The sequence below is a fragment of the Limosilactobacillus portuensis genome (genome assembly GCF_014838735.1).
In the GTDB taxonomy this organism is placed as follows: domain Bacteria; phylum Bacillota; class Bacilli; order Lactobacillales; family Lactobacillaceae; genus Limosilactobacillus; species Limosilactobacillus portuensis.
The window spans coordinates 1-57,671 of the sequence record NZ_JABUXQ010000002.1 but is presented as its reverse complement, the minus strand read 5'-3'; the positions used below and the strand labels follow the sequence as shown (position 1 = coordinate 57,671).

Here is a 57,671-nt window from a genome sequence, read left to right as displayed (position 1 = left end):
ATTAGTATCCAAGTAACCGATGACAACAACACACCGGCAATCGCCACTTATAACGTTACTGTGTTACGTCATCAGGCTGCACAACAACCTTCACCAGCAGCTAATAGTAGTGACCAAGGGGTAATTGAAGAATCACCTGCTGGGGAAACAGTGATTCAACAGCCGGTTAGTCAACAGCAATCACAACCAGTTCAACAACCACAATCGCAGCCACAACAGACTGCACCTCAACAAAAAGTTGTTGTTCACCAGCAAACACAACCAACTACTCCGCAATCACAGGAAGTAGTAGTTCAATTAGCACCACAAGGACAATCAACGGCACCACAGCAACAACCACAATCAGTTGTTCAACAACCGCAAGCCACTGATAATCCACAGGAAGTTGTAGTCCAAGAACCAGCTTCACAAGTTACTGTTCAGCCACAACAGCCGGTTCAGCAACAATCACAACCGGTTCAACAACCACAGACTCAGCAGCAGCCGGCTCCGCAGCCACAGCCAGCGCCAGCCCAACAACCAGTTCAGAATATTGCTGAGCAGGCTCCTAATGATGCTAGCGAGTTGCCAATGCTTGATGACACCAATGCTTGGTACATGATGGCAATTGCTCTTCTTGGCGCATTATCTGAAGGACAGGAATAATAAATTAAACTTAAACAAAAAGATCATTAACGATTGAAATTTCATCGTTAGTGATCTTTTTGCTATTTCATAGCTATTGATTTATTTCTTGAGAAAATCAGGATCTTCAAACTCAGGGTTAGGATAATGATAGAATCCTTGACCTGACTCTTGGCCAACATGTCCAGCATCAATCATTGCTTTTAACTTCTGGGCAATTGTTTGGTGGATCTCATCTTTGGTAGTTTGATAAGCATTGAGTTCCATTTGGTAAGGGGTTCGTAAACCAACCATGTCCAAGATCATAAATGGACCCATTGGTGAATTAGTAGAAATCATCCAATCCTTATCAATTGTTTGCGGATCAGAAACATCATTTGCCCATAATTGCATTGCAGAAGCAAGAAGGGGCATTAAGACAGCGTTAAGAACATAGCCATGTTGTTCCTTATGAACTTCAATTGGCACCATCTTAATTTCACGAGCAAAGTCAACACTTCTTGGTAAACTGCTGGATCAGTTTGTTCAGTTCCCATAATTTCCGCAACATTAAACCGCCAAATTTTATTAGCAAAGTGCATGTGCAGGAATTTTGCTGGTCGATCAACAAACTTAACTAGCTGGCTGGGGATAAATGATGAAGAATTACTTGCAAAGATCGTTTTAGCAGGAGCAGCCTGCGAAAGTTCAGCGTAAAACTTTTCCTTGAGTTCTAATGACTCGGGAAGAGCTTCGATGACGTAATCGGCGTCCTTAACGGCTTCTGGAAGATCAGTGGTAATTGTAGTAATGTTATCTAACCCAGCCTGGAACTCTTGATCTGTTAGGTTGAGATCACGTTGATAATCTGCCTTTAACGCATTAATTCGCTTTTCAGCGGTATCAATGTGATGGTTATAAACGGTAACATTAAACCCACTAAGCGCAATTTGGTAGGCAATCTGGCTTCCTAAAACACCAGCACCCGCAACAGTAATGTTTTTAAATGACATAATTACGTGCTCCCTTCTACTTCTTAAGAAAATCCGGGTCCGCGAATTCTGGGTTAGGGTAGTGATAGAACCCTTGGCCTGATTCAAGTCCTTCGTGACCAGCATCAATCATTTCCTTAAGTCGATCAGCAATTACCTTGAAGATTTCTTGATGGCGAGATTCGTAAAGGTTAGTAACAATGTTCCAAACTGTCCGTAAACCAACGTCATCGAGCATCATAAACGGGCCAACAGGTGAACCGGTAGAGATCATCCAGTCCTTATCAACCGTCTGTGGATCGGCAACGCCCTTTACCCAAAGAGCCATTGCGCTAATTACAAATGGGATCAAGAGGGAATTAAGGACGTATCCTGGTTGTTCTTTGTGCAGTGGAATTGGTACCATCTTAATTGCGTGGGCAAAGTCAACTACTTCTTGAAAAACAGCTGGATCAGTTTGTTCAGTTCCCATAATTTCGGCAACATTACACTTCCAAATTTTATTGGCAAAGTGCATGTGCAGGAATTTTGCTGGTCGATCGACAAACTTAACTAGCTGACTAGGAACCATGGTTGAGGAGTTACCTGCAAAAATAGTCTTTTCCGGAGCAAGCTTTGATAACTGCTTGTAGAACTCTTCCTTAATTTCCAGATTCTCTGGTAAAGCTTCAATTACATAATCAGCATCTTTAACCGCTTCGGCAAGATCGGCAGTAAAGCTAAGCCGACTAAGACCAGCGTTGAATTCATCATCGCTGAGTCCCAAATCGTTTTGGTAACTTGTCTTCAGCGCACTAACCCGCTTTTTAGCAGTGTCTGGATTGCGATCATATGCTGTAACGTTGAAACCATTTAATGCCGTTTGATAAGCAATCTGGCTTCCAAGCACACCGGTTCCAGCAATTGTTACATTTTGAAATGCCATTATAATCATCCTCCTGTAACAAACCTAGTTAACAATACAACTCTATTCTGATCGTACCATAAAACCGCTTACAATGAACGCAATTACAAAAAATAGGTCACTAATATCCAAAAATTCTGGAATATTAGTGACCTAATTAAGTTTAAGATATCGGTAATTCTAGTTATTTAACCGGACTTATTAATTGGAAAGGGGTTATGATCAGTCGGTTAATTTAATGAATTACTTTTGTTCCATAACCTTTTCACCGTTAGCAGTGATTGTAAAGGTCTTGTTGGCAGCATCAGCATCGAGGACAGCAACGTTCTTGCCGTCTTTATCCTTCCGGGTAATCTTGATTGTGGTTTCGGTTGGAGTTTCAACTTCAATTGAACCATCAAGATCAAAGGCAGCAAACTTGTTCCGCCATGAGAGTAACTTCAGGAGATTTGCAACTACTGGACGTTGAACTTCCTTAGCAACTTCATCCTTGGTGTAGTAGTGACGGTTAATGTTCCGACCTTCCTTAGTCTTTTCGAGTAATTCAAGGTCGTTTGAGCCGGCAAGCAAACCAACATAGTAAACCATTGGAATACCAGGTAAACCATTGGAATACCAGGAGCAAAGACCTGGATTGCCCGGGAAAGGAGGTAGGCGTCATCGTTGTCACCTAGTGCTGAGTAGTAAGTGGAGTTGATTTGGTAAATATCAAGGTTGTGGTATTCAGCACTTGAGTACTTCCGCTTTACGTTGGCACCAACCTTGTATAATTCGTTTGATGCGTATTCGATTTCGTCATCAGTTAAGATGTCCTTAGCATCAACAACACCGATTCCATCATGAGTATCAAGAGTAGTGAATTGCTTCATTGGTGACATCTTCAACCACTTGGCAAGGCGGTTAGTCTTACCAGAGTAGAGAGTGTAAAGGGTGGTCATTGGTAATGCAAAGTCGTAAACAAAGTAACCGTGGTCAGAAATCTTTTCTGGAATAGTGTAGTGTTCATGAATTTCTGGCAAGATATCAGCCTTGTAAGGGGCAAGAATATCACGCACTTCATTTAAGAGGTCCCAAATTTCTGGTTTGACAAAGAAGTCGTTAGTGTCAACCTTCTTAACAGCGTAAGCAAAGGCATCTAAACGAATTAAGTCAGCACCGTGCTTAACCATGTCAGTAAGAGTTTGCTTGAAGAATTCTTGAGCAACCTTACTCTTAACGTTGATGTCAATTTGTTCTTCACCAAAAGTATTCCAGAGGTGTTCCTTAGAACCGTCAGCAAAGTCAATTTCTTGTTCAGGAGCCTTATCTTTCCGCTTGTAAATAAGGTCAATATCTTTTTGAGTAGGTCGACCCTTACCGGCTGCTTCCCAGAACTTTTCCCAACGAATGAAGAAATCATTGTACTTGGAATCGTCATGATTTTCCTTGAAGTCTTGGTACATTTCTGACTTCTTGGAGATGTGGTTGATCATGAAGTCAAACATTAAGTAGTAGTCTTCACCTAATGCTTCAACATCATCCCAGTCACCGAACGCAGAATCAACAACATCGTAACGGTATGGGGCAAACCCACGGTCACCAGTTGAAGGGAAGAATGGTAGTAAGTGAACACCACCAATAGCGTCACCAATGTAGTTCTTCAATACTTCATGAGTTTCCTTGATGTTCTTTCCCATTGAGTCAGAGTAGGTAATTAACATTGCTTTGTTTTAAATAGGCATAATTAAAATCCTCCTAAATAATTCTGATTAAGCTTTGTGTGCGTGACGACTTGCAAAGAAAATAATGATTCCGATTAGAATCAGGACAACACCGTAAACCGGAAATGGTGCTGCAAGGCCGAGACCACTTAATGGCTGGCCAAGCAAGTTGTTTGTCCATTGCCCGATAGTTGGTGAGAAGAATGAACCAAAGTTAAATCCGATTAAGCAAAGGGATGTTACTAATGGTTGTCGCTTAGCAGGCGCCAAGTCTGGAAGTAAGTTAAAAATTAATGGTGAAACTAATTGAAGGGGGAAACCGATTAATAACAAACCGATAACCATGACAACAAAGTTATGACCGGCAAACCCGAATAAGAAGTTTGAAAGGGCCATTAAGCCGAGGCCAAGGTAAACAGTTCCAAAGCCAAGGCGTTTATTAATTGGACCGTAGCAGATTCCACCAAGAGTTGCCCCAATCAACATTAAGGAAAGGAACATTGATGAACCGGTGTATTGTTCACCGTTGATGGCAACAGAAAGACCAGGGAACCGGTTTTCCATTCCAACGTAGTCTACAACTAGCAGAAACGCGAATAAGACAAGAAGATAAACAACGGGGCTAATCTTGGTAATATCTTGTGGCTTTTCGTTAGTTAGTTCCTCAGCGAGATCATCTTCAGCAACGCTATCGTCTTGAGCTTTACTGTCATCAGGAACCCGCATTGCAAAGAAGAAGAGGACAACGAATGCAAAGGCATAAACAAGGAATGAAGCATGCCAGCCAGCATAGTTGAGTAAGAGACCAGCAACTGCAAGGGTACATGCTTGACCAATTTGTTCGGCAGCCGCACGCCAACCAAGCATTTGCGCTCGGGTTTCGCCTTGATACCAAACAGAAATCAGGGAAATAGCTTGGGAGTTATATAACCCATAACCAGCACCCAGAATTAGTCGGGAAATCAGGATAATAGTGTAGTTACTAATAAACATTGGAACCAACCCAGCAAGTCCAACGATGGTAACACCAGCCATAATAATCTTCTTGTCAGAAATGTTGAACCATTCTTGAAGTAATGGTGAAAGGACAACGAAGATCATTACCGCAAATGAAGGAGTAGTAACCAGGTACTCCGATTGTGGCTGACTGATTCCTAATGCAGCCTTTAATTGTGGTAGTGAACCTTGAATGGCATATGCACTAGTAACCATGAAGGAAACGGATAAGAAAGCGAGTTTGGTAACCATTGAATTCTTGTTATTCATAGTTCAAATTACTCTCCAAATATTAATTTGATAAACGCTTATCATTTGCTTGTGTGAATAATATACAATGACTATTTTTAAATATCAAACGTTTATCAATTAAAATTGTAATCATTTTCATTGCTATTAAATTGGCATCTTATGAAAATAAGAATGAAAGCTTATGGGAATGCGAAATGAAACGAATGGACAGTAAAAGTGAAAAGTTGAATAAGCAGAAAAATATTTTTTGAAACCATCTTGTGTTATCTTGAGACCAAGAGAAATGGAGGGTAAGAAATGAAAAAATATGATTATATTTTAATTGGGTCTGGTCCAGCAGCCTACAAGCTATCTAATTTGTTAGCTAAAACATCCCGGAAAGTTTTAGTTGTTGATGGGGATGAATTTGGCGGGACATGCCCAAATTATGGCTGTGAGCCAAAAATTTTCCTTGAAGGGGCAACTAGAGTAGTTTTACAGAGTCAGCAACTCCAAGGAAGAGGAATCGAACAAACGGCAACAATCGATTGGCAGAAGTTAATGGCTACTAAGTTAGAACGGTTTAATTCATGGCCAGAAGAGACTAAGGCGATCATTGCTAAAAGCCATGATGTTGAGTCAGGGTATGCCCATTTCGTGGATGATAATACAATTGAAGTTAATGGTCACCAATATCAAAGCAACCGAATTGTAATTGCTACAGGGCAACGTCCTCATCGGTTAGCAATTCCTGGCGACCAATTTACGCATACTAGTAGGGATGTCCTATCACTCCCACACTTGCCGCAACATGTTACCTTTATTGGCGGCGGTTATGTTGCTATGGAATTAGCAACTGTGCTTGGTGCTGCAGGAGCTGCAGTTACGATCATTGACCATTCCGCTCGTCCATTAAAAGCTTTCCCTGCATCAAAGGTTCAAGTGGTAAAGGAAGCAATGGAAAAGCGTGGCGTCGAATTTTTAATGGATACCAGCGTTCAAGGCGTCCGTCAACAAGATGAAGGATTCATTGTTCAGACCGATCAAGGGGAAATCCCAACTGATTATGTGGTCGATACAAGTGGTCGTCAACCCAATATTGATCGGCTAGCATTAGAAGCGGCTAACATTGATATTGATCGGGGCGGCATTATTGTTAATGAACACCTGCAAACGAGTAATCCTAATGTGTACGCAATTGGTGATGTTATCAGTCGACCGCAGCCTAAGCTGACACCGGTTGCTGAATTTGAAGGAGAGTACCTCTTTAACTACCTAGAGGAGAAAACATCACTAGCAATTAAATATCCAACGATTGGAACCGCTGCGTTTACGTTCCCGGAGATTGCTGAAGCTGGTGTGAAGGAGGAAGAAGTAAGGGAAAATAGTCAATATCAGACAAAAAACCTTAATCTTAAGTATTCTAGCCTTGCAGCTGGGCAAAATGATCAAACCGGAAAGTTAACCCTAATTTTTGAGGGAGCTGTCTTAGCTGGTGTCAGTGTCGTTGGCGATCATGCAGCCGATGATGTTAATAACTTCCTCCCGATAATTGGTTTAAAGGTTACTGGTGAAGAATACCGCCAAGCAATTATCGCCATTTACCCTGCATTAGCAGATAAGGTTGCTGGAGGTTTGATTTGATTAATAAAGGAGCTTGAGAAAAAATTTTCTCAAGCCCTTACTATTACCAGTAATTCCTGGAATTACCGAGTCTAATCGCGGAAATCAAGCAGAGCCCTAGTGTCTAGTTACGAACGGAGAACGGTTCTGATCACCTCCGTTCTCGATTAGCCATACGGACTCTTAAAAAGCTTGATTCCCAGCTTCTGCTAATATTGATGATTGTATTCGTAAGTCAATTCGGGTTCTCGACCGGTTCGAGCGTATTGATTAAGGCTATCGATCGTCTTCATTTCTTCAGGAGATAGGCTAAAATCGTAAATATCCGCATTTTGCTGAATTCGCTCAGGATGAACGGACTTTGGAATAAATGAAACCCCGTTTTGTAAGTGCCAACGTAAAATGATTTGAGCAGTTGACTTACCGTGTTTTTCAGCAATTGCCTTTAATTCAGGAATATTGAGGACTGCTCCACGGCCAAGCGGACTCCATGCCTGGGTAACAATTTGGTGTTCTTCGTCATATTTAAGCAGTGGCTTTTGGGTTAAACGTGGATGAAGCTCAACTTGGTTAACAACAGGCATTTCATTAGCCTTGGTTGCTAAATATTGAAGGTGGATAATTTGAAAGTTGCTAACACCAATTGATTTAGCAAGTCCTTCCTTTTTTAATTCTTCAAAAGCACGCCAAGTATCAAAAAAGGCTCGCTGAATAGGCCAATGAACAAGTAAGAGGTCAACATAGTCCATCTGAAGTTTCTTTAAGGACTCTTTTACGGAATTAATTGCACTTTGGTATCCTTGGTTAGCCTCAGAAACCTTGGTGGTTACAAAAATATTTTCCCGGGAAATATTCAAATCTTTAAATGCCTGACCGACTTCTGCCTCATTACCGTAAAGCTGAGCGGTATCGAAAAGGCGGTAACCATCTTCATAGGCTGCGCGAACTGCGTTATTCATCGTTTTTTGATCGTCAACTTTGTAAAGACCAAATCCTTCTTGTGGCATTTGGTTACCATCAGCAAGGGTTAACATGTTTGATTGAATTTCCATTTTATCAACTCCCACTTAAGAAATCAGAGAATCATGACTTGAATTTTCTAAGATTAGCTTGTTACTAAGTTAAAAGTTTAGCTTTATTATAGACCTATCTTGGCTGGATTTGTTATTCAATGAGGTGGCAAGCTGTTAATAATTAATTTTTTTGCATTCTAGTAGTAAAAGGATTAATACAGATTATGGAGGTGGGTAATATATGAACCAAAATATGCAACCACAAATTGAACTGAATAATGGAGTAAAGATTCCTCAATTAGGACTGGGAGTTTGGAAGTCGACAATTGAGGATGCGGCAAATGCTGTTCATGCTGCCTTACGGAATGGTTATGTTTTAATTGATACTGCTAAACAGTACGGAAATGAAGCAGGTGTTGGTAAGGGAATTCAAGCTGCCATTAAGGAAGATGGTATTAAGCGTGATGACATTTTCCTAACTACTAAGATCTTTAACGGTGATCAGGGAGATTATGATCGTGTTCGACAAGCCTTTGAAGAGCAGTTAAAGGCTTTGCAGACTGATCACGTGGATCTTTTATTAGAGCACTGGCCAGTAGATGGAAAATATAACGAAACCTGGCGAGCAATGGAAGCCATTTTAAAGGATGGTCAAGCACGGGCAATTGGTGTTTCTAATTTTAATAATGAAAGGCTGACTGATTTAATGGATCATGGAACAATAATTCCGGCGGTAAATCAGATTGAATTCAACCCCCATATCCATCAACAGGAAATTGTCGACTTTGACCGTTCACACGGTATAAAGCTTGAAGCGTGGTCACCACTAGGAAGCGGAACGTTATTAAAGAACCCAGTTGTTAACAAGATTGCTGAAGCACATAATAAGAGTGCGGCTCAAGTTGAACTTCGCTGGGGATTGCAACACGGAATGATCGAACTAGCAAAGACAATCCATGAGCAACGGATGAAAGAGAACATGGAGATCTTTGATTTCGTCCTTTCTGCTGCTGAAATGAAAGAAATTGATGAGTTAGATCAAGAAAAGCATTCACTCTGGTATCACGATTTCCAGTGGAATGGTAATCCTGATGGAATCGGTGATTATGTTGCAACGCCAGATAGATGGTGAAATTTAATTGGGATAAAAGGGAACGTGACAGAAGTCATTTATGACTTCGTTTTCACGTCCCCGCGAGCGCAAATAGGGTTCCAGAGTTCGGTTATACCGGACACTGGAACCCATTTGCGTACCGCGCTGTTCGTATTTGGACTTGGTAAAAGTACTTATGTCACAGTCCCATTTTTACGGAGTTAATTTAGAATTGGTTTTGTGACGCGGGCAAGCTGATTGAGGACCTCTTCTCCGGTTTGCATCGACTGGTTCTTGTCACTGTACATGGAGATGGTATAGGAAGTACCGTTATTATTCTTAACATAACCAATACTGTTAATGATCCATTTTTCATTGCCATTTTCGAGCCAACCATTCTTCAGAGCAAAATTATCACTCGAAGCCGAGACCCCCCAAATTTGATCACTTTCAACATTACTCATTAGATTGCTGATGTATTGTTGAGAATCCGCGGATAAGAGGTTTGATTTGTAGAAAATATTATTAAGAAGCTTAATTTGATCTTTAGCCGTCGTGGTACTTAATCCCCAAGATGAATCCGCTGTTGAATTCTTCATCCCAAATTGATTAAACGTCGATTGAAGACCTTCCTGTCCGCCAAGATTATCGAATAATTCACTTGTTGAGTTATTGTCACTCGCTTCAATCATTTGTTTAGCTAATGAGCGCTGGTGTGATGATAAGGCACCATCTTGCTTAACCAAGAGACCAGCAAGAATGCTGACCTTAACCGTACTTGCCATATGGAATTTATGGTTTGGAACATTGGACGATGAGTATGTTCGGTGAGTTTTCGGTGAATAAACAGCGATAGCAACGTTATTGTTTGAGGTGAAAATGATCTTATTCCAAGCTGACTTTAAGCGGGGACTAGTTGCGGTAAAATGGTGTATTCCCCAGAAAGCGGCAAGAATGATAAGAATAAACAAGACAACTTTACGACGGTTTAACCGACGATGAGATGCACCCATAATGAAAACTCTCCTTTAATTTGATAACATTAGACAATCATACCAGTAATTGAGGGAAAAAGGAGGAATTCTCATCTAATTATTAGGAGAATTTTAATAACTAGGAAAATGTTTCATAAAAGTTATTAAAAAGTCATCCTCTTAACATCGGAATGCGATATTATTGAGTTTGATATTTTTGAGAGAGGGATAACGATAGTGTGATGAAAAAATTAAAAAGGGCGTTAATTGCGTTTCTAATTGCCATTTTAACGGTAAATGTAGTTGCTTTAGGGGTTATTAATACCGTTTCAGCGGATACAACAACGTTAAGTTTAAATGCGCGGGCGGCTTACGCAATTGATGCGGAAACAGGTCAAGTTCTATATCAAAAGAATGCCAATAAAACTTACACGGTTGCATCCTTAACTAAGGTACTAACGCTAGCTGTAATCGAACAGGATGTAAGGAACCACCACTTGAGTTGGAACCAGAAAGTTAAGATTACACCAGCCGTTGCTAAGGTTGCGAATGATTGGCATTTTTCTAATGTGCCACTGAATGCGGGTGAGAGCTACACTATTCGTCAGTTAACTGAGTCAATGATGATTGTATCAGCTGATGGAAGTGCAGAAGCCCTTGCCTTGGCGGACGCGGGGAGTACCGCAGCCTTTAATAAGAAAATGCAAGCAGTTGCCAAAAAAGCGGGCGTTACCGATGCTAAAATTTATAATATGATTGGTTTAGCGAATGGTGACTTAGGGAAAAATAGCCTCAAAAATGTCAAGAAGACGGCAGAAAACCAGTTCTCGGCTAAAGATATGGCACTTATTTCAAAGTACCTAATTGAGACGTACTCTGATTCACTCAAAATTACCAAGACTAAGATGGCTAATTTTCGGGTTAGTGCAAATCAGGAATACCAAATGATAAACATTAATTCGTTATTGCCAGAAAACGGGTTTGCTCCTAAAAACGGGACAATTGATGGACTGAAGACGGGAAATACTGATACAGCTGGTAAATGTATAATTTCAACAGGAATGTTTGCTGGTCGGCGGGTGATTGTTGTTGCCCTCCATACTAAGGGCGATTGGAACGATCAGTCTAAGGATGCTCAGAAATTCTATGAGAAATTAACTAAGATTTATCAGCCAGTTCAGCTAACTTCTTTACGACAGCTATCAAAGAATGTTCAGGACGCTCATGTTGTCCATGCCAAAGATAAACATAGTACCGGACTTGAACTAATCAAGTCGACTACGATCTGGCTTCCTAAGGGTACAACGCTTAACCAGGTTGGGGCAAAATTGAAGATAGATCAGTCAGATCGGTCAATGACTCACCAGCTAAAAGCTCCAGTTAAAAAGGGTCAACATGTCGCCTATGTTACCCTTAAACCAACGGGGATGCCCTCAATTCAACTCCCTGTTAAAGCCACTGATAATATCAAAAAGAATGGATGGTTTTAAGGGAAGAAGCTGAGTTAAGCTTCTTGAAATTAGACTATATGTATTTGGAAATCGTGAAAATGAGAAGGAAGCACTCCAGAAGTCATCAATAACTTCTGGAGTGCTTCCTTCTTTTTCTTTAGGGCTTATAAAAAACTAGTATTCTACGTGCCACTTAATTGTGTATTCCTTTTCGTCACCTGGATGAAGTGTGATATCACCGAAACCAGGATGATGGATAGCATCTGAAAGAGTTTGTGCTTCCATTGCAAGCCCTAAGTGTGGGTGAACTTCACCGTGGTTATAAACCGCTGGATCATCAGAATTCATGGTGTACATGATTAAGGCATTCCGGTCTGAGTAGAGGGTCATCTTACGGCCGCTTTCGGGATCTTCAAGGGTAGCAACTGGTTCGGTGAGACTTGGTTCGACTTCCCAAATATCATCAAACCCGTTTTCTTTAGTCGATGCCATTTCTTTGAGAGCATCACCAAGACGGGTTGGGGTGCTAAAGTCAAATGGTGTTCCTTCGTTTGCCAGTTTTTCTCCAGTTGGGATTTTGCCATCATCAACGGCTAAATGGTTTTTGGAATTGACATAGAGTTTTAATTGATCAACTGTCTTGGCACTTGCCTTAGCCATATTCCAATAAGTGTGGTTAGTTGGGTTAAACAAAGTATCCGCATCAGATGTAGCACCAAACTTCAAGGTCAGGTTATCGTCATTATCTAGTGTATAGGTTGCGGTGACATGGATTTTTCCAGGGAAAGTATCCATATCTTCAGTAAGGGTGAGACTTAAGGTAATGGATGCTTCATTATCAGTGACGTTAGTAGAATCAACATCCCAAATATAGCTGTAAAAACCATTTGTCCCACCATGAAGCGTGTTCTTCCCTTCATTTTGTTCAAGTTGGTATTCCTTACCATTAATTTCAAAGTGACCATCAGCAATTCTTCCCGCAACCCGGCCAATTAAACGGTTAGTGCAAAAACCATTGTTAGTAAATTCATCAAGGTTTTCACTGGTTAAGATCATATCGGCCTTGCCGCCATTCTTTGTTGGCACCTTAAATGATTGTAATAGCCCAGCAAAGTCTAAGATTCCCGCTTGAACACCGTGATCATTTGTCAAAATATACTTTGTAACTGGCTTATCTTGGTAAGTTCCAAATGGTACTTTAGTAATATTCATAATTTCATTTGCCTCCTTGAAGTAAGCGCTTCAATATTTACAAGTACCATTTTACCACATATGAATAAGGAGATGGTGCAAACGTTTGCGCTATCTCCTTATAAACTATTATTTTGTTATTAATACATTATTACCCTGCAAGCTATTCCGAAAATCATCATAATCGACAGCTACTTGTTTAGCATAGGCGTTTGTCCAGTCGACGAGGCCGTCATCTAATATTTTCTGTCCCCTTAGGTAACCACGAACCATTGGGGCGGTTGGACTTTGAAAGTGGGCCATTGCTAACAGTGAACTACAGATTTGGCAGTAGAGGTTAAAACTTTCGTAATCAAGCTTGCTGACATTGATTGATTCTTTCATATCACGGAATTGGCGAACATAGTAACTTCGGCCGCCAAATGATGTGCTACCAAGAAATGGATCAGAAGAAGCTTGAAGAGTTCGTTGCGCGGTCACGATTCTTCGGCCTGCCAGCACACCATTTTTGATTGCTTTTGCAGTCGGTAAACGGAGTAAGTTATAGCGCAGGGGCATCGCTTCCTTAATCTGGAGAACTAGGTGGCTACCTTCATTACCAGTGAGGAGGAGCAGGTAGCAGCGAGTCCCAAAACTACCAACGCCAACGCTGTAGCGAATAATATCGGTAATACTAAAATTACCAAGAAAGATGCGGATATCTTGGCGCACATTATTCCGATAATGATTAAAGCCCTGAAGAATTTCTGCGTACTTCTCTGCATTGAGATGTTTAGCGCGCGGAGCATTTTCGCTAAACCTTAATTGGCCGTTTTCGTCAAGTTTCGTCATCTTCTTAACAATTTGCTCAGAGTTGCTCCGACTACTTTTCTTGATAATCTTATTGAGGATTTCGTTCATTTGACTTGTACTACTATGCAAAGTATCAATTGCAGTGATCATATCATGAATTTCGTATGAAGAGTATAGCCGTTGAAAGAGACTCAGCTTATTATTGTGCTTTATACTATGACGGTAGGTTTTAGTAATTAGGTGGAGGACGGCATTCAAATGGTGGTTACTAAAACCGTTTTCTTCACCAGCTAAGCGAGCGCTAACCAGAAGACGTTTAAGATCACTTTCCCAATTGCCTATCCGGGATTCATCAAAATCATTCAGGCCAAAGATTAATTGGCGCTCTGGAGAAGCATAGAAGCCATAATTATTGACGTGGGCATCTCCACAAATAATTAACGGAATGTGGCTTTGGTACTGATCCTTAAGATCTTGTTCCATTAGTTCTGCTGTTCCGCGAAAGAAAGCAAACTTACTAGCCAGCATTCGTTCATGACGAAGTGGCAGCAGTTCCTGAACCATTTTAGATTCTGTTTTCTTAATCGCGGCAACAGGATCTCGGTGGACGGGAATAAATTCGGCCAATTGTTCGCTACTTACCTTAGCTCGCTTTTCTTTTCCTGCCTCTTCTAACTCTTTTGCCGTTCGATTAATTTTGATTTTTTTGAGATCAAAAATATCTAATTTACCAGAATCAATCATTTTGGTTACTCCTTTTAATATTTCACGTTTTCTTAATTATTGTAGTAGTTTTGTCTTGATTGTCTAGAATATTTGTTTTCATTTAGTCATTCTGTCACAATGGAGATAAAGGAAACATAAGGGATTAAATAGGGGTTCTGGGATTTCTGGAGAAACGCTAAAGAATTAGATTAACCCCGTTTTAAAAGAAGGAGTGATGATGGTGTTAATTGCTGTTGAAAATAATGTTGCTCAGCATCTCCACGCCAATACAAGGCTAGCTGATGAACAACGGTTGATGCGCACTGATGCCTGGTCGATTAGGGTAACCGGCGATTTTATGATTGTAATGAATAACCTTCTATCGTTACCGGTAATTGTCCGTCATCCTCAGCAATTTAGTGACCCGCGGGCTTTTACCGCAACGTTTAAGCGTGAGCTAATCCGCTTATTAGAAGTTCTTCCGGTACCACGGGTTAAAATTCGGATGATTCGTGATGCCCAATTAAAACAGGTTGAATTTGTTCGGCCGGTTGTTCCTGCACTCCAACAGCGGTTGCAGATTTTTCAAAACCTGTTAACGCGACCTGATATTGTGCAGTGGGATGACGATCCTAGTAACCCAGCAATTTCACTCGCGTTGATGAAAAATTTAAAGCTGCAGGATGTCAAAACAAACGAGGTTCAGACAGCAACGGAACTTTTTGAGAATTACGTAATTAATAATTTTGCTGTTCCCGCACATCCTACGCTTAATGAGCATAATCGGCGATATCTTTACCATTCTGAATCGCTCAATGATGTTATGAATGAGTCAGAAGTTAGCGAGGAGATTATTCGGGATTACCGTTCTTCTCTGGAACAAGTTGGGAAGAGTGATCAAATTATTGATCGGGATACTGATTACGCAACGGATTACCTATCTTATCTTGCAGAAGGTGGGAAGACAATTCTGGACGATATTTCGACAATTTATTATTACGTTTATGATTATGGCAAACGCAATAGTGAACGATTAACTACTTCAAAGTACCGGGGGATGGGAACCGCCTTTCGGGAATTTGGTCGGTTTCTTAAACGACAGGATCTGTTTGCTGATGCTGACTTTGACCAGTTTAGTCAGGCATTAAACCAGGCAATTGATAACGCAACGCCCGCTAAGGAAGGTTACCGGTTAGAAAGAATGCTGCATAGCGCAGAATCCGAACTTGCCCGGCGTCGTTCTTCATTAAAACATGCCCACCGTTACCGTAAACTTGAATATCAAATAAAAGTTGAATTAGCAGATTACCAGCCGAGCATGTGGCGACGACTTCAGTTTAGTGGCGAAACCCGTCTTGATGATCTTTGTTACTTCATTATGGCTAGTTTTGGTGCAACCGGCTCACACCTGTATAACCTTCAATTAAACAAGAAAAATTACCAATTACCGTACCTTGATGGCGGAGAGAATATTACGCTCCATTGGTTAGGGGAGGCTCATCAGGGAGATCAGTTAATACTCGAATATGATTTTGGTAATTCTTGGCAATTCAACATTCTAATTGAGAAAACGACGCCAATTAGACGTTATCGACTAAGTCCGACTGAACCAAAAGTCTTAGATGGCAATGGCAAGGGGATCGTAGATGATATTGGCGGAACAGCTGGTTTAGAACTAGCTGCTCAGGATGATCAGACAATCAATAGTGGCTTAAATGTTAACCAGTTGCAAAAACAATGGTCTGCTTTAACGGCAGAAATTGCTAAACAGTATCAATGATTTTATTGTTTGTTAATTCACAAATATTCAAAAAAGACTACAATAGTTTACAGAAAGCTAATTAAAAGAGGTCTTGAAGATGAGTAATCAAGTTGAAATTCCAAAAACAATGCGTGCCTGGGAAGTAACAACGCCTGGTCCAATTGATGGCGAAAATGCTCCACTAAAGCTTGTTACCAAGCCGGTTCCACAACCACAACGCGGAGAGGTTTTAGTAAAGGTCCTTACTTGTGGTGTTTGCCATACCGATTTACATGTGGCAGAAGGCGATTTGCCGGTTCATCGTGAGCACGTTACTCCAGGACATGAAATTGTTGGTAAGGTAGTTGCTTTTGGGCCAGAAACACAACGATTTGAATTAGGAGAGCGAATTGGGATTCCATGGTTCCGGCATGCATGTGGCGTTTGTAAATTCTGCCGTTCCGGTCATGAAAACCTCTGCCCGCATTCAGTTTATACCGGCTGGGACCATGATGGTGGCTATGCTGAGTATATTACCGTACCAGAAGGGTTTGCTTACCGGATTCCTGAGAAGTTTAATGACCTCGAAGCAGCGCCACTATTATGTGCGGGGATAATTGGCTACCGGGCTTATGAACGGGCAAATGTTCCTGCAGGTGGTCGCCTCGGTTTGTATGGATTTGGTGGCTCCGCACATATAACAGCGCAAATTGCATTAGCTCAGGGAGTAGAAGTTCACGTCTTTACTCGGGGGGCTGATGCACGAAAGTTTGCTCTTCAGCTTGGCTGTGTTTCTGCTAAGGGGGCATATGATCTTTCGGATGTCCCGTTAGATTCGTCAATTATTTTTGCTCCAGTTGGCGATATCGTTTTGCCAGCATTGGAGAGTTTAATTCCCGGAGGAACGTTGGCAATGGCAGGGATCCACATGTCGGATATTCCAACACTGAACTACCAAAAACACCTCTTCCATGAAAAGACGCTAACGAGTGTTGAAAGTAATACTCGCCGTGATGGAGAAGAATTCTTAACATTAGCCGATCGTCTTAATATTCATCCAGAAGTTACCGAATACCCGCTTGAAAAGGCGCTTGATGCACTAAAATACGTTAAACGTGGTGATATTAAAGGCGCTTGTGTGCTAAGAATAAGTCATGAGTAAAAATTAAGGAGGAAGCAAAATGCAATATCCGCAACTAAAACTTGGGGCTGTGAAGGGGCCGCAAGCAACAATCAAAACAAACCTTGGTGAAATTAAAGTTCAGCTATTTAAGGAGCAGGCACCCAAGACCGTTGATAACTTTGTTCAATTGGCAGAAAAGGGTTACTACGATGGGGTGATCTTTCACCGGGTAATTCCTGATTTTATGATTCAGGGTGGCGATCCAACCGGAACTGGTCGTGGTGGTAAGAGTATTTATGGAAAAGCTTTTGAGGACGAATTCTCCGATGAATTGTTCAACTTTAACGGAGCGGTTTCAATGGCTAATGCTGGTCCTAACACTAATGGCAGTCAGTTTTTCATTGTTTCTAACGAACATGTTCCGGCTAATATGATTGAACAAATGAAAGCAGTTGGCTATCCACAAGAAATTATCGATCATTACGCAGAGGTGGGTGGCACCCCATGGCTGGATCACCGTCATACCGTATTTGGCCAAGTAATTACCGGGATGGATGTAGTAAAAAAGATCAGCCAAGCTAAGCGTGATAGGATGGATAAGCCGAAAAAGGACGTTATCATGGAAAAGGTAACGATTGATAATGAAAACTAATGCTAAAATCGGGTTGTTCTGTCTAATAACTTTGTGATTTTAATCTTATATAGCAAAAAATTCTAGTTATTTCATTGAGGATTTAACTAGAATTTTTTGTTTGGTTTGCTTGTGAAATTTATTCAACGATTGATGATGGACTCAATGATTATCAGTGATTAAGAAGACACTATAAGTGAATTTTATAACATATTGAATGTTTGACTATGGATATTATACCGCGTTAGGATAGTAGTGTAATTAATGTGTATTTTTTCACAAACAGACGATTTATTTAGACAATGGAGGCTTTTACAATGACAAAATACCGTACTGAAGAAGATACTCTTGGTCCAGTTCAAATTCCTGCAGATGCATTATGGGGACCACAAACAGAACGGAGTCGGAACAACTTCCCAACTGGTCAGTATATGCCATTAGCCATTATTCGTGCTTTGCTGAACATTAAGAAGGCAGCTGCCCAAGCAAACATGGAAACAAAGGCTATTTCTGAAGAAAAGGGTAACTTGATTGTTCAATCAATTGATGAACTCTTAGCTTTGAGCGATGAAGAATTACGTAAAGACTTCCCATTGAAGGTTTACCAAACCGGTTCTGGTACACAAACCAACATGAACACCAATGAAGTTGTTGCTCATAAGGCACACCAACTTAACCCTGACATCGAAATCCTACCAAACGATGATGTTAACAAGGGGCAAAGTTCTAACGATACCTTCCCAACAGCAATGAATGTTGTTGCTTTGGAAGCTCTTGATAAGTTGAAGCCAGCTGTTCAACACTTGATTGATGAATTGAAGGCTAAGCAAGAAAAGTACATGCACACCGTTAAGGTTGGTCGGACTCACTTGCAAGATGCCGTGCCGTTGACTTTCGGCCAAGAATTATCCGGTTATGTGGCTTCTCTTGAACATGATCTTGACTACATTAAGACCCTTGAACCAACCTTAAATGAATTGGCAATTGGTGGAACTGCAGTTGGTACTGGATTAAACGCTGCTGAAGGGATGCCAGAGAAGATTGCTGAAAAGCTTAGCGAAGTATACGGCTTAAACTTAACAGCTGATTCAAACAAGTTCTACGGCTTAGCTAACCACTCAGGATTAGATGTTGTCCACGGCGCATTGAAGAGTTTAGCTGCCGATATGTTCAAGATTGCTCAAGATATTCGTTTCTTGGGTTCTGGTCCACGTGCTGGTTATGGTGAATTAAACATCCCAGCTAACGAACCTGGTTCATCAATTATGCCTGGTAAGGTTAACCCAACCCAAGCTGAAGCCGTAACGATGGCTGCTTTACGGGTATTCGGTAATGATACTGTTGTAACAATGGCATCATCACAGGGTAACTTTGAAATGAACGTTTACAAGCCAGTATTGATTGATGCATTCCTTGAATCAGCCGACTTGATGACTGGGACAATCATGGGCTTTGCAGACAAGATGATCCATGGCATGACCGTTAATGAAGAACGGATGGCAGAATTAGTTGATAACTCACTGATGACTGTTACGGCATTATCACCACATATTGGTTACCACGACAGCGCTAAGATTGCTCAAGCTGCTGATAAGGCAGGAAGCACTTTGAAGGAAGCTGCTTTGAAGTCTGGTAAGGTAACTGAAGAACAATACGACGAATGGATGGACATGCTTAAGATGACCAACGTTGATCGTAAGGACTAGAGTTAAAGCTAACTAATATTGAAAGGAAGAACTACGTAATGGCAGAATTTCAACCAACATCTGTTGGCAAATTAGAAAATGACTATGATGTTGTAATTATCGGTTCTGGTGGGACTGGCCTTTCAGCCGCTATTCAAGCAAATGAATTAGGGATGAAGGTTGCAGTGCTAGAAAAGGAAAAGGAACTTGGTGGGAATACCAACCGGGCTTCTTCTGGAATGAACGCTGCTGAAACCAATGTTCAACTTCACCATGGTGTGATCGATAACGTTGCTGACTTTTACCATGAAACATATAAAGATGGTGGCCGGCTCAACGATAAAGATATGTTAGGCTACTTCGTTTACCACACTGCCCCAGCGATTGATTGGTTAGCCGATCATGACATTAAACTGGATGATATTACCATTACCGGGGGAATGTCTAAGAAGCGGACCCACCGTCCAGCAAGTATGGCGCCAATTGGTGGCTTCTTGGTAAAGAGTTTACTGGAAGTCGTTGCTCAAGAAGATATCCCTGTATTTAACAAGACGAAAGTTACTAAATTACGACGGGCTGACGATGGCCGGGTTAATGGAGTTGAAGTTAACGCTGACGGAATCACTAAGGTTATTAATGCGAAAGCAGTTATTTTAGCCACTGGTGGTTTCGGTGCTTCAAAAGAATACATTAAGCGGTTCCGTCCAGATCTTGAAAGCTACAAAACAACTAACCAACCAGGTGCTACTGGGGATGGGTTGAAATTAGCTGAAAACGTTGGGGCTGAATTAATGCAAATGAATTTAGTTCAAGTGCACCCAACTGTTCAGCAAGATAACCCTCACGTCTACCTGATTGGTGAAGCAGTTCGTGGTGAAGGGGCCATTATGGTTAATGGTGAAGGAAAACGGTTCGTTAATGAACTAAATACGCGGAAGATTTGTGCAAATGCAATTACCGCGTTACCGGAGCACAGTGCTTATTTAATTTTTGATCAAGGAATTCGCGATCACGTTAAGGCAATTGAATTCTATGACAAGGTTGGCTTAGTTGTTCATGGTGAAACAATTGAAGATCTTGCGAAGAAGATTAATGTGGATCCAAGCAACTTGAAGCAAACCGTTACCACCTGGAACCAAGCAGTTGAAAATCATGATGATGCTGAATTTGGTCGGACAACGGGGATGGATCGTGGTATTACCAAGCCAGGATTCTTCGCTATCCACATCGCCCCTGCTATTCACTACACAATGGGGGGAATCCACATTACGCCAAAGACTCAAGTACTTGATGGAAATGGTGACATCATTAAGGGACTTTTCGCTGCCGGTGAAGTAGCTGGTGGTCTTCATGGTAACAACCGTGTTGGTGGTAACTCCATTGCTGAAACGATCGTCTTTGGTCGTCAAGCAGGTCAACAAGTGGCCCTTTACGCACGGAGTTTGTAAACAAATAGCAACAGTTGGTGGTGAAAAACCACCGCGAGCAATTATTACTATTTAATTAAGGGACGGAAAGATGAAAAAATTAGAAAGTGTAAATTATAAGGGGTTCATTTGGCCTGTTATCGTTGGCCTAATCTTATGGTTTATGACCCCAATTAAGCCGGCTGCAGTTCCGGTTGCTGGTTGGCATATGTTTGCCTTATTCGTTGCAACGATCATTGCATGTATTACTCGGCCATTACCAATTGGTGGGGTATCAATTGTTGCCTTTGCTTTAACGGTATTGACAAAGACTGTACCAATGGAAAAAGCAATCGTTGGTTTTGGGAATGCCTCCATTTGGATGATTGCAATGGCATTCTTCATTGCCCGTGGGTTTATCAAGACCGGACTAGGTCGGCGGATTGCATTGAACTTTGTTAAGGCCTTTGGTAAGCGAACCCTTGGTTTAGCTTATTCATTAATTGGGGTTGACCTAATCTTGGCACCAGCGACCCCAAGTAACACTGCTCGTGCTGGTGGTGTTTTATATCCAATTATTGAATCATTATCACAGTCATTTGGTTCAGATCCCAAGAAGGGGACCTCGCGGAAGATTGGTTCATTCTTAATCTTTGCTGAATACCATGGTGATATGATTACCGCTGCAATGTTCATGACGGCGATGGCTGCTAACCCACTAGTTCAAACCCTTGCTAAGGGGAATGGCGTTAATGTTACCTGGCTTGGCTGGTTCTTAGCTGCCTTGGTACCGGGTGTCATTTCATTAATCGTTGTACCATGGTTGATCTACAAGATGTATCCACCTGAAATTAAGGAAACACCAAACGCTAAGCAGTGGGCTGAAGATCAGCTTTCAGAAATGGGACCAATGACTCTCCCTGAAAAGTTGATGGCTGTAATCTTTGTATTAGCATTAGTTCTCTGGATTGTTGGTAGCTTTATTGGTGTTGATGCAACTTTGGCTGCCTTCATCGCATTAGGATTACTTCTCTTAACTGGGGTTCTCAGTTGGCAAGATGTTTTGCATGAAACTGGTGCTTGGAACACATTAACATGGTTCTCTGTTCTGGTTATGATGGCTGGTTCATTAACAAGTTTAGGATTTATTCCATGGTTAAGTAAGGCTGTTGGTAGCTCACTTCACGGAATGAACTGGGTATTAGTATTAATCATTTTGATTGTGGTTTACTTCTACTCCCACTATCTCTTTGCTAGTTCAACCGCCCACGTTACTGCAATGTACAGTGCCTTCTTAGCAGTAGCAATTTCTGCTAACGTTCCACCAATGTTAGCTGCTTTGATGCTTGGGTTCTTTGGTAACTTAATGGCATCTACTACGCACTACGCCTCAGGTCCTGCACCAGTTCTCTTTGGTTCTGGTTACGTTCCTCAATCCAAGTGGTGGTCACTCAACTTTGTCCTCGGGATCTTCTACATCGTCGTTTGGATCGGTATCGGAAGCCTCTGGATGAAAGTATTGGGTATGTGGTAATTTGAGAGTGCGAAGCCGTAAAAAAGCTCCCGGATGATAACGATTTCTCTCGACGAAGGCGACTAGCGCCTAGGAAGGAGGTTGCTAGCTCTAGGAAACTCGAGTGAAGCACGTTTAAACTAGAGTGCGAGAGTTGCCAAGCACATCAGCTAAACGCAGATTGTGGTCACGGTGAGCACGTTTCGGCTTGGTCGCCTAGAACATTAGCTCTAGCAAGTTCCTGGCGAGCAGCTCTTAACTCTATTGCTCAACCACTCAAAGTTTAGAATAGAAAATTAACTAACAGACTGACGAAAATTAATTATTTTCGTCAGTCTGTTTTTTTGTATTCGGAGATAATTAATTACACTTGTCATTATTATCTGCTTGCCGTTCTGTTTGGTTATGGCGTAAGATATGATTATGTATCAAAAAAAGGAAGGAACGAAAATGAATACCCGCGATTTACAGTATTTTGTTGCGTTAGTTAAATATAAAAATTACACACGGGTTGCTAAAGAATTTAAGGTTTCCCAGCCGAGTATTACTCAAGCAATTCAACGATTAGAAAGGGAATTTAATACCCAATTAGTTCGTAAGGATCGCTTTCATCGTGATGAAATGATTACGCGAAGTGGGTTACTTCTTTATGAAAATGCTGTTCTGATTAATGACAAGATCGATCTAACACGGAAGGAAATTAGCCGTGCTAACCAAAAGCAGATTCGGTTTGGCTTGCCGCCAATTATTGGGAAACTATATATTTCAAAAATTGTTGAGGAGTTTTCTGGTGATTTACTTTCCCGTCTTCGAATAACCTCAGTTGGTTCCCACGATCTGCTTAATCAGTTGCGGAAGGGAAAAATTGATATTGCCATTTTGGGTTCAACTGCACCGATTAATGAAGATGGTATTTTTGCTGAATTAGTGGCAACACGGCCTTTTGGAATCATCGTTAGTAAGCAAAATTCACTTGCTCAAAAGGATGCGGTTTATTTTAATGAATTAGCGACGCAAAAATTTATTAATTACGATCAGCAATATGTTCATCAATCTGCGTTTCAGGCATATTGCACATATGCTCAAATAAAACCTCAAATTGTTGTTTATCGCTTGCCAAATATTTCTTGGATTAAGGAACTCGTTCGGCAAGATAAGGGAATTAGCCTAATGGTTAAGGATGCCGCGACAAATGAACCAGGAATTAAAGCATTAGATATCCTTGATCCGATTCCAGAAAAGTTTTACATTTCAATCGTAATTCGGGAAGGATACGTTCTGAGTGATGACGAGCAGGACTTTATTCGGCGAGTCAAACAGATTCAACTTGATAATTAGTGGTTGACAAGGTCGGTATAATTATTTATGTGAATTTAAACTGAACGGAATTGATGGAGGAAGAGCAGTCATGAAAAAAAGTGACGCAGAAGATACAGAAGGGATAATGGGATTCGAACCCGCAGAGCATATTTCGACACATCACCATATGGCAATCCCGTGGCAAGACTTCTTTACTAATGATAATTTTACGCCAGCAGGTGAAGCTAACCTGGTGGAGCGAGCCGCAATTGCCGGACGAATCGGTTTAATGATGCTGTCATACGGAACGGGAGCTTGGCGAGTTCGTGACTCAATGAATATTGTTGCCCGTGAACTAAAGATGACCTGTTCGGCTGATATTGGACTGGTTTCACTAGAGTATACCTGTATGGATGCTCACCATAGCTATACCCAAGCATTGTCGTTACCAAGCACTGGGATTAATACGAGTAAACTATCCCAGATGGAACGGTTCATCGACGAATTTCACGAACATGGCAGTGAGATGACAATTAGTGAGATTCATAATCGCCTTGAGAAGATTGCCCATAGTCGGGGAAATTACACGCCAATTCAAGTTGGCCTAGCAGCTGCCTTAGCTTGTAGCTGTTTCGTTTTCCTGCTTGGCGGCGGACCTGTTGAAATGGCCTGCTGCTTTCTTGGCGCGGGCTTAGGAAACTATGTTCGGCGGAAGTTAATTGATCGCCATATTACGTTATTAGCCTGTGTTTCTGTAGGAGTCGCGGTTGCTTGTCTCTTTTACCTGTTTGCTTTTGTTGGGATGCAATGGTTATTTCACATTAGTCCCCGTCACGAAACGGGATATATTGGAGCAATGCTTTTCATTATTCCCGGCTTCCCATTCATTACTAGTGGCCTAGACATTTCTAAGTTAGATATGCGATCAGGTCTTGAACGACTTGCCTACGCGGTGACTATCATTGTGGTAGCAACATTAGTGGGGTGGATTGTGGCAATGGCTGTCCGACTACGACCAGGAACGTTAGCGGCTCTACCGTTACCACCGTTAATGTTAATGCTGCTACGGGTTGTGACGAGTTTTGGTGGTGTCTTTGGATTCTCAATCATGTTTAATAGTACGCCGAAGATGGCAACAGTTGCAGGATTAATTGGAGCGATCGCCAATACGACTCGCTTAGAATTAGTAGATTATAGTAATATTCCTGCCGGTGCCTGTGCGTTTATTGGGGCATTGATTGCTGGGTTATTAGCTTCAATTGTTAAGCGGAAAATTCACTATCCACAGATTTCAATTACCGTCCCTTCGATCGTAATTATGGTTCCTGGATTATATATGTATCAAGCAATGTATAATATGGGGCTAACCTCAATTAGTGTTGGTGCGCTCTGGATTACTAAGGCCCTCCTAATTGTTGTTTTCTTACCGCTTGGTTTAATTACTGCTCGAATCATTACTGATCCAAAATGGCGGCATAATGGTTAACATGGGAGTGATGAAATGATCATTCAATATCCACAAAATCTTTTAGCTCAAGTTCACCAACGAGTTGCTGGACGAAATCTTGCTGGCTTTGCCCCTGGTCAAGGGAAATTAAAGCCAGACTTGATGCTGGTTGGTGAAGCTCCTGGTCGCCACGAGGAAGTTCATAATATTCCTTTTTCAGGGGCCTCCGGTAAAGAACTAATGAAAATGTTAGCAACGATTGGTTATGACCGTGATAATGTTTATATCACCAGTGTTGTTCGTCAACGACCATACTCAATTAAAGAGGTCGTTGATAAGAAAACTGGTGCTAAGGTAGTAAAAAAGCCAAACCGGACGCCAACAAAGAAGGAAGTTTTAGCATTTGCTAACCTTTTTGATTGGGAACTTGCTCAGGTTCAACCTAAAATAATCGTTCCCCTAGGCAACACTGCGTTGCAACGGTTACTTGGCCCACAAGCTAACATTGGAAAACTTCACGGTCAATTGTTGAATCAGCCGATTCAGCACGCTAAAAAAGATGGCAGCGGCTATGAGTTTGCAACAACTAATTCCTTACTAGTACCGATGTATCATCCGGCTGCAGTTTTATATAGTCGAAAACTAGAGCCAACTATTTTGCGTGATTGGCAAAGGTTAGGGAATTTTATTAAAAAGACTAACTAAATATTTACTTGGAATTGAAAAGAGGTTGAGTTAATTTTCAACTCTTTGTATAATACATGACTAGTTATTAACTAGAAAATATTCGATAGCAAGCGGGTGAAGCGGAATGCTGCGGAACCCGCTATCTTTATTCTGGGGGAGGGGACAAGAATTTGGAGTTAAAACAACGACGAACAATCGTTACGGGAGCCTTATTGTTATCTAACATTATGGCGGGAATGGACGGGACGATTGTTAATACGGCATTACCGGCAATTACCAGTGACTTGCATGCTCTTCAGTATATGGGATGGATAGTAGCGATCTTCCTGTTTGGGATGGCCGTTGCAACGCCATTGTGGAGTAAGTTTGGTGAGCATAAGGGAAATAAAATTGCTTACATTAGTGCAACCTCTCTTTTTGCGATTGGGGCGATTTTTCAGGGACTTGCTCCAAATATTATCTGGTTTATTATTGCCCGGGCAATAATGGGAATTGGCGCTGGGGGAATGAACACTATTCCATTTATTGTCTTTGCCGAAATCTATACCAACCTAAAGAAACGGGCCACGGTGCTTGGCTTATCAAGTGCTTGTTTCGGGACTGCTTCAATTATTGGTCCCCTCCTTGGTGGGTGGATCGTTGATGCACTTAGTTGGCATTGGGTATTTTATGTTAATGTTCCGATTGCGTTAATTGCGATTACGATCATTGCAATCTTTTATAAGAATGTTAATGCCCAGGCAGCCGGTAAACCAATTGATTACTTGGGAGCGACGTTGTTAGTTAGTAGCTTAATGCTGATCTTGATTGCGGTTCAATTAATTGGAGTTGCCTCGCTTCCTGTTATCCTTGGCCTAATGATTATTGGCGGGGCATTACTATGGTGGATGGTAAAGGTTGATCAGCAAGCCGCTGACCCGATTGTGCCGAATCGATTATTTACCAATCATGAATTAGTAATTGACTTTATGCTCTTTGTGATTATCTGGGGTTCCTTTATTGCCTTTGTTATTTATATTCCAATGTGGGCTCAGGGACTTCTTGGGCTATCGGCATTACTTGGTGGAATGACGCAAATTCCAGGAGCAGTGACGGATTTTCTTGGCTCCGAATTGGTCCCGTTTATTCAGGATCGATGGTCAAAGTATGAAATTGTTGGCTTAGGTGCTTTGACAATTTTTATTTCATTTCTCGGCCTTTTGCTTGGCGGTCAGAAATCGCCATTCTGGTTGATCATGATTCTTGGTGCATTTGAAGGGTTCGGTGTTGGTTTAGTTTTTAATATTCTTCAGATTAATGTTCAGACTGATGCTGAATTACGAGATGTTCCAATTGCAACATCAATGGGTTATTTGATGCGGATCCTTAGTCAAACTTTCATGTCTGCAATTTATGGGGTGATCCTTAATAACGCCTTGCTGCAGGGAATCAAACACCATCATGGAATTACAATGGGAATGCTAAATAAGTTATCTAACGCCAAAACAGCAAGTAGTTTGCCAGGAGCGTTGTTACCCGAGATGCGTCATATTCTATACAATGGGTATAGAAATATTGTGATCACAGCACTAACCCTCATTACTATTTCATTAGTAATGGTTGTTGTGATGTGGATCCGAAATCGAAAGCAATCTGTAAAAAGAGGTTAATGAAAAGTGAAGAGCGTGAAGAAGAAGCCAGTTATGACTAAGTTTTCACGCTCTTTTATTAGTTATTAATTATCATTTTCTCGATGCCACTCTTTGATTTGCTCCATTCGGGCTTTAAAGCGCCCTTCGCGACCCTGACTTGTTGGCTTATAAAACTGTTGCTCCGCCAATTCTGGTGGCATTGTTTTCATTGAGGTTAGTTTGTCCTTAGTATCGTGGGCATATTGATAGTGAGCACCGTAATGAAGATCCTTCATTAGTTTTGTTGGTGCATTCCGAATTTGAAGGGGAACTGGCAAATTACCAGTCTTTTTAATTATTTTTTTGGCAGTCATTCGGGCTTTATAAACCGCGTTTGATTTAGGTGCCAGTGATAGGTAGATAACACACTCTGTGAGGTGAACGTCACATTCCGGAACACCAAGAAATTTGCAAGCTTGGAAAGTATTAATAGCAACGGTTAATGCATTAGTATCTGCAAGACCAATATCCTCGCTGGCGAACCGGACCAACCGTCGGGCAATGTAGAGCGGATCTTCACCACCATCAATCATTCGTGAATACCAATAGATTGCCGCGTCAACATCACTATTGCGCATTGATTTGTGGAGCGCGGAAATGACATTGTAGTGTTCTTCACCATGCTGATCGTAGCGTAATGATTTAGTATTGATCAGCTGCTTGAGGCTATCAATGGTTAAATTCACTTGATGATCATGATGATTAGCATTTAACACGGCCATTTCAAGAGTGTTGAGGGCAACCCGAGCATCGCCATTGGCAAATTCTGCAATCATTGTTAAAACATCATCGTTGTAACTAACCTTAATTCCAGGAAAACCAGCTGGGTGGTTGATTGCTCTTTTAAGAATCTCAATAATGTCAGTTACTGTTAATGATTTAAGAACGAAAACTTTGCACCGACTAAGTAAGGCAGAGTTGATTTCAAAAGAAGGATTTTCCGTTGTTGCCCCAATTAAAATGATGCTTCCCCGTTCAACAAAGGGAAGAAAGGCATCTTGTTGAGCCTTATTAAAACGGTGAATTTCGTCGATGAAGCAGATTGTTCGTTCGCCAAATTCACGATTTTTCTCCGCCTCTTCCATAATTTTTCGGATATCACGAATACTGCTTGTAACAGCACTGAAGGTGATGAAATGGGACTTTGTTTGTTGAGCAATTATTTCCGCTAACGTGGTTTTACCGACACCGGGCGGTCCCCATAAAATAAGTGAGGATACCTGATCGTGTTCAATCAGGTCACGAAGAACCTTGCCGTTACCGATTAATTGTTGTTGCCCCATAAATTCCTCAAGAGTTTTAGGGCGAATACGGTTAGCTAGCGGAGTATTATTGTTTGATTGAGCGAAAAGAGATTCCTGATGCATTGAGATTACTTCCTTTATTAATTAATTTTAAGACAAAACTTAATAAAATTGAATGGAGTTGGGTGCTAAAATCGTGTTACGATGAAAGTAGCTATTTATAGTAAGATCGGGGAAACTCGATTAGTTTATTAAGAGGAGCCCAACAGCTCATGAGAAAATTACCAAAATTTCAACACCAGGTTGCTTCTGAGCTTGCTAGCAATTTTGGCCAAAGTATTCGTGAATTAATATGCTGTGGTCAACACCGTTCACAACGAGCAACCTTTGTTGAATTACAAATCCAGGTGAGCGGCTTTAAGCAACGGATGACTGATGAGCAAAAATTTCACCAAATGCTTACGGAAGCACAACAAGAAAGCGAAGAAGATTTTGTGATGCCAGCAGTTCCGTTTAGCGTCAGCTTGCGTAAATTACCCAATACTTTAGCGAGAACCTACGTCTTAAATGAACAGCCAGGTCCACAAAAGGCAATTATCTATTTACCAGGAGGGGCATATATTGAGTCACCTGTAAAGGAGCAGTGGTTATTTGCTGATCGGTTAGCTCAAGAAACAGGGGCCCGTGTTTATGTTGTCTTGTATTCCCATCTTCCACAGCACCAGTTTCAAACGGCATATCGGGAGATTACCCAGTTATATCGACAAGTTTATGATCAGGTCCCGGTTAGCAATATTACACTCCTGGGTGACTCCGCTGGTGGTGGTTTAGCTGCTGGTTTTTGCGAATACTGTGCAGCAACCGACCTGCCACAACCAGGACACTTAGTTTTAATCTCGCCCTGGTTGGATCTCGACTTGAATAACCCGACAATTACCAAGTATGAGGCTCATGACGTGACCCTATCAGTTAAGGGGTTACAGCGAGTGGCTAAACTGTGGGCTGCAAGTGAAAAGCATGATGATTACAGGCTAAGTCCAATTAATGGCGATGTTAGTCAGTTGCGGGATGTTTTGGTTTGTGTGGGTACCCGAGAGATTATGTATCCAGATAGCGCCTTATTTGTTCAGAAGCTCCGTGATGCTGGAGTGTTAAATTTGTTGTTGGACGTGATTTACCCCATATTTTTCCGATATACCGGATGCCAGAGGCCGATCAGGTGATGACAGAAATAACAAAACTAGTTAATAGTTAAAACAAAGAATTAGAGAAGGAGATCTTAGGTTATGTCAGAAGTTGCAGTTGTATTTGCGCCAGGATGCGAAGAAATTGAAGGGTTAACAGTAATTGATGTATTGCGTCGCCTTGGTATTGATGCCAAAATGGTTGGCCTTGAAGGTAAGGAAGTTCTTGGTGCTCATAACATTAAATTGACTTGCGATGAGCTGATGGGTGATCAGCTGTTGGAGTATGATCTTGTTGCCTTTCCGGGTGGCATGGGTGGCTCGAAACGACTTCGTGATAACGAACAATTAAAGCAATTAATGGTTCAGCGTAATCAGGAAGGTAAGTGGAATGCCGCAATGTGTGCTGCACCAATTGCACTTGCTCGTTATGGTTTGTTAGATAATCACGATTACACTTGCTATCCTGGAATAAATGAAGAAATTCAAAAAGAAGTACCAACGGCCCGGTTCCACAAAGAAATTACGGTAGTTGATGAGAAAGCCAAGATCCTTACTAGTCGTGGCCCAGCAACCGCTCTTGCTTACGCCTTTAAGATTGCAGAAATCTTAGGGGGTGACACAAAGCAAATTAAGAAGGACATGCTATACGTTTACCTTGCTCAAAATATCTAAATTTTATCTAAAATTCCTCTTTACAGATGAATGCGAATATTATAAGATACCATTTGTTGTTTTATTCGTAATTACTGTTTGGAAGATTTTTTCTTGAACGCAATTAGCAATTATTTTAAGCTTAATGAATTAAATACGAACATTCGCACGGAAGTTTTAGCTGGCTTCACAACTTTTATTTCAATGTCATACATTTTGTTCGTTAACCCTAATGTTTTAGGAGCAGCGGGGATGAACCAAGGGGCAGTATTCACAGCAACTGCACTTTCAGCAGCATTCGGGACATTAATGATGGGACTTTATGCGAAGTACCCGATTGCTACTGCTCCAGCTCTAGGAATTAACGCTTTCTTCTCGTATTCCGTTGTTATTGGGATGGGAGTTAACTGGCAGACTGCCTTAGCTGCTGTTTTTGTTGCCTCATTGATTTTTATCCTCATTACGATTTTTAAGTTACGTGAAGTAATTATTGACGCAATTCCAAGTGATTTGAAATTCGCGATTTCTAGTGGGATTGGTTTATTCATTGCTTTTTTAGGACTTCATCAAGGTGGTTTGATTGTCGCTAACAAGTCAACTGTTGTTGGCCTTGGCTCGTTTACTACACCAACTACCTGGTTAACGATTATCGGCCTAATTGTTACCTCGATTTTAATGGTTAAAAGGGTTCCGGGGGCAATCTTTATTGGAATGGCGGTGACTGCAATTGCGGGATTGATTACCGGACTAATTCCAATGCCACATCACGTTATTTCGGGTGCTCCAAGCTTAAAGCCAACATTTGGCGTTGGTGTTGAATATTTCTCCCATATTAATACCATTCAGCTCTGGGTTGTTGTTTTGACTTTCTTGCTAGTAACTTTTTTCGATACTGCTGGAACGTTAGTTGGTCTTGCTCAACAGGCAGGGTTTATGAAGGATAATAAAATGCCGCGGGTTGGGAAAGCTTTAATGTCCGACTCTAGTGCAATGTTAGTTGGTTCCATCTTGGGAACTTCACCAGTTGGCGCCTATGTTGAATCGTCAGCGGGGATCGCAGTTGGTGGTCGTTCCGGTTTGACTTCAGTGGTAACGGCGATTTGTTTTATTTTAGGAATGTTTTTCTCACCATTATTACCGGTAGTTACTAATCAAGTAACCGCGCCAGCGCTAATTATCGTCGGGGTATTAATGGCTCAGTCAATGAAACGGGTTCATTGGGAAAAACTCGAAATTGCGATTCCAGCATTCCTGATTGTTATCGGGATGCCGTTAACCTACAGCATTTCAGATGGGATGGCTCTTGGATTAATTATGTATCCACTTACCATGATTGCTGCCAAGCGAGGTAAGGAAGTCCATCCAATTATGTATGCCCTTTTCTTTATCTTTATTGTATTTATTGCAATTTTGAACGTGAAGTAATAATTATTTAATTAAAAAGCGGGAACTGCTTGCAGATCAGAAATAATAGCAAGTGGTTCTCGCTTTGTTTAGTTAGAATTTGATTGATCCTACTTAGTTAATAATATATTTGGCAGCTTCGCCAGTTAAAACATTAACGGCATTAGTGGCAACAATTTCAGCCATTGCATCCCGAGCTTCAAATGATGCGTTACCAATGTGTGGTGTCAAGATAACGTTATCGAGGTTCTTGAAACCGTCAGCAACGTTTGGCTCAGCTTCATAAACATCAAGCGCAGCACCAGCAAGTTTATGATCCTGAAGAGCCTTGAGTAGGGCTGCTTCGTTAATTACGGGACCGCGGGCACAATTAATCAGGAATGCTGAATCCTTCATCATTGCGAATTGAGGAGCATCAATTAAATGGTGCGTTTCTGGTGTTAGCGGACAGTGAAGAGTAACCACGTCAGAACGTTTTAATAACTCATCAAGCGTAACGTATTCAGCAGAATATTGAGCTTCCGTTGCTGGATCAGCTTGGTGACGTTGGGTGTAGATGATCTTCATGTTAAATGCATGGAGGCGTTGTGCAACTCCACGCCCGATACTTCCTAATCCAACAATTCCTAAAGTCTTGCCAGCTAATTCGTGACCAAGGAAGAAGAGTGGTGCCCAGCCGTCAAAACCAACAGAGCGCATTACACGATCTCCTTCAACAATCCTTCGCATGAGGGCAATAACTAATCCACTAGCAACTTCGGCAGTAGCCGTTGAGGAAACAAATGGCGTATTAGTAACGTCGATTCCCTTAGTCCGGGCGTATTTGACATCAATATTATTAAACCCGGCGCCAAAGTTAGCGATTAACTTAAGTTTTGGAGCGGCGTCAATCACTTCTTGATCAACTTGGGTGGATAGCGGAGTAATTAATACTTTGCAGTCTTTAACATGCTTAATCAATTCATCTTTTGAAATTAACCCTTTTCCGTCAAAAACCTCATAGTGGATTGCAGCTTTATTTAATATTTCAGTAGCCACTTTTGGCAATTTTGCTGATAGGTAAACGGTAGCCATAATATTCGCCTTCCTAATAAAAAATAATGATCGTGTAAACGATTACACGATCATTATAGTTCAAACTTAAATTAGCGGCAAATTAACGGGCAATCCAGGAAAAGAAGGGACGTTTTTCTTGCTTATCAGCACGTTGGTTAATAACGCTAACAAGAGATAGCATTGAGTTAATAATTGAACTCCATTTCCGGAATGCGGTATACCGAGATTCCCAAACATCAGCATACTTGTTCTTATACCGCCGAAGCCCCTGAAAACCGTATAGGTGGTAACCATATTCGTAGATAAAGTGAGCAACCTTTTCACCAAGAAAGCTAAATTGAGATTCACCCACATTTGATAGCGGGGCCATCCCTAGGTCAAAGTATTCGTAACCATGTTCTTGACCATACAAGAACATACTAATGAAAATTTTATCCATAATTCCCGAAGGAGCATTGTGGGTATGCCGCATTAAATCAATGGTGAGGTACTTCTTTCCCCCAGTTGGCATGAAGGTGGCAAAAGCAACGATTTTGCCATCTTGATCTGTAACAGTTGCGACCGGTGCTTGCTGAATATAGTTTGGTGAGAAGAAGCCTAAGGAAAAACCTTTTTCTATTTGCTTTCCAAGCCAATCATCAGAAACAGCCTTTAATTTTTGCATGAATTCGTCGTCAAATGGGGGCTTTACAACGTTAAACTGGTAGCCTTCACGATCAAATTTGTGCATTAATGCCCGTTGTGAGCGTTGTCTCTTTCCCGCTAAGGTAAAGTCAGACAAGCGAACCAGGCCGGTTTCACCAGTTTTTATGAAGTCAAAACCAAATTCATGAAGCAACATCGTAAATTCACCAGAGACTTCATAAAAGACTAACTGGTAATTATAGAGGTCAGCTTCCGTTAAAAATTGCCGAAGAGCAGGCCGGATTTCAGCGGAATTACCGACAGGATCGCCCATAATGATCAATCGGTCATAATTTCGGCGATACATAAAATATAATTGATCCTGATCATCTTGTTGGTAAAAATACAGGTTCTTATCTTTTAAGAAGGCGAGGTGACTAGTCCGGCTGCCACCGAATTGGTCAATCACCTTATGAATCCGCTCTGCAGCAAACTTTTGCTGTTTAGCAAACGGGTCAGCACCAGAACAGAAGTAACGTAAAATTAAAACTAGAAGGATTAGGCCAAGCAACAGACCGATTAAGCCAGAGAACCAAACTTTTTCGCCTGGGAAAAGGAAGAAGTTTGGAATCTTATGCGACCGGGTATATTGAGGAGCATTAAGAACTCCCACAATAACGTAAAGAATACAGCTTCCGGCAAAAATTAAAAGGTCGGTTGCAAATTTACTAATTGAGTACTGAAGTTTTGCACGGTAGAGCTCTCGTTTTGAAAGGAGGATAAGGATTAAAACAATGGCAAGATAAATTGTTAGGCTCATTGTTCTTAAATTCCACCAGGTGCTGATAATTCCGATTAACAGTAAAGCAAGTGTCGGCCAGTAAGCTTTTTGAACTTTTGACGCTAATCCACGGGCACAAGCTAGCATAGCAATGGCGAAGAGCACTGTGGATAATTGATGGATAAAAAAGAAAGTAAACGGATAAAGTCGGGCAAAAAGCTTATTATCAGCTGTGATGTCAGGAACCGCAGCGGCAAGTAACATCAAGATTCCAGAAATGTACATGAATGCTGTGATTAGAAAGTGAGCAGTATTTTGAATAATAACTAATGGCAGACCATCAAAGAAGTCATTAACCTGCCGAGCTAAATCGTGAAGGAAGAGAATTCCAGCAATAATTAGGGGCACGATATAGTAGAATATTCGGAAGAGCAGGAGCCAAATAATAATTGTTGGCTTAGAAACTCCCATTAATGATAATTCAAACATCATCATGACATCGAAGGAACCAAGGGCACCGGGAATCATGGAAATAACCCCAAGCAGTTGAGCAACTACATATAAGGGTAAGACTGATGCTAGGTTATGACGAACACCCAAACACCAACCGACTAGCAAGAAGAAAAGGGCGACAAAGAGCCATTCACAGGTTGAACTGCCGACGAGGAGTCCCTCAATTTTTGGTGTAACGTCTTTAAACAACCGGTTATTATTAATTAGGGTAAAGTAAAAAACAACAGGGAAGTAAAGACCGCCGGCAACAAGCCAGAGTGCGTACTGGTTAAAATGGCCTCCCTGATGAAAGATAAACATAAAGGCTAAGGCAACCCAGCAAAGTACCGAAAGACCTGACAAAAGGAAAACAGCGATTTTAGAAATTGCTAATAAGATATCTTTTTTATTAGCGTGTTTACGGTAAAAATATGCCCGCATTGTTGCGCCAAGAACACCACCAAAACCAGCAATATTTGTGAGCGTGTTGGTAATCCAGCCACAGCGAATAATGTATGATCGTTTAAATTTACCGGGAAGAAATTTAACAATTGCAAAATCATATCCCAGCATTGGGATAACTGCGATACATCCAAAGACAAGCAGAATTAGGATGCTTGACCATGTTAAATTGCTTAATCCTGTGCCAACCCTGTGCCAATCAACGGTTTTGAAAAAGCTTGTTAGGGCGTGGACGACAAAGATAATGACCGAGATTACAAAGATAATCTTTATCGGTCGCGCGTATTTAACCCACCATGATGACAATCGTTTATATAGGGATTCCATAGTATCCTCCTCAATAGAATGCTAATAATATTATAAGGTATTTATGGCTGATGAAGAAGTAAAAGGAAATTTAAAAAGTTGTTGACACCTGAGAGGAAGTTTCGTATACTTTTATTTGTTGTCAAATGGTCCGTTGGTCTAGTTGGTTTAGGACGCATCCCTGTCACGGATGAGATCACGAGTTCGAGTCTCGTACGGACCGTCATAATAAATAAAGAAAGACTGGGGAACTCCCCAGTCTTTCTTTATTTAAGAATAATTTGGAGGCAAAAATGGAAAATATTTGGCAATATCAAGGTACCGAACCGATTAAAATTAAAAAGTTTCTTCAGTCATTGGGAATGGGGCACCGCCTTTTCAATGATTTAAAGAATGGTCAGGGAGAATTCTTGGTTGATCACCGAAAAGTTCGACCAACGACAAAGATATTGCCTAACCAGCCATTAACTATAATTGCTCAACCGGAGATGCGTGACTTATCGGTAAAATTAAGTGATGCCCCTCTTAATATTGTTTATGAGGATCGCAATTGGCTAGTAATTGATAAGCCCGCGGGAGTAACGTCAATTCCTGGCCCTACAGTTGACAATGGAACTGTCCTTAATCGTGCAGTCCGCTATTTGGTTGAAAAAAAGTCAGTCGACCAACGGCCACATTTGATTACTCGACTTGATCGGTATACAGGCGGCTTACTTTTAATTGCTAAGCATCATGTTGCATCTAGTATGATTAGTCAACAGGTTCAGCAACACCAAATGTTAAAGGAATATACGGCATTTGTATCAGGAACCTTTGATGAGGAGCACGGTATAATTAATAAGCCGATTGCTCGTCGTGAGGGTCAGGTTCAACGAGTCATTGCTGAAGATGGTCAACGTGCGGTAACTGAATATTGGGTAGAAGAGAAGGGCGCGGGTTGGACTAAACTGCGAGTTCGGTTGCATACTGGACGTACTCACCAGATACGAGTTCATTTAGCTTCAATTAACCACCCATTGATCGGTGATCACCTTTATGGTGGTGATACTTCTAAGTATCAGCATCAGGCACTCTGGGCAACTAAACTATCATTTAAAGATCCTTTCACCCTAAAACAATTAACATTTTCCCGGGAAATAAATGAAATTCCTGATAAGTAAAATGAGATTATCACGCTAGATGGATAACCTAAAAGAAACCGCGAAAAAAGCAATACGCTTTTTTCACGGTTTCTTTGCATCATAATATTAAACTTAATTTTTTCTAATCAATTGAGCGAGAAATTCTTGTTCAGCCTGTTGTGATAGTTGTTGGATCTGGTGAGCGCTCATGTTTGGTTGCTTTACCATTGCAGCCTGGACTTTTGCACTTACAAAGCTTTTTGTTTGGGCTTGAATTTGTGAATTATTAGCACCAGTCATCTTTTTTTGCAGGCGTTGAGCTTGAGCTGCAGTAAGTTTAACGAATGTGTGTGGGTATTCAATTACATTTGTTCGCCGGACTAATGTTCCGTCTATTCCGGACCATAAGAAGAGGTACCTGTAGAAACTATTCTTAAATTGCCACCGCGTTTCAGTTATTTTTAATTCAGGTGTAGAACGATTAGTAAATTTCATTTTACTTGTCGTATATTCATTTGCTTGAGTATGGGTGGCTTTCTTTTGTTTCTGGTTAGTCTTATAAATTAAGATATTTTCTTGACCACTAGTTCCAACCGGTTGGTAAACGGCAATTGGAAGAGGGGCGGCTGCAGAGTATACAGCTTGTCGAGTAACCGTTGTTTCTTGCTTCATTCCGAAATGCTGGCTGTAATTTAACGTCATTACAGCAGTCGAGCCGACAAAGAGAATACCAAAAATAAGGGTGCTAATGATTCTTACTGAACGTTGATTGATAAACATTACACTGGCGAACAGGGCGAGTGCTGACCCAAACATTAAGATAATAATCATTTAGAATCCCCCTTTCTTTGAGTATCATTTGTATCAATTTTTACATGGATTCCTGTGCCGCTTGTTACAAAGATAGTGAGGCAGAGGCCAATCAAAGCAAAGGCAATTGCAAACCAAAATGCTGAATGATACCCCATTAAAGTTGCATCAAACATTTGTGACTTATATTGTAGTGGCGCGGTTTTAAGCAAGGAATGAGCAGGCTTATTGTTGTTAGTAACATTAGTTAAAACTGAGATCATAATTGCCGTTCCCACGGAAGTAGCGACTTGCCGTAAGGTGTTATTTACAGCTGTTCCGTGTGAGATTAAGTGGTATGGTAAAGAGTTCATTCCAGCTGTAGTGACTGGCATCATTACCATTGAAATACCAAACATTCGAACAGCATATAGGAAGACAATGTAGATAATTGGTGTATCACGAGTAATGAAGGCGAATGGAATTGTGCCAACGGAAAGAATAAACATTCCGGTGATCGCTAACCGTCTAGCACCATGGCGATCGAACAGATTTCCTGTGATTGGACTCATAACCCCCATGAAAAGGGCACCGAAGAGAAGGGTTAACCCTGAATGGAAAGCAGACATTCCGTGAATAATTTGAAGGTATAGCGGGATAACTAATTCAACCCCAACCATGGCCATCATTACAATGGAACTCAAGATGGTTGCTAGGGTGAATTCATTACTCTTGAAAACCTTGAACTCTAAGAATGGTTCATCTAATTTGTTTTGTCGAATAATAAGGAAAGCAACTAAAATAATTCCGATGATAATGGTTGTTAAGACAACCGGATCAGTCCAGCCATCATTACCAACGCTGGAGAAACCGTAAAGCATACTACCAAATCCAGCAGTAGAGATGATAACTGATAACCAGTCAAGGTGTGGCTTTTGATTTGGAATAACGTTTTTAACCAGAAAAAGACTGGCAATGATTACTACGGCTGCAATTGGAACGATCATTCCAAATAGCCACCGCCAGCTAAAGTTATCGATGACCCATCCGGAAAGAGTTGGTCCAATTGCTGGAGCCAAGCCAATAACTAATCCGTTAATTCCCATTGCAGCCCCACGCTTTTCAGGTGGGTAGATTGTTAGCATAATATTTTGCAATAATGGCATATTGATTCCAACACCAATCGCTTGAATTAATCTTCCGCTTAAAAGCACAGCGAAGGAAGGGGCAAGCCAGGACATGATTGTTCCCAATTCAAAGATTGACATTGCAATGACAAATAGCCCTTTAGTATTAAAACGACTACTTAAATATGCACTAATTGGGATCATGATCCCGTTAACCATCAAGAAACCAGTGGTTAACCATTGAACCGTTGATGTACTGATATTAAAAGCATCCATTAAAGCCGGAAAAGCGGTTGAAAGAATAGTCTGGTTTAAAATAGTACAAAAAGCACCGATTAATAGGACGAGAACCATTAGATTCCTGTTGTATGGCTTGTTGTTAATATCTACTGGAATAGATTGTTGATTCAAGCTAAATACCTCTTTTCGTTTTAGACAATGCCTAATAATATAAAACTATTTAATTCTATTATCAAATAATTTGACAATGATAATAAATTTTAAAATAATGACTTATGAATTAAATACTTGGAGGAATTTGATGGATATTTTACTATCAGAACGATTTCGCAAAATGATTAAGCAGAGTAACCTAAGGATTACAATGTCTCAATTAGGAGAAATGACAGGAGTATCGCCAAGTCAAATTCGTTATTGGGAAAAAAAGGGTTACATTAACTCTGAGCAGGGCGAAAAGAACCAAAATCATCTCTATTCAATTGGTATTCTTTATCGGGTTTGTACGATTAAGTTTTTTCTTGATCAGGGGTATACGCTTGCTGTCGCGGTGAAAAAAGAAAAGGAACGACGGGAAGCCATTAACCTATTTAGAGAGTTTATTTTTAGTCAAAGATTGAGTGTTAAACAAACTGGCTCAGATAAGGGTGAGATTACGTTAGGAAAAATTGCTGAAGACTCAAACATTGAAGTTTACGCCACAATAGAAAATGGCAAAACAGGACTTCACCTGCGAAAAATGAATAATTAACGAATATTAGTGGTTTGTGTTATGGTAGAAATAAATAGCTATGTATTCTATGGTAAATTAAGAAAGGAAAGCGATCAGATTGGTAGAAGTAGGATTGCGCTATGATGAACTAGATAACCCAGCGGCTAAGGAAGCAGCTTTGAAAGCATTTATTGCTTTTTACATTCATCAATACCGATTAAAGAGCCTTGAAATTATGGGGGCTAAGGCTTCAAATGAGGTTATGGGAACGATAAACCACGTTTTGAAGGAAAATTCTTACCATGGTGCAGAAGAACTTGCGGAAATTAGCGAACGGCTTTGTAAACCCGCATATGAGGAAGTTCTCAGCGAGTTAACCGACGTAAAGTTTAACCAGGAAGGACAACCTATTGTTCCGTTAGAAAAGCTTTGGCAAAAGGAAGAAGAACAATTGCCAAAGGAGGATTAGGAAAAAAGAGTGTGAGCCAGCAAAGAGCTTGCGGAAAGTTAGCAATTTCTCCTGGCGAACACATTTCGAGAACCTACAGTTAGGGCGAACACATTTTGACTATGCTGCCTAGAACCTACAGTTAGGGCGAAGCGCAGTAGCTGAGTGGCTTTTGTCATCAACAAGTTGATTGCCAACAACCTACTCATCTTTGCGTGGGTTCACAGACAAAATTGACAAATCAATTTCTGGTTCACTCCAACATTTCGGCTCGGTTGCCGAGAACGCTAACTCTAGTAAGTCCATGGCAAGCGTGTTTTAGCTATGATGCAGAACGGCAGCTTCTCAATTAATTGAAATTTACTGAAAATGATAATTAAAGTGATCTCCTTATCAATTTAGGGAGGTCACTTTATTATTTCGCGAAATTTTTTGATTCTTGGATAATAGCAGAAAAAAATAATTTATGTTAAAATATTATTAGTTTTAAGTACGGATATAAAATATAAAACTGAATCACCAATTGTTAAAACCGTTCCCTTACCTGAGAAGCGGGTCTTTTGGTTTACAATTTTCCGTTATTGTTTAGATCTAAATAGAATTTAAGAAAACAGAAAGGTATAAGAAAGGTATTATGTCAAAATTAGATATTAAGAATAATGAAGTTGCCTTTTATGCGATGGGTGGCTTAGGCGAAATTGGTAAGAACATGTACTGTGTTCAGTTCCAAGATGAAATAATTATTATTGACTGTGGTGTGCTTTTCCCTGAAGATGAACTCCTTGGGGTTGATTACGTAATTCAAAATTATGATTACCTAATTGAAAATAAAGATAAAATTAAGGGGATTTTTATTACTCACGGTCATGAAGATCACATTGGCGGCTTGCCATTTTTCTTGCAAAAAGTGAATGCTCCAATATATGCGGGACCATTTGCAATGTCCTTAATTAAGGGAAAACTTGAAGAAAAGCACCTTTTACGTGATGCAGAGCTTCATGAAATCAACGAATTTGATGAAGTCCATTTTAAGAAATTGTGGGTTAGTTTTTTCCGGACTACTCACTCAATTCCTGACACTTTAGGAGTGGCTGTTCATACGCCCCAAGGAACAATCGTTCAAACCGGTGACTTTAAGTTTGATCTAACTCCGGTTGGTCACTTACCAGGGCCAAATCTCCAACAGATGGCAAAACTTGGTGATGATGGTGTTCTCCTTTTGACATCTGACAGTACTAATGCTGAGCGACCACAGTTTACTAAGTCAGAACGATGGGTCGATATTCACATTCGGCGGATCTTTGAACGGATTAAAGGCCGCATTATCTTTGCATCATTTGCTTCAAATGTTTACCGACTACGTGAAGCTTCAGATGCAGCGATTGCTCAAGGTCGGAAGATCGCTGTCTTTGGGCGAAGCATGGAAAATGCGATTACTGCTGGTCAGGAGCTAGGCTACCTTAATATTCCAAAGGATTCATTAATTGATCAGAACGAAATTAATAATTATCCACCGGAAAAGGTTTTAATTATGTGTACTGGTTCCCAAGGTGAGCCAATGGCAGCCCTGAGTCGGATCGCTAACGGCACTCACCGGCAAATTACTATTCAACCTGGTGATACCGTTGTCTTCTCAAGTAACCCAATTCCTGGTAATACTACTAGTGTTAATGCTTTAATTAATAAGCTAGAAGAAGATGGTGCGAATGTTATTCATGGTTACGTTAATAATATCCACACCTCTGGACATGGTGGCCAAATTGATGAAGAGTTCATGTTGCGGTTAATGAAGCCAAAGTTTTTTGCACCAGTTCACGGTGAATACCGGATGCAGAAGATTCATACTAAGTTAGCAGAAATGACAGGTGTACCGCAAGAAAACAGTTTTATCTTGGCTAATGGTGATGTCTTAGCATTAACTAAGGATTCTGCACGGATTGCGGATCACATTGAGAGCGCTGCTGACGTGTACATTGATGGACGGGATGCTGGTGATACTGTTGGTAATCCTGAAATTCACGAACGTCGTCTTCTTTCTGAAGAAGGGGTCGTGACTGCTGTTGCGGTTGTTGATTTGAAAGATTATCAAATTGTTGCTGGACCTGATATTGTCTCTCGGGGATTTGTTTACATGCATGAATCTCAAGAACTAATTAAGGCGGCAAACCACGAAGTCTTTTGGGCCATTTTAAATACCTTTAAGAATCATAAACACGTGGATCGGCGAGCACTTAACCGGACAATTATTAGTCGCTTGCAGAAGCTTCTCTACGCGCGGACAGGTCGGCGCCCAGTGATCATTCCAATGGTTACGATTTTAAATGGTGATCGTCATTATGAAAACCATCATTATCGCCAACCAAACAACAAAAAGAAAGCTAATCACGAAAAGAGCAACAATAATAACCGGAAAAGCCACCATCAACAGCGAAAAAATAATGGTCATAAGAAACAAACCGTAAAAAAAGAACCAGTTGTTGCTGGCAAAAATGAATAGGTAAAAGATGAGAACAAGGCAAAATGAAGTCATTTATGACTTCATTTTGTCTTGTTCCTTTTAATTTTATTTTAAATAAATGCTTAAACTAGTTTGCTTAATTTGGTATGATCGAACGGTGTAAGCAATTATTTATTTGGAGGAATCTCGATGACTGGAAGAGACTATTTAAAAATCTGGTATCGAGTTCAAATTGGTGCGACTTTAATTATTTTAATGATGATGATGATTCGTAACTTTGAACTTGGCCGTAATATTTGGCTACAATTGTTATGGATGGTAATTATTCTCGGGATAGGGCTTTCTGAGGAGTTATGGGAGAACGTTCCCCCAATTATCAGTAGGATTAACTGTTGGCTTCAGGGATTAGCTCAGCCAATAATTCTAACCTTTGCGTGGGGAGTTATTACCCGGGAAATTATTACGGTACTCCGCATGCCATCTCGGGGAGTAGTATCAATTATGATTTTATATTATTTCGTGATGTATGCTCCCTTTGCTAGTGTTATTGGTGGACAAATGAAATTAAGTATTGAGCGATTTATCTTTGTACTTTGGATGTTTCAGATTGTCATTGTCCCCTTTACATCCTTACCGTTTGATTTAATTGATAACCAGAAATTATCAACTTTACTTGCAACCGGGGCTGTTGGTGCAGTTGCTTACTTTATTTTTGCTACAACCGTGATGCGGGCTTGGCACTTGTCATGGCCTGGGCTAAAACCAAATTGGAGTGGCGACTTTAATTGGTGGATTCTCTTATTGATGATCGCAATTTTTGTTGTTCCACTTGGTAGCAACATGATGGCGATCAATCAGTTGCCTAAAGGTGGGTTCTTTAAATTAACATGCCAGGCATTTGAAGCAGGACTAGCGGAAGAAAGCCTATTTCGCTTTGCGATGCTTGGGGTTCTCTTTTATGCTTGGCGGAATGTTAAGCAGCGACTGCCGTTAGCGATCCTTACAAGTTCAGTCTTATTTGGCTTTGCGCACCTGATTAACTTGGGTGGACAAAGAGTTGATTTAACGTTCTATCAAGTCGGTGTGGCTTTTCTTTTGGGACTGTTCTTAGCAGTTGTTTATGTTTATACGGGACAACTATGGTTAACAATGCTAATGCACTTTAGTCTCGATTGGTTTAGCTTCCTGGCAACGGGAACCACTAAACTTACCGGTGATTTGGTCCCTGGTGATTGGTGGGCACTGTTAATACTCTTCGTGATTTTTGGTGGTTTCAGTATTTGGATGATGTTTGGTACTCGTCGGAAAGTAATGGAGCGTTATGTCAAACGCTTAACTGGTGAACACCAGCATTTTGGCTACTCAATTCAATATTAAAGATAAATAAAAATGGGAACGTGACAGAAGTCATTTATGACTTCGTTTTCACGTCCCCGCGAGCGCAAATAGGGTTCCAGAGTTCGGTTATACCGGACACTGGAACCCATTTGCGTACCGCGCTGTTCGTATTTGAACTTGGTAAAAGTACTTATGTCACAGTCCAATTTATTTATACTGTTACTCTTTTCCTATGCTAAGTGCTTATCAAGGTAACGGGCAAGAAGGGATAGAGAATAACAAACAATAAAGTACAGAACAGCCAAAGCAACGAACATTGGAATAATGTAATTGGTGTTTTGACCATAAATAATTTGAGCGTGATACATTAATTCTGGCAAGACAATAATTGTTGCTAGTGAGGTATCTTTAACCAGTGAAATGAATTGACTAACGAGTGCTGGAAGCATATTTTTAATCGCTTGTGGAAGGACGACTAGTCGGAGAGCCTGCCACTTAGTAAGCCCATTGGCAAGTGCTCCTTCGGTTTGACCATAGTCGATCGAATTAATTCCCGAACGAACAATTTCAGCAACCATTGATGATTCGAAAACGGTTAGTGCCATAATAGCGGCTGGAATGATCTCGGGCTTAACCCCAATGTTTGGTAAACCAAAGTATGTAAAGAAGATAATCAGCAATAATGGAAGGTTCCGAATTAGGTCAATAATGAAACCAACAATTGCTGAAAGATACTTAATCTTGGCATATCGGATAATTCCTAGTAAAGTTCCGATGATGAAACTACAGATAATTGAGGCAACGGAGATTTCAATAGTAATTCCTAATCCTTGAAGTAAGAAACGAATATTAATCCATGAATAGGCATCAATAAAGTTTTGCATATTATCCACCTCCCTATGCTAGCTTCTTTTCCAGGTGACGCATATAGTAGCTGAGAGGTAAGGTAATGATTAGGTAAAGGACACCGACAATGAAATACGTTGGCATTGTTTGTAAGGTGTCATTTGCGATCAGATTTCCTTCATACATTAAGTCAAAACCAGCTACAAAGGCAAGGACAGAAGAGTTCTTAACCAAGTTAATAAATTGGTTGCCCAGTGGCGGAATAACAACCCTAAATGCCTGGGGAAGGATGATATAACGCATTGCTTGGGCGTGCGTTAGTCCGTTGGCAAGAGCCCCTTCTAGTTGACCACCCTCAACTGAATTGATTCCCGCCCGAACAGTTTTAGCAATGAAGGCGGAAGTATAGAGAGTTAAGCCGATTGTTCCGGCAGCAAAACCGCTTATTTTAGTGATGTACATGGGAACAATAAGAAAAAAGCCCATTGCAATTACCAATAAAGGAATGTTCCGAAAAACTTCAACATAGATACTCCCAATTAAGCGAACAATACGATATTTAGAAATCTCTAACAGAGCAAAGAATGTGCCAATTATTAAACTACCAACAAGTGCGATTAAACTACAGAGAATGGTATTCCACAAACCGTTGAGTAGGGGATGCCACTGTGTTGTAATAATATCTAACATTTAACGCTTCATCTCCTGATAATTAAACCCTTTAACGTTACCAAACCATTTTAGAAGAAGGCGGTTATAAGTTCCGTTTTTTTCAAGTCGTTCCAAGGCCCAATTTAACTTGTTCCTGAATGGTGCTTGATTCTTGTTTACTGCGATTCCATATGGTTCCTTAGTAAAATTACCACCGACAACTTCATAACCAGGATTTTCACTTGCCATTCCGTAAAGGATCCCGTTATCCGTAGTTAACGCATCCCCTTGCTTAGATTTTAGAGCAGTCATTGCTTGGGCATAGTCTGAAAGCTGAAGAACCCGTGCTTTGGGTGCATACTTTGCCACGTTTTTTACTGAATTAGAACCGGAAACACCTAAGATAACCTTGCCAGGCTTATTCAGATCTTGGATATTTTTGATCGGGCTACCTTTTTTTACTAAAAGAGATTGGCCAGCATCAAAATATGACTTAGTGAAATCAACCTGCTTTTCTCGTTCTGGTGTAATCGTCATCGTTGCCATAATGGCGTCAATGTTACCGTTCTTTAGTAGTGGGACTCGGGTGCTGCTAGTAACGGGAACAAAAACAGCCTTTCCGTTAGGCCCAAGGATTTCCTTGGTCATTGCCTTAGCAAGATCAATTTCAAATCCCTCAAGTTTTCCCGTTCGAATATTTTCTAAACCGAAAAGACGAGTATCAGCTTTAACCCCCCCAAGTAATTTGCTTGTTCTTTTGATCAACCTTGAGAACATCCTGTTTTGCCACGGAACTACAACCAGAAAGAACAGTGATACTAATAAGGGCGACTACAGCAATCGTTAATAAGTGCCAAATCTTTTTCATTATTTTGGCCGCCCCCTTAGTGTCCACTAATTTTACTCATAAAGTCGCGGGCCCGTTGAGTAGTTGGCTGGTCACCGAAGAATTTCTCAGTGGAGTCGTCTTCGATGATTCGGCCGTCAGCCATAAAGATAACCCGGTCGGCAACATCACGAGCAAATCCCATTTCGTGGGTAACCACCAGCATGGTCATGTTGGAATTTTCCGCAATATCTTTCATTACATTAAGAACATCATCAATCATTTCCGGATCCAGTGCACTCGTGGGTTCGTCAAATAAGAGACACTTTGGTTTCATTGCTAGGCTGCGAGCAATTGCAATCCGTTGCTTTTGACCACCTGATAGTTGGGCAGGCATATTATCAGCCTTATCAGCAAGACCAACTTTTTCAAGTAGCTGCATTGCCAATTCACGATTTTCTTTTTCTGGTCGCTTAAGAACAACCCGTGGTGCAAGCATTATGTTTTCTAAAACATTCTTATTATTATAGAGATTAAAATGTTGGAAGACCATTCCGACATCTTTGCGAATCAGGTTAACGTTGGTTTTCTTATCAGCCAAATCAAACCCATTAACGATTAGCTGACCGTCACGAATCGGATCCAATCTGTTAATTGTCCGGATTAAACTACTTTTTCCTGAGCCAGATGGACCGATTAAGACGACCGTTTCACCGGCATTGATTGTTAAGTTAATGTCCTTTAACGCGTGGAATTTACCATAGTATTTTTGGACATCATGAAATTCTATCATTGACATGGTACTTTACTCTCCCCCCCCTAAATTGACGGTGTCAATAGTAGTCATAAAGACTAAAACAATTAAATTATAGAACTTGTTGGATCGACAGGCAAGAAAGCCCAGATGAATATAAAAATTTAAAAATAATTGTCATTTAATATAAAAGAATTTTATTTTAGGCTTGCCAAAATAAATATTTACAAATATTTGATAAGTAGTAACATAGTAGGTGAAACTTACTGCGATCAAGATAATCTATTGATCGTCAGGACCACAGAGAGGGGAATAGTTTAATGTTTGAAATTAAGCCAAAGAAGTTCAAGAAGATCCTTGTCGGTGTTGATGATGCACCTGATGCCCGGGCAGCTTTTTCATATGCGGTTGATAAAGCAAAGCGTGATGGCTCTGAATTAGGAATTGTTTCTATTCTAGAAACTGATAATGTTAATGTTTACCAAATCCTTGACAAGGACTATGTTCATAGTTCTGCTGATGAATTACGGAAACGGGTTAATGAGTACGTTAAGGCTGCTGTTGACTATGGAGTTGACCCAAGTAAGATTACGGGAATTGTTGATCAGGGTGATCGACCAGCAGAACGGATTTGTAACCACGTTATTCCAGCATTTCAACCAGACTTATTAGTTGTTGGTTCAATTGGTAAATGGGGTAACCGGAAAGCAGTTGGTTCACAGGCTTCCTACATGACTAGACATGCTGGAACCTCAGTATTTGTTATTCGAACTACTGCAGTCGAAAGATATGAATAGTTATTTCTGATTAGCAATTATTTAAAATCTTAACTAATCAAAGATAAAGGGACTATGGCAATTTGTCGTAGTCCCTTTATCCTTTGAATAGCAATTAATAATCTTTCTAAACTATTGCTCTTGATACGAAGCTATTAGTTGATCTAGTTCTGAAGAATGTTATAATGATTCTAATTTAAAAAGAGGAGTTTTCGGAATGGCAAGAAAAAAGATGTCGCTGGCACAGAAAGTTAACATTTTACGTGCCAGTGTAATGGGGGCCAATGATGGCATTATTTCAATTGCCGGAATTGTTATCGGGGTTGCTGCTGCAACGAACAATGCCTATTCTATTTTAATTTCTGGACTATCAGGGACGTTAGCCGGAATGATCTCAATGTGTATGGGTGAATATGTATCGGTATTTACCCAGAAGGATTCGCAAAAAATGGCATTGATTAGCGAGCGTCAACGATTAGATGATCAATACCAAGAAGAATTTAATTATGTTCAGCAAAAGTATGAAGATCAGGATATTGATCCTAAACTTGCTAAGCAGGCTACCAAGGAATTGATGGATAAGGATGCCTTGTCAACTGTTGTTCAAGAACGGTACGGGTTTAATCCTAAGGAATTTACCAGTCCATACGCGGCTGCTATTGCATCATTCATCTCTTTTCCAACTGGATCTGTCTTACCAATGCTAGCAGTTACGCTTGCACCAGCGGAAAGCAGAATTCTCGCGACCGCAATCGCTGTTTTAATTGCCCTCTTAATAACGGGATACTGCGCTGCGATCTTGAGTAATTCTAACCGGTTAAAGTCGAGTATTCGGAATGCCATTGCTGGACTGCTAACTATGGGTGTTACCTATATTATTGGTCAGTTGCTGGCACACTAAAGGAGGGGTGAGTGATGGAAAAGGTTAAACAACAAAAGAAGCAAACGATGGAAGAGAAGCTGAACACCCTTCGTGCTGGAGTATTAGGTTCGAATGATGGTATTTTAACCGTTGTTGGTGTTCTGGTTTCCGTTGCTGCTGCGACATCTGACCGGTTTACAATCTTTATTGCGGGCCTATCTGATTTGCTTGCATGTGCTTTTTCAATGGCTTCTGGAGAGTATGCTTCAGTTTCAACACAGAAGGATACGGAAGAGTCAGCTGTAAGTAAAGAGCAACGTCTCTTAAAAACTGATTTTGAAAGTGAAGTTGCTGCTGTTAAGGATTATTACGTTAGTAAGGGGGTTACCCCAGAAACTTCGCTTGCAATTGCAAAGGATCTTCTCAGTAAGAAGCCTTTAGAGACCGTTGTTCGGGTTAAGTATGATATTGAGTTGGGACACTACTTAAACCCTTGGGATGCTGCTTTCTCCTCTCTCTTTTCAGCAGCTGCCGGTGGAATTTTTCCTCTTTGTGCAATGACTTTCGCTCTTGCCGCTTATAAGTGGTATGCGGTTATTTTGGCAGTAGTTTTAACTAGTGCGTTAACTGGGTATATTAGCTCAAAGCTTGGGAACGGACTAGTAAAAATTGCAGTTATTCGAAATATTATTATTGCGTTGATTACTGTTGCTATTCACTACGGTGTTGGTAAGCTGTTCTAAATTAAGTAATGAAAAGGCCCGGAAAATCAAATTTTCCCGGGCCTTTTCATTACTTATTTAATTAAATGTTCTTCATCAACCACTGTATCGAAAAAGTCCTCATCTTTTCCCCGGTGGTATTCTGCTTGAATGGTGACGTGGCAAATACCATATTTTTCGCGAAGAATTTTATCAACCTGACTATAAATTTTTTCAACATCGCTCAGCTTCATATCGTGACAATTTAAATGGGCGGAAAAAATGATTCGCTTTTCATCAATCATCCATGCGTGAACATGGTGAACTGCGGTAACACCATCAATCTTAACCAAATCTTGTTCAATCCCATTGTAGTCAAGCTTTGGTGCTGATTCCATGAGAATGGTAACGGTTTGTTTAATTACAGGCCAAGCTTCACAAGCAATGTAGATTGCCACCGCAATTGTCAAAACCGGATCAAGCCAGGGGATGTTAATAAATGTTAGAATCACACCGCCAATAATTACGGCAAATGATGATAAGGCATCGCTTAAAACGTGAAGGTAAGTTGCTTTCACGTTTAAGTTATTATGACTTCCAGAATGAAGCAGGACTGCTGAAAGTAAGTTAGCTACTAAACCAACAACGGCAACGGTTAACATTACCTCACCGTTAATATGTGTGGGTTGCTGGATCCGTTTAACGGCTTCGATAATTAAGAAAGCCGAGACGATTATCAAGAAAGCAGCATTGACCATTGCTGCAAGAATTTCAGCGCGACGGTACCCATATGTTCGTTTGCTTGTTTCTGGTTTGTTAGCAATTGACTGGGCAACATAGCCGAGAACAATTGAAAATGAGTCTCCTAAGTTATGGAAGGCATCGGACAGTAAGGCGAGACTCCCTGAAACCAGTCCCCCAATAATTTCAACAACAGTAATCAGAACGTTTAATACGGTTACTGCTAAAAAGCGTTTTCCCGTGATTTGTTCATCCATCGTAAACACCTCATTTCTTTGATATATCCTCCCTAAGTTTAGCATATTAAATTACTAACTAACAAAAAAATTAGGTTATCCGAAGAAGATGTTTATTGATTATGCTATAATCAAATGTGTTATGATAAATTAATCAGAAGACCGTTCGTAGGCCGATAAACAAAGTAGAGGAGGATGTAGCCCTTGACACCGATGAAAGAAGATTATCTTAAGATTATCTTTGAGCTAGGTGGTAGTCACAAAAAGGTTTCAAATAAGGATATTTCGTTAGGCCTAGGTATAGCGGCAGGTTCTGTAACAGAAATGGTTTCAAAATTATCTGATGAAGGACTAGTGGTTCATGAACCCTATGCTGGTATTTCACTTACCGAGAAGGGACAGAAGTATGCAGCAGAGCTTGTTCGTAAACACCGCCTGTGGGAAACCTTCCTTGTTGATAAGCTTCACTATAATTTTGCGGATGTTCACTCAGAAGCTGAAGTCTTAGAACACCAAACAAGTGACCGTTTAGCAACAGCATTAGATAACTTTTTACAACACCCGCAGGCATGTCCTCATGGTGGAGTTATTCCATCAGCGAGTGGACAGTTTCCTGATGTTTCACACCGCCTGCTGGCTGATGCAAGTGATGGTGAGACAGTTCAGCTTGAGCGGTTCTTAGATAATCATGAATTATTAACATACCTGGAAGAGTTAAAGCTCCGGCCAAATGATACCATTAAGGTAATTCGCCACGAGCCGTTTGAAGGGCCGTTAGTTATTGAAAAAGATGGTGAAGACACTCCGCTAAATGTTTCGTATAAGGCATCGCACAACATCTTTATTAAGGCCGGGAATTCAGACAAATAATGACATAAAGGGCCGAGAACTACCTCGGTCTTTTTTGCTACTTTAGTGCTAGAAAGATGGCACACCAGCATCTTACAGAGATGAAACATGAACTAGGAACATCGGGAGGAATAATATTAATGCTAACAGAAGAACGACGAATCCTTGCGTTACGGACCTGTGTTCTAGCGGGGAGATTGCTTGTTGAGAATGGTTCAAATATGGAACGGGTCAACGATACCCTAGATCGAATGGCAAAAAATGCTGGTTTGAGAAAATTTCAAGCTTTCACAACGTTAACCGGGATTGTTGCGAGTAGTGATGATCTCCCTAATTCGCAGGTTGCTGACATTCGACGCCGAAAAAACGATCTTAGTAAAGTTGCGGCAGTGAATGAAGTTTCTCGTGAATTAGCAAGCGGGCTAATTGAATTACCCGAGGCTCACGCTCAATTAAAGTCAATTGAACGGCAGATGACTGAATGGTGGCAAAACCCATTAGAGGCTTTTGCAGCGGCAGTTTTAAGTGCTGCCTTGATGATTGTTTTTACTGGGGATGTTGTTGACTGGTGGGCGGCATTTATCATTGGCGGCTTAGGCTATGCTGTGTTTTCGTTTGTTGTCCGTAAATTTAAGATTCAGTATCTTGGTGAATTTTGTGCGTCATTGGTGATTGGTGGTTTGGCAATCTTAACCGTTAAACTTGGGTGGACCCAAAATGCCAATTCAATCATTATTGGCGGTGTAATGCCACTAGTACCAGGAATTCCTCTAACCAACGCTGCTCGCGACCTTGTTTCTGGTAATCTCATTAGTGGCCCAACTCGCGGAATTGAAGCAATATTAACTGCAGTAGCGATTGGTAGTGCAATTGTAATCATCATGCGTTTTAGTTAGGAGAAGTGAATGAACTGGGAAAACTTATTCATACAATTTGTTCTTTCATATATATCTACCGTCTGCTTTGGTATTTTATTGCATATCCCGTTACGGGCGTATAATACGGCTGGAATTATTGGTGGCGGTGTTTGGGTTATCTATTGGATAATGTATTACCATCAGCATACTGGCTTGGCAATTAGTAACCTTATTGCTGCCGTGTTAATTTCCCTCTTTAGTATGGTTGCCGCTCGTCATCTGAAAATGCCGATGATTGTATTTAATGTTCCGGCTTTAGTCCCGTTTGTTCCAGGGGGACAGGCTTATAAACTTGTCCGTAATTTTGCAATTGGTGACTATCAATTAGCAACAATATATCTTTATCAAGTTATTGTAATTGCCGGGGCGATTACTCTTGGCTTTGGGCTTGGCGAACTGTTAATTCGAGCGGTAAAATACTTGCATATCACTTTAGCAAAAACTTCAAAATCAAAAAGCTAGGGGTATGGTATACTCTAAATTAATGTTTAATTGATGATAGGAGAAAGATAATGTTAATTGTTCCAGATAATCAACGGTGGAAACGATTTACAATTAGTGGAATCGTTTTTATTATTTTGATGCTAATGATTAAGTTCAATTCAACGATCGGAACCACAATGGATGCGGTTTTTCAATCGTTATTTACTAGTCAACGTCTTGAAAATATTGGCTGGTTCCATGCCCTGATGACCTTAATTTCCTTTTTAGCAAGCCCAAAACTTGACTTGCTATGGGTTCTAATCATTGCAATTGTCCTATGGTTGAGAAATTACCGCATTCCTGCAGTATGGGCAATTTGTACAATTATTGGTGGGGATGTCGTAGGAACGCTGGTTAAGCATTTTGTAAAACGGGCACGGCCAGCGCAACATTTAGCAGCTGATGATGGCTATAGTTTTCCAAGTGGCCACACTCTTGGATTGTTTCTGGTTGCCGGGATTCTTTTTCTTGTGGTAATCCCAATAATTCAAAAGGCAGCTGTCCGGACAATTTGTCAGTTATTATTAATTTTTGCAATTTTCTTCTTGGCGGTTTCACGGGTATACTTATATGCTCACTGGCCTGTAGATACGATTGCAGCAATGGTTTTAGCATATGCTTGGCTCCAAGTTGCTGAATGGTTATACGTTGCCTGGGCACCTAAACTACAAGAGCTAAGAATCTTTAGTAACTCAATTTATTAATAGGGGGAGACGCAAAGGATCATTTTTGATTTGTTTGCGTTTTTTATTTCCCGGGAAATGGATGGCTTATTTAATGGGAATTAAAACGAAACGTCTTAGTATTGAGAGAGTTCGCCAACAAAATATTACCGAATTAACACCGCTACTAAAATATCAATCATTATTTCAGCAGGCAGGGTTAGTTACAGTGGGAAAAGTTGATTTAGTTACTTTAAGAATGCTTGCCCAAACGGAATGCCTACTGCAAATAAGGGAAAGGAGCAGGCAAAGGTTGCTCGGCTTGATAATCCTTCTTCATTCTTACGATAAAACGGGGGTTGCTCTTGCTGGACAATATGAAGTTGGCTACCTGCTTCTTCCGCAGGAGCAGCATCAAGGATACATGACAGAAGGGTTAAATGCCGTTTGTAATCGGTTAAGTCATTCCCAGATTACGGTGATTGCAGAGGTAAAGGGTAATAATTCTTCATCAATTGGTGTTTTAAAACGGTGTAATTTTATTCGTACTACTACAACTCCAGGGATGATCGAACTCTGGAAGCGGTAAGACACACGATGATGTCTTGCGTTATTAAATGATGAGAGTATAATACTATCGAAATGAAGAGGTTGCATTCTTTATCAGTATTAACTATTAGGAAAATAAGTTCCGGAGTGGTTTTGAAAGGAAAGAATGCCGAAATATTGCCTAGCTTATTCTGGGTGGTATTGGGTCATGATTGAAGAAGTCATGGACTGTCGCGATAAATCGCGGGGCGCTTCGCTGAACGATTCAATGATAAATTTTGGGTCTTCTAATGAGGTTGCCTTGTTGGAAGACTCTTTTTTATTGAATAAGTCGCTCAGATATTTACGGGAGGAATTTAAGATGACAGAAGACACGGGTAATGGTCAGGGACAGATAAAAAGGACGCTTAAAACACGTCACCTGGCGATGATTGCTCTTGGCGGAACGATTGGTACTGGTCTATTTATCACCAGTGGTTCGGCAATTTCAACTGCTGGACCAGGTGGAGCTTTAGTGGCATACGGAATCATGGGGATTATGGTTTACTTCTTAATGACTAGTCTTGGTGAAATGTCAACGTATATGCCACTTACTGGTTCGTTTTCTGCATTTTCATCAAAGTTTGTTGATCCTGCATTGGGATTTGCAATGGGATGGAATTATTGGTTTAACTGGGCGATTACAATTCCGGTTGACGTAACCAGTGCAGGAATTGTAATGAATTTCTGGTTACCGCATGTTCCTAGCTGGGTATTTAGTACGATTGTCTTAGTTTTAGTTTTCCTTATCAACTATTTATCAGTTCGCTCGTACGGTGAAACAGAGTATTGGTTAGCTTTAATTAAGGTAATTACCGTGATCGTTTTCTTAATTGTCGGAGTTGCAATCATTCTGGGAATTATGGGCGGCCAACCAGTTGGCTTTAGTAATTTTCACTACAAGAAAGCACCATTTGTTGGTGGGATTCCAGCAATTATTAGTGTATTTCTGGTTGCTGGTTTCTCTTTCCAAGGGACGGAATTAGTTGGGATTACTGCTGGAGAGGCTGCTACTCCTGAAAAGTCAATTTCAAAGGCAATTCATTCAACTTTCTGGCGAATTCTTCTTTTCTATATCTTCGCCATTTTTGTAATTGCATGTATCCTACCATATACAGATAAGAACTTGTTAAATTCGGATGTCACTAATATTACAATGAGTCCGTTTACAATTATTTTTAAGCGGGCTGGCTTAGCAGTAGCTGCCAGTATCATGAATGCGGTTATCTTAACCGCGGTTGTTTCTGCTGCTAACTCTGGTTTATATGCTTCAACCCGGATGCTTTACTCACAGGCTCGCGAAGGTTATGCATGGCGATTCTTTGGCTATGTTAACCGTCGTGGGATACCGATTTATGCGCTAATTGGAACGATGGTTGTTTCAACACTAGCGTTTGCAACTCAGTTTGTTGTTCCTCAAGCTTACCTTTACTTAACAGATGCTTCTGGACTTTGTGGCTTTATTGCCTGGTTAGGAATTGCCATTTCGCATTACCGGTTCCGGAAAGCTTATACTGCTCAAGGTCATTCTGTAAGTGAACTTAAATATCACGCAACTCTGTATCCTTTTGGGCCAATTTTTGCGTTCGTTCTTTGTACAATTGTTATTTGTGGACAGAATGTTGAGGCCTTTGCAAAGTTTGACTGGTCAAATATTTTGATTACATACATGAGTGTACCGTTATTCTTAATTTTGTTCTTCTACTACAAGATTCGCTATAAGACTCATATTATTCCGTTGAAAAAGGTAGATCTTTCTCGGCAGACTAAAGGGGAAAAGTATGATCCAGAGCAAAATTAATTAAAATTAGAAGGGGATCCTTATACCGAGGAAATTTAGGTATAGGGATCCTCTTTAAAGTTAGGAAAAGACTTCCGATTCAGTATCTTCTTTTTTTTACTGTTCAATGGTAGAATGGTAAAGTTGTTTTTTATAAATTAAAGGGGGAGAAGCGTTTAATGATTGCACTCGCAGGGACAATTGGTGCCGGGAAGACAAGCTTAACTGGATTGCTGGCCGATCATTTGAATAGCCAAGCATTTTATGAATCTGTTGATGATAATAAGATTTTGCCACTTTTCTATAAGGACCCGAAAAAGTATGGTTTTTTACTGCAGATTTACTTTTTAAATCGACGATTAGATGAGATTAAAGATTCTTTTGAAAATGATCTAAATGTCCTTGACCGTTCGATCTTTGAAGATGCATTGCTGTTTAAACTTAATGCTGATATGGGCCGGGCAACTGAAACAGAATCAGATATCTACTCATCATTACTGCACAACATGATGGAAGAATTACCTGAACAGCCTCATCAAAAAGCTCCTAATCTGCTAATTACGATTCAAGTTTCATTCGAAACAATGCTGGAGCGGATTAAAAAACGTGGTCGGTCATACGAACAGCTTGCCAATGACCCCTCCCTTTATAATTACTATAAGAATCTTAATGAGCGCTACCGTGATTGGTATCAACAATACGATGCTAGTCCCAAGATGCTGATTGATGGGGATAAGTATGACTTTGTTGAGGATCCAGCAGCAGCACGCCAAGTATTGAAAATGATTGATCAAAAATTAATTGAACTTGGTTTAAAATAATTATTGACACTAAATTTAAATAATGATATATTAATAAAGTTCCATTATGAATATATCATTTTTCGGAGGATTAGCTCAGTTGGGAGAGCATCTGCCTTACAAGCAGGAGGTCACAGGTTCGAGCCCTGTATCCTCCATATGCGGATGTGGCGGAATTGGCAGACGCGCAAGATTTAGGATCTTGTATCTTTTAGATGTAAGGGTTCAAGTCCCTTCATCCGCATTTGGAATAAAAACTTTATTTCAAAATCATATTGACATCGGTCTGTGACACGTGGTATATTAATTATCGTTGCAGAACAATTATGCGGAAGTAGTTCAGTGGTAGAACATCACCTTGCCATGGTGGGGGTCGCGGGTTCGAATCCCGTCTTCCGCTCTTTATGCACCCATAGCGCAATTGGATAGAGTGTCTGACTACGAATCAGAAGGTTGAAGGTTCGACTCCTTCTGGGTGCACTACTTAAAAGCGTGGCACACTACTTAGTGTTGTCGCGCTTTTTCTTTTCGGAACTTAGCTCAGCTTGGTAGAGCGCTGCGTTCGGGACGCAGAGGTCGCAAGTTCAAATCTTGTAGTTCCGATTATCATAATTATAAGGAGCAGGAAAAACTAATTTGTTAGTTCTGTCCTGCTTTTTTAGTAGTAATGACTTGATGAAAGATATTTTGCTTGTAGATTACAATTTAATTTTTGGGAACGGCTTATGACAAGGAAATTATTCTACTTATTATTAATACCGGTAATTATTTTAGGAGTGCTTCTCTGGAGTCCACAGAAAATGGTGAACGCCAGCCAAGTTGATGGGAAAACCAAGGTAGAATTACAAACTTACCTTCAAGATCACCATATCAATGGCATTATTCTAGTCAACGGGAAGCGGGATCAACCGGTAGTTCTAAGGAATAAACTTACAACTAACCCAGCACAAGTTGTTGCTCCTAATGCTTTATTTCCAATTGGCTCGCTACAAAAATTGATAACAGGAGTTGCAGTGTACCAGCTCGTTCAAAAGGGAAAGCTGAAGTGGGAGATGCCACTAAGTAAATATTATCCCCAAATTCAAGGGAGCAACCAAATAACGTTACAGCAGTTAATGGCTCATACAAGTGGTTTGCAAAATGATGGTGCGTTGCCGAAGAAAACTTTAAATAAGGCAGATTGCAAGAAATAACTTGAACGAATTTAGTGACGTAGATTAAGCAAGAAGATCTCGATTGGTGTATGCCAATTAAGACATTTAAGTGGCCGTGAATTCAGATACCAATTGATT

Annotated in this window: 48 protein-coding genes, 6 tRNA genes, 3 pseudogenes and 1 riboswitch (1 of these 58 running past the window's edge); of the genes and pseudogenes, 39 read left to right on the top strand and 18 right to left on the bottom strand. The window is 40.6% G+C overall.

Translation table 11 applies throughout. The features are described 5' to 3' along the window. Positions 1 to 645 carry the 3' portion of a hypothetical protein gene (locus tag HUK49_RS01050; protein WP_191912323.1) on the top strand. It extends 1,506 nt beyond the left edge of the window, so 645 of the gene's 2,151 nt are visible here — the last part of the coding sequence; its start codon lies off the left edge, out of view; it ends in the stop codon at positions 643 to 645. Positions 646 to 726: 81 nt separating this feature from the next. On the opposite strand, the pseudogene HUK49_RS01045 reads toward HUK49_RS01050, so the two are convergent. The 4 genes and pseudogenes from HUK49_RS01045 to HUK49_RS01030 all read right to left on the bottom strand — a co-directional run bounded on the left by HUK49_RS01045 (position 727) and on the right by HUK49_RS01030 (position 5,465). Next, positions 727 to 1,616: pseudogene (locus tag HUK49_RS01045) on the bottom strand (3-hydroxyacyl-CoA dehydrogenase). 16 nt (positions 1,617 to 1,632) lie between these two features. Next, positions 1,633 to 2,520: a 3-hydroxyacyl-CoA dehydrogenase gene (locus HUK49_RS01040; protein ID WP_191912322.1), complete on the bottom strand. Its 888-nt coding sequence runs from the start codon at positions 2,518 to 2,520 to the stop codon at positions 1,633 to 1,635. 222 nt (positions 2,521 to 2,742) lie between these two features. Beyond that, positions 2,743 to 4,199, bottom strand: a pseudogene (gene gtfA / locus HUK49_RS01035) (sucrose phosphorylase). A gap of 48 nt (positions 4,200 to 4,247) precedes the next feature. Further along, positions 4,248 to 5,465, bottom strand: a complete 1,218-nt coding sequence (locus tag HUK49_RS01030) for an MFS transporter (protein ID WP_102168198.1) — start codon at positions 5,463 to 5,465, stop codon at positions 4,248 to 4,250. Between the two features lie 279 nt (positions 5,466 to 5,744). Between HUK49_RS01030 and HUK49_RS01025 the strand changes: the two genes are divergently transcribed. Continuing rightward, entirely contained in the window at positions 5,745 to 7,070 is a 1,326-nt protein-coding gene (locus tag HUK49_RS01025) for a dihydrolipoyl dehydrogenase family protein (protein WP_191912321.1), read from the top strand. Positions 7,071 to 7,258: 188 nt separating this feature from the next. Here HUK49_RS01025 and HUK49_RS01020 read toward each other — a convergent pair whose 3' ends face one another. Further along, complete coding sequence (locus HUK49_RS01020; RefSeq protein ID WP_191912320.1) at positions 7,259 to 8,101, bottom strand: aldo/keto reductase; 843 nt, start codon at positions 8,099 to 8,101, stop codon at positions 7,259 to 7,261. A gap of 202 nt (positions 8,102 to 8,303) precedes the next feature. Here HUK49_RS01020 and HUK49_RS01015 point away from each other — a divergent pair, with 202 nt between their 5' ends. Then, entirely contained in the window at positions 8,304 to 9,194 is an 891-nt protein-coding gene (locus tag HUK49_RS01015) for an aldo/keto reductase (RefSeq protein WP_102168195.1), read from the top strand. Between the two features lie 182 nt (positions 9,195 to 9,376). On the opposite strand, the gene HUK49_RS01010 is transcribed toward HUK49_RS01015, so the two are convergent. Further along, complete coding sequence (locus HUK49_RS01010) at positions 9,377 to 10,168, bottom strand: serine hydrolase (protein ID WP_191912319.1); 792 nt, start codon at positions 10,166 to 10,168, stop codon at positions 9,377 to 9,379. Between the two features lie 203 nt (positions 10,169 to 10,371). Between HUK49_RS01010 and HUK49_RS01005 the strand changes: the two genes are divergently transcribed. Continuing rightward, positions 10,372 to 11,619: a D-alanyl-D-alanine carboxypeptidase family protein gene (locus HUK49_RS01005; protein ID WP_191912366.1), complete on the top strand. Its 1,248-nt coding sequence runs from the start codon at positions 10,372 to 10,374 to the stop codon at positions 11,617 to 11,619. A gap of 135 nt (positions 11,620 to 11,754) precedes the next feature. Here HUK49_RS01005 and HUK49_RS01000 read toward each other — a convergent pair whose 3' ends face one another. After that, positions 11,755 to 12,792 carry an aldose epimerase family protein gene (locus HUK49_RS01000; RefSeq protein ID WP_191912318.1) on the bottom strand — a complete coding sequence of 346 codons (1,038 nt, stop codon included), beginning with the start codon at positions 12,790 to 12,792 and terminating at the stop codon, positions 11,755 to 11,757. Between the two features lie 108 nt (positions 12,793 to 12,900). Beyond that, positions 12,901 to 14,307, bottom strand: a complete 1,407-nt coding sequence (locus HUK49_RS00995) for a DUF2252 domain-containing protein (RefSeq protein ID WP_191912317.1) — start codon at positions 14,305 to 14,307, stop codon at positions 12,901 to 12,903. A gap of 196 nt (positions 14,308 to 14,503) precedes the next feature. On the opposite strand from HUK49_RS00995, the gene HUK49_RS00990 reads away from it, so the two are divergent. From HUK49_RS00990 to HUK49_RS00945, 10 genes are all read left to right on the top strand, one after another. After that, entirely contained in the window at positions 14,504 to 16,048 is a 1,545-nt protein-coding gene (locus HUK49_RS00990) for a plasmid pRiA4b ORF-3 family protein (RefSeq protein WP_191912316.1), read from the top strand. A gap of 79 nt (positions 16,049 to 16,127) precedes the next feature. Further along, complete coding sequence (locus tag HUK49_RS00985) at positions 16,128 to 17,171, top strand: zinc-dependent alcohol dehydrogenase family protein (RefSeq protein WP_191912315.1); 1,044 nt, start codon at positions 16,128 to 16,130, stop codon at positions 17,169 to 17,171. Positions 17,172 to 17,190: 19 nt separating this feature from the next. After that, the gene (locus tag HUK49_RS00980) at positions 17,191 to 17,784 is read left to right on the top strand and encodes a peptidylprolyl isomerase (RefSeq protein WP_102168190.1); all 594 of its coding nucleotides are present in this window, start codon (positions 17,191 to 17,193) and stop codon (positions 17,782 to 17,784) included. A gap of 296 nt (positions 17,785 to 18,080) precedes the next feature. After that, positions 18,081 to 19,469, top strand: coding sequence for a class II fumarate hydratase (locus tag HUK49_RS00975; protein WP_191912314.1), 1,389 nt, complete (start codon positions 18,081 to 18,083; stop codon positions 19,467 to 19,469). A 38-nt stretch (positions 19,470 to 19,507) separates the two neighbouring features. Further along, positions 19,508 to 20,896: a flavocytochrome c gene (locus HUK49_RS00970; RefSeq protein ID WP_191912313.1), complete on the top strand. Its 1,389-nt coding sequence runs from the start codon at positions 19,508 to 19,510 to the stop codon at positions 20,894 to 20,896. Positions 20,897 to 20,966: 70 nt separating this feature from the next. After that, positions 20,967 to 22,388 carry an anion permease gene (locus tag HUK49_RS00965; protein ID WP_191912312.1) on the top strand — a complete coding sequence of 474 codons (1,422 nt, stop codon included), beginning with the start codon at positions 20,967 to 20,969 and terminating at the stop codon, positions 22,386 to 22,388. 429 nt (positions 22,389 to 22,817) lie between these two features. After that, positions 22,818 to 23,705 carry a LysR family transcriptional regulator gene (locus HUK49_RS00960; protein ID WP_191912311.1) on the top strand — a complete coding sequence of 296 codons (888 nt, stop codon included), beginning with the start codon at positions 22,818 to 22,820 and terminating at the stop codon, positions 23,703 to 23,705. 106 nt (positions 23,706 to 23,811) lie between these two features. After that, positions 23,812 to 25,152, top strand: coding sequence for a threonine/serine exporter family protein (locus HUK49_RS00955; protein ID WP_191912365.1), 1,341 nt, complete (start codon positions 23,812 to 23,814; stop codon positions 25,150 to 25,152). 15 nt (positions 25,153 to 25,167) lie between these two features. Continuing rightward, complete coding sequence (locus tag HUK49_RS00950; protein WP_191912310.1) at positions 25,168 to 25,818, top strand: uracil-DNA glycosylase; 651 nt, start codon at positions 25,168 to 25,170, stop codon at positions 25,816 to 25,818. A 152-nt stretch (positions 25,819 to 25,970) separates the two neighbouring features. Further along, positions 25,971 to 27,449: an MFS transporter gene (locus HUK49_RS00945; RefSeq protein WP_191912309.1), complete on the top strand. Its 1,479-nt coding sequence runs from the start codon at positions 25,971 to 25,973 to the stop codon at positions 27,447 to 27,449. Positions 27,450 to 27,514: 65 nt separating this feature from the next. Here HUK49_RS00945 and HUK49_RS00940 read toward each other — a convergent pair whose 3' ends face one another. Continuing rightward, complete coding sequence (locus HUK49_RS00940; RefSeq protein WP_191912308.1) at positions 27,515 to 28,837, bottom strand: replication-associated recombination protein A; 1,323 nt, start codon at positions 28,835 to 28,837, stop codon at positions 27,515 to 27,517. Between the two features lie 149 nt (positions 28,838 to 28,986). Here HUK49_RS00940 and HUK49_RS00935 point away from each other — a divergent pair, with 149 nt between their 5' ends. From HUK49_RS00935 to HUK49_RS00925, 3 genes are all read left to right on the top strand, one after another. Then, positions 28,987 to 29,937, top strand: a complete 951-nt coding sequence (locus HUK49_RS00935; protein WP_235980896.1) for an alpha/beta hydrolase fold domain-containing protein — start codon at positions 28,987 to 28,989, stop codon at positions 29,935 to 29,937. A gap of 63 nt (positions 29,938 to 30,000) precedes the next feature. Then, positions 30,001 to 30,573 carry a DJ-1 family glyoxalase III gene (locus HUK49_RS00930; protein ID WP_191912307.1) on the top strand — a complete coding sequence of 191 codons (573 nt, stop codon included), beginning with the start codon at positions 30,001 to 30,003 and terminating at the stop codon, positions 30,571 to 30,573. A gap of 93 nt (positions 30,574 to 30,666) precedes the next feature. Further along, positions 30,667 to 31,977: an NCS2 family permease gene (locus tag HUK49_RS00925; RefSeq protein ID WP_206705576.1), complete on the top strand. Its 1,311-nt coding sequence runs from the start codon at positions 30,667 to 30,669 to the stop codon at positions 31,975 to 31,977. Positions 31,978 to 32,070: 93 nt separating this feature from the next. Here the strand turns inward: HUK49_RS00925 and HUK49_RS00920 are convergent, their stop codons facing one another. Then, positions 32,071 to 33,030 carry a 2-hydroxyacid dehydrogenase family protein gene (locus tag HUK49_RS00920; protein ID WP_102168180.1) on the bottom strand — a complete coding sequence of 320 codons (960 nt, stop codon included), beginning with the start codon at positions 33,028 to 33,030 and terminating at the stop codon, positions 32,071 to 32,073. An 82-nt stretch (positions 33,031 to 33,112) separates the two neighbouring features. Beyond that, positions 33,113 to 35,698, bottom strand: coding sequence for a bifunctional lysylphosphatidylglycerol flippase/synthetase MprF (gene mprF / locus HUK49_RS00915; protein WP_191912306.1), 2,586 nt, complete (start codon positions 35,696 to 35,698; stop codon positions 33,113 to 33,115). A gap of 127 nt (positions 35,699 to 35,825) precedes the next feature. Here mprF and HUK49_RS00910 point away from each other — a divergent pair. After that, positions 35,826 to 35,900: transfer RNA gene (locus tag HUK49_RS00910), tRNA-Asp, on the top strand. 70 nt (positions 35,901 to 35,970) lie between these two features. Then, on the top strand, positions 35,971 to 36,837 hold the full coding sequence (locus tag HUK49_RS00905; protein WP_191912305.1) for an RluA family pseudouridine synthase: 867 nt from the start codon (positions 35,971 to 35,973) through the stop codon (positions 36,835 to 36,837). Positions 36,838 to 36,930: 93 nt separating this feature from the next. On the opposite strand, the gene HUK49_RS00900 is transcribed toward HUK49_RS00905, so the two are convergent. Together HUK49_RS00900 and HUK49_RS00895 are read right to left on the bottom strand one after the other, a co-directional pair. Beyond that, on the bottom strand, positions 36,931 to 37,629 hold the full coding sequence (locus HUK49_RS00900) for a DUF4811 domain-containing protein (RefSeq protein WP_191912304.1): 699 nt from the start codon (positions 37,627 to 37,629) through the stop codon (positions 36,931 to 36,933). Then, a complete protein-coding gene (locus HUK49_RS00895; protein ID WP_191912303.1) occupies positions 37,626 to 39,125 on the bottom strand; it encodes an MDR family MFS transporter in 1,500 nt (499 codons plus the stop codon). The genes HUK49_RS00900 and HUK49_RS00895 overlap by 4 nt, the downstream gene beginning before the upstream one ends. 130 nt (positions 39,126 to 39,255) lie before the next feature. On the opposite strand from HUK49_RS00895, the gene HUK49_RS00890 reads away from it, so the two are divergent. The 4 genes from HUK49_RS00890 (at position 39,256) to HUK49_RS00875 (ending at position 43,946) form a co-directional block, all read left to right on the top strand. Then, positions 39,256 to 39,702, top strand: coding sequence for a MerR family transcriptional regulator (locus HUK49_RS00890; protein WP_102168175.1), 447 nt, complete (start codon positions 39,256 to 39,258; stop codon positions 39,700 to 39,702). A gap of 79 nt (positions 39,703 to 39,781) precedes the next feature. Continuing rightward, positions 39,782 to 40,132 carry a DUF3368 domain-containing protein gene (locus tag HUK49_RS00885; protein WP_191912302.1) on the top strand — a complete coding sequence of 117 codons (351 nt, stop codon included), beginning with the start codon at positions 39,782 to 39,784 and terminating at the stop codon, positions 40,130 to 40,132. A 613-nt stretch (positions 40,133 to 40,745) separates the two neighbouring features. Continuing rightward, a complete protein-coding gene (rnjA, locus tag HUK49_RS00880; protein WP_191912301.1) occupies positions 40,746 to 42,608 on the top strand; it encodes a ribonuclease J1 in 1,863 nt (620 codons plus the stop codon). Positions 42,609 to 42,758: 150 nt separating this feature from the next. Then, positions 42,759 to 43,946 carry a CPBP family intramembrane glutamic endopeptidase gene (locus tag HUK49_RS00875; RefSeq protein WP_191912300.1) on the top strand — a complete coding sequence of 396 codons (1,188 nt, stop codon included), beginning with the start codon at positions 42,759 to 42,761 and terminating at the stop codon, positions 43,944 to 43,946. Positions 43,947 to 44,137: 191 nt separating this feature from the next. Here the strand turns inward: HUK49_RS00875 and HUK49_RS00870 are convergent, their stop codons facing one another. The 4 genes and pseudogenes from HUK49_RS00870 to HUK49_RS00855 all read right to left on the bottom strand — a co-directional run bounded on the left by HUK49_RS00870 (position 44,138) and on the right by HUK49_RS00855 (position 47,029). Continuing rightward, complete coding sequence (locus tag HUK49_RS00870; RefSeq protein WP_102168172.1) at positions 44,138 to 44,791, bottom strand: amino acid ABC transporter permease; 654 nt, start codon at positions 44,789 to 44,791, stop codon at positions 44,138 to 44,140. 13 nt (positions 44,792 to 44,804) lie between these two features. Further along, complete coding sequence (locus HUK49_RS00865) at positions 44,805 to 45,443, bottom strand: amino acid ABC transporter permease (protein ID WP_191912299.1); 639 nt, start codon at positions 45,441 to 45,443, stop codon at positions 44,805 to 44,807. Beyond that, positions 45,444 to 46,272 (bottom strand): annotated as a pseudogene (locus tag HUK49_RS00860) (transporter substrate-binding domain-containing protein). Between the two features lie 16 nt (positions 46,273 to 46,288). Further along, positions 46,289 to 47,029: an amino acid ABC transporter ATP-binding protein gene (locus HUK49_RS00855; RefSeq protein ID WP_326515699.1), complete on the bottom strand. Its 741-nt coding sequence runs from the start codon at positions 47,027 to 47,029 to the stop codon at positions 46,289 to 46,291. Between the two features lie 275 nt (positions 47,030 to 47,304). Between HUK49_RS00855 and HUK49_RS00850 the strand changes: the two genes are divergently transcribed. From HUK49_RS00850 to HUK49_RS00840, 3 genes are all read left to right on the top strand, one after another. Then, positions 47,305 to 47,781 carry a universal stress protein gene (locus tag HUK49_RS00850; protein ID WP_102168168.1) on the top strand — a complete coding sequence of 159 codons (477 nt, stop codon included), beginning with the start codon at positions 47,305 to 47,307 and terminating at the stop codon, positions 47,779 to 47,781. A gap of 196 nt (positions 47,782 to 47,977) precedes the next feature. Next, positions 47,978 to 48,661 carry a VIT1/CCC1 transporter family protein gene (locus HUK49_RS00845; protein WP_191912298.1) on the top strand — a complete coding sequence of 228 codons (684 nt, stop codon included), beginning with the start codon at positions 47,978 to 47,980 and terminating at the stop codon, positions 48,659 to 48,661. Positions 48,662 to 48,675: 14 nt separating this feature from the next. Then, on the top strand, positions 48,676 to 49,365 hold the full coding sequence (locus HUK49_RS00840) for a VIT1/CCC1 transporter family protein (protein ID WP_191912297.1): 690 nt from the start codon (positions 48,676 to 48,678) through the stop codon (positions 49,363 to 49,365). 53 nt (positions 49,366 to 49,418) lie between these two features. Here the strand turns inward: HUK49_RS00840 and HUK49_RS00835 are convergent, their stop codons facing one another. Continuing rightward, positions 49,419 to 50,321: a cation diffusion facilitator family transporter gene (locus HUK49_RS00835; protein ID WP_191912296.1), complete on the bottom strand. Its 903-nt coding sequence runs from the start codon at positions 50,319 to 50,321 to the stop codon at positions 49,419 to 49,421. Positions 50,322 to 50,504: 183 nt separating this feature from the next. Between HUK49_RS00835 and HUK49_RS00830 the strand changes: the two genes are divergently transcribed. The 13 genes from HUK49_RS00830 to HUK49_RS00770 all read left to right on the top strand — a co-directional run bounded on the left by HUK49_RS00830 (position 50,505) and on the right by HUK49_RS00770 (position 57,572). Next, entirely contained in the window at positions 50,505 to 51,170 is a 666-nt protein-coding gene (locus HUK49_RS00830; RefSeq protein WP_102168806.1) for a metal-dependent transcriptional regulator, read from the top strand. A gap of 119 nt (positions 51,171 to 51,289) precedes the next feature. Beyond that, positions 51,290 to 52,045, top strand: coding sequence for a threonine/serine exporter family protein (locus HUK49_RS00825; protein ID WP_102168805.1), 756 nt, complete (start codon positions 51,290 to 51,292; stop codon positions 52,043 to 52,045). A gap of 9 nt (positions 52,046 to 52,054) precedes the next feature. After that, complete coding sequence (locus tag HUK49_RS00820; protein WP_102168804.1) at positions 52,055 to 52,528, top strand: threonine/serine exporter family protein; 474 nt, start codon at positions 52,055 to 52,057, stop codon at positions 52,526 to 52,528. Positions 52,529 to 52,578: 50 nt separating this feature from the next. Next, positions 52,579 to 53,253, top strand: coding sequence for a phosphatase PAP2 family protein (locus tag HUK49_RS00815; RefSeq protein ID WP_191912295.1), 675 nt, complete (start codon positions 52,579 to 52,581; stop codon positions 53,251 to 53,253). A gap of 73 nt (positions 53,254 to 53,326) precedes the next feature. After that, entirely contained in the window at positions 53,327 to 53,800 is a 474-nt protein-coding gene (locus HUK49_RS00810) for a GNAT family N-acetyltransferase (RefSeq protein WP_191912294.1), read from the top strand. 48 nt (positions 53,801 to 53,848) lie between these two features. Further along, positions 53,849 to 54,022: riboswitch (Lysine riboswitch) on the top strand. 99 nt (positions 54,023 to 54,121) lie between these two features. Next, positions 54,122 to 55,600 carry an amino acid permease gene (locus HUK49_RS00805; protein WP_191912293.1) on the top strand — a complete coding sequence of 493 codons (1,479 nt, stop codon included), beginning with the start codon at positions 54,122 to 54,124 and terminating at the stop codon, positions 55,598 to 55,600. A 158-nt stretch (positions 55,601 to 55,758) separates the two neighbouring features. Beyond that, on the top strand, positions 55,759 to 56,400 hold the full coding sequence (locus tag HUK49_RS00800) for a deoxynucleoside kinase (protein WP_191912292.1): 642 nt from the start codon (positions 55,759 to 55,761) through the stop codon (positions 56,398 to 56,400). A 64-nt stretch (positions 56,401 to 56,464) separates the two neighbouring features. Then, positions 56,465 to 56,537, top strand: a tRNA-Val gene (locus HUK49_RS00795). Between the two features lie 3 nt (positions 56,538 to 56,540). Then, positions 56,541 to 56,623 (top strand) — tRNA-Leu (locus HUK49_RS00790). Positions 56,624 to 56,707: 84 nt separating this feature from the next. Next, positions 56,708 to 56,779, top strand: a tRNA-Gly gene (locus HUK49_RS00785). A 6-nt stretch (positions 56,780 to 56,785) separates the two neighbouring features. Continuing rightward, positions 56,786 to 56,859, top strand: a tRNA-Arg gene (locus HUK49_RS00780). Between the two features lie 49 nt (positions 56,860 to 56,908). Further along, a tRNA-Pro gene (locus HUK49_RS00775) sits at positions 56,909 to 56,982 on the top strand. A 197-nt stretch (positions 56,983 to 57,179) separates the two neighbouring features. Further along, positions 57,180 to 57,572, top strand: coding sequence for a serine hydrolase domain-containing protein (locus tag HUK49_RS00770; protein WP_191912291.1), 393 nt, complete (start codon positions 57,180 to 57,182; stop codon positions 57,570 to 57,572). Positions 57,573 to 57,671: the final 99 nt, after the last annotated feature.

What these genes read in the sequence shown, in the direction of transcription:
- HUK49_RS00820 (WP_102168804.1), top strand. Translation starts at nt 52,055, where the DNA reads ATGAACTGGGAAAACTTATTCATACAATTTGTTCTTTCATATATATCT.
- HUK49_RS00990 (WP_191912316.1), top strand. Translation starts at nt 14,504, where the DNA reads ATGATGGTGTTAATTGCTGTTGAAAATAATGTTGCTCAGCATCTCCAC.
- HUK49_RS01005 (WP_191912366.1), top strand. Translation starts at nt 10,372, where the DNA reads ATGAAAAAATTAAAAAGGGCGTTAATTGCGTTTCTAATTGCCATTTTA.
- HUK49_RS00995 (WP_191912317.1), bottom strand. Translation starts at nt 14,307, where the DNA reads ATGATTGATTCTGGTAAATTAGATATTTTTGATCTCAAAAAAATCAAA.
- HUK49_RS00770 (WP_191912291.1), top strand. Translation starts at nt 57,180, where the DNA reads ATGGTGAACGCCAGCCAAGTTGATGGGAAAACCAAGGTAGAATTACAA.
- HUK49_RS00810 (WP_191912294.1), top strand. Translation starts at nt 53,327, where the DNA reads ATGGGAATTAAAACGAAACGTCTTAGTATTGAGAGAGTTCGCCAACAA.
- HUK49_RS00805 (WP_191912293.1), top strand. Translation starts at nt 54,122, where the DNA reads ATGACAGAAGACACGGGTAATGGTCAGGGACAGATAAAAAGGACGCTT.
- HUK49_RS00965 (WP_191912312.1), top strand. Translation starts at nt 20,967, where the DNA reads ATGAAAAAATTAGAAAGTGTAAATTATAAGGGGTTCATTTGGCCTGTT.
- HUK49_RS00905 (WP_191912305.1), top strand. Translation starts at nt 35,971, where the DNA reads ATGGAAAATATTTGGCAATATCAAGGTACCGAACCGATTAAAATTAAA.
- HUK49_RS00940 (WP_191912308.1), bottom strand. Translation starts at nt 28,837, where the DNA reads ATGCATCAGGAATCTCTTTTCGCTCAATCAAACAATAATACTCCGCTA.
- HUK49_RS00935 (WP_235980896.1), top strand. Translation starts at nt 28,987, where the DNA reads ATGAGAAAATTACCAAAATTTCAACACCAGGTTGCTTCTGAGCTTGCT.
- HUK49_RS00900 (WP_191912304.1), bottom strand. Translation starts at nt 37,629, where the DNA reads ATGATTATTATCTTAATGTTTGGGTCAGCACTCGCCCTGTTCGCCAGT.
- HUK49_RS00890 (WP_102168175.1), top strand. Translation starts at nt 39,256, where the DNA reads ATGGATATTTTACTATCAGAACGATTTCGCAAAATGATTAAGCAGAGT.
- HUK49_RS00950 (WP_191912310.1), top strand. Translation starts at nt 25,168, where the DNA reads ATGATCATTCAATATCCACAAAATCTTTTAGCTCAAGTTCACCAACGA.
- HUK49_RS00985 (WP_191912315.1), top strand. Translation starts at nt 16,128, where the DNA reads ATGAGTAATCAAGTTGAAATTCCAAAAACAATGCGTGCCTGGGAAGTA.
- HUK49_RS00870 (WP_102168172.1), bottom strand. Translation starts at nt 44,791, where the DNA reads ATGCAAAACTTTATTGATGCCTATTCATGGATTAATATTCGTTTCTTA.
- HUK49_RS01040 (WP_191912322.1), bottom strand. Translation starts at nt 2,520, where the DNA reads ATGGCATTTCAAAATGTAACAATTGCTGGAACCGGTGTGCTTGGAAGC.
- rnjA (WP_191912301.1), top strand. Translation starts at nt 40,746, where the DNA reads ATGTCAAAATTAGATATTAAGAATAATGAAGTTGCCTTTTATGCGATG.
- mprF (WP_191912306.1), bottom strand. Translation starts at nt 35,698, where the DNA reads ATGGAATCCCTATATAAACGATTGTCATCATGGTGGGTTAAATACGCG.
- HUK49_RS00955 (WP_191912365.1), top strand. Translation starts at nt 23,812, where the DNA reads ATGGGATTCGAACCCGCAGAGCATATTTCGACACATCACCATATGGCA.
- HUK49_RS00970 (WP_191912313.1), top strand. Translation starts at nt 19,508, where the DNA reads ATGGCAGAATTTCAACCAACATCTGTTGGCAAATTAGAAAATGACTAT.
- HUK49_RS00800 (WP_191912292.1), top strand. Translation starts at nt 55,759, where the DNA reads ATGATTGCACTCGCAGGGACAATTGGTGCCGGGAAGACAAGCTTAACT.
- HUK49_RS00850 (WP_102168168.1), top strand. Translation starts at nt 47,305, where the DNA reads ATGTTTGAAATTAAGCCAAAGAAGTTCAAGAAGATCCTTGTCGGTGTT.
- HUK49_RS00975 (WP_191912314.1), top strand. Translation starts at nt 18,081, where the DNA reads ATGACAAAATACCGTACTGAAGAAGATACTCTTGGTCCAGTTCAAATT.
- HUK49_RS01020 (WP_191912320.1), bottom strand. Translation starts at nt 8,101, where the DNA reads ATGGAAATTCAATCAAACATGTTAACCCTTGCTGATGGTAACCAAATG.
- HUK49_RS00930 (WP_191912307.1), top strand. Translation starts at nt 30,001, where the DNA reads ATGTCAGAAGTTGCAGTTGTATTTGCGCCAGGATGCGAAGAAATTGAA.
- HUK49_RS01015 (WP_102168195.1), top strand. Translation starts at nt 8,304, where the DNA reads ATGAACCAAAATATGCAACCACAAATTGAACTGAATAATGGAGTAAAG.
- HUK49_RS00815 (WP_191912295.1), top strand. Translation starts at nt 52,579, where the DNA reads ATGTTAATTGTTCCAGATAATCAACGGTGGAAACGATTTACAATTAGT.
- HUK49_RS01025 (WP_191912321.1), top strand. Translation starts at nt 5,745, where the DNA reads ATGAAAAAATATGATTATATTTTAATTGGGTCTGGTCCAGCAGCCTAC.
- HUK49_RS00920 (WP_102168180.1), bottom strand. Translation starts at nt 33,030, where the DNA reads ATGGCTACCGTTTACCTATCAGCAAAATTGCCAAAAGTGGCTACTGAA.
- HUK49_RS01010 (WP_191912319.1), bottom strand. Translation starts at nt 10,168, where the DNA reads ATGGGTGCATCTCATCGTCGGTTAAACCGTCGTAAAGTTGTCTTGTTT.
- HUK49_RS00960 (WP_191912311.1), top strand. Translation starts at nt 22,818, where the DNA reads ATGAATACCCGCGATTTACAGTATTTTGTTGCGTTAGTTAAATATAAA.
- HUK49_RS00865 (WP_191912299.1), bottom strand. Translation starts at nt 45,443, where the DNA reads ATGTTAGATATTATTACAACACAGTGGCATCCCCTACTCAACGGTTTG.
- HUK49_RS00845 (WP_191912298.1), top strand. Translation starts at nt 47,978, where the DNA reads ATGGCAAGAAAAAAGATGTCGCTGGCACAGAAAGTTAACATTTTACGT.
- HUK49_RS01030 (WP_102168198.1), bottom strand. Translation starts at nt 5,465, where the DNA reads ATGAATAACAAGAATTCAATGGTTACCAAACTCGCTTTCTTATCCGTT.
- HUK49_RS00840 (WP_191912297.1), top strand. Translation starts at nt 48,676, where the DNA reads ATGGAAAAGGTTAAACAACAAAAGAAGCAAACGATGGAAGAGAAGCTG.
- HUK49_RS00835 (WP_191912296.1), bottom strand. Translation starts at nt 50,321, where the DNA reads ATGGATGAACAAATCACGGGAAAACGCTTTTTAGCAGTAACCGTATTA.
- HUK49_RS00980 (WP_102168190.1), top strand. Translation starts at nt 17,191, where the DNA reads ATGCAATATCCGCAACTAAAACTTGGGGCTGTGAAGGGGCCGCAAGCA.
- HUK49_RS00825 (WP_102168805.1), top strand. Translation starts at nt 51,290, where the DNA reads ATGCTAACAGAAGAACGACGAATCCTTGCGTTACGGACCTGTGTTCTA.
- HUK49_RS01000 (WP_191912318.1), bottom strand. Translation starts at nt 12,792, where the DNA reads ATGAATATTACTAAAGTACCATTTGGAACTTACCAAGATAAGCCAGTT.
- HUK49_RS00855 (WP_326515699.1), bottom strand. Translation starts at nt 47,029, where the DNA reads ATGTCAATGATAGAATTTCATGATGTCCAAAAATACTATGGTAAATTC.
- HUK49_RS00875 (WP_191912300.1), top strand. Translation starts at nt 42,759, where the DNA reads ATGACTGGAAGAGACTATTTAAAAATCTGGTATCGAGTTCAAATTGGT.